Below are 57,671 nucleotides of genomic sequence, written 5' to 3'. Positions count from 1 at the left end.
TTCTCCGTCTGCTAAATTCCGGCGGTTGCCCCAAGAATAATAGCCACAGCCGACTGGTCCATGGGAAATATGCACGACATCCTTAACCGGACCCCAAACAACTCCTTTAGCTCCAGCGTAAGCACACCCCCGCGCGGTCATAATGCCGGGAACTGTTTTCGCATTGGATTTGACTGCGCAACTTGCACACTCACTATCTTTGACCGCAATATGTTGTCTTCGATTCTTTTTAGCCTTTTCCGGATAAATCTCCAAAACGTCTTCCACGACTTGTTTCCGGAAATCTACTGTCTCCCTTGTGCTCATAACGCTGTCCTCCCTCATATCTCAATCACTGATCAACAATTACATATCCATGATCCCGAATTCCATCATTAAATCTTCCAAAGCATCCATGGAAAGCGGAGTCGGGATGGTCATCATGGTGTTATTCTCAATTTTTTGGGCCAAGGCTCGATACTCATCTGCCTGTTTATGGGTAGAGTTATATTCAATAACGGTCATTTTACGCACTTCAGCGCGTTGCACCTCATTATCCCGAGGCATAAAGTGAATCATTTGAGTATTTAAGGATTTAGCCAAAGCTTCGATTAATTCGTTTTCTTTGTCAGTTTGACGACTGTTACAGATTAATCCTCCTAAACGAACAGTCCCCGTTTGCGCGTACTTTAAAATTCCTTTGGAAATATTATTGGCTGCATACATGGCCATCATTTCTCCCGAAGTAACAATATAAATTTCCTTAGCTTTATTTTCGCGAATCGGCATTGCAAACCCACCGCATACAACGTCACCTAAAACATCGTAGAAGACATAATCTGTATCTGCTGTATATGCTCCATTTTCCTCCAAGAAGTTAATCGCCGTAATAACCCCCCGGCCTGCACACCCAACTCCGGGTTCTGGCCCCCCTGACTCTGCACATCGAACCCCTAAATACCCTTCCACTAAAACCTCATCCAGCTCTAAATCTTCGACAGTCCCTCGTTCGCGGGCTAAGTCCATAACCGTCGTTTGCGCTTTACTGTGCAAAATCAAACGTGTGGAATCTGCTTTAGGATCACAACCAACAATCGTAACTTTTCTCCCCATTTCTGCTAGAGCGACGACCGTGTTTTGGGTTGTTGTCGATTTTCCGATGCCGCCTTTTCCATATATTGCAATTTGTCTCATCTCAATACATCTCCTCTATATACCTAATACTAAATAACAGCTTCTTTTCCGACTTCCCCAGTACGAACGCGAACAACTTCTTTTAAGGGCATTACGAAAATTTTACCGTCACCCATATGCCCTGTCTGATTGGCTTTGATAATCACATCGACCACTTCTTCAACTTGATCATCCTGAACAACGATCGTTAACATCCGTTTCGGAATCCAATTAAATTTCGTATCATCCGCTAGTTCTGAACTCATAACGGTGTTCAATTCCGGATCAACTTCAGAGGCCCATCCTCCGATTCCACCTTGTTTACCTCGGCCCTCTACACTTTGAATTGTAAGAGCAGGAAAGCCGGCGTCTTCAAAAGCCTTCTTTGTCGCGGGTACCTGATGCCGTCGAATCACAGTCATTATTTCCTTCATTTTTACAACCCCTTTGTCCCTTTACTCACGGTGTATGCCTCTTCGACTTCGGTCACAAATACCTTGCCATCGCCCATCGTTCCAGTTTTAGCACTTTCGAGAATTACTGAGATTGCTTCATCAAGTTTTTCGTCGTCAATAACTAAGAGAAGAAGGGTCTTTGGAAACTCATCATAAACTACGTCACCGATTCGAATTCCCTTGGTTCTTCCCCGCCCAAATACGTGCATTTTCGTCAGCGAAGGCATTCCCGCTTGCGCTAAGGCCTCAGCGACGACCTCTGTTTTATCAGGTCTTACAATAGCTCTAATCATTTTCATAAAATTCATCCTCCTTTTAAGTTTGGATTAACATACGCTGGCCATGGATGGCGAGAAGGGACGACCCAAAATGTATACTTTCACCGGGGCATTTATAAAACTCCATCGCATCACCTCCCTAACTATGCTTAAAATAATTTGGTCTTTGCTCCCGCATTTATTTCTAACTTTGCTAAAGAAAAAGACAAAGAGAGCCCTCAATTCATTATAATTAAGGGCTCTCTAAAACACTTTTCCGCTCCAAATCATCTTATCGATTTGGTGCCCGGTTATGAAGTTGTACATTTCAAGAATAACTAAATACTCACTAAATACTTTAACACTCTAACTCTAACTCTGTCCCTATTTTCTACTCTCTATCTCTGTCCTTATCTCTAATACTAACCTACTACTCTAAAACTTCATCACTCTTATACTAATTAAAATCACAATCATCCTACAAACAGCAATACTTGGATTAAGAGAATCACTTCATACCGATCACTGTAACACTGCTCTCTTATCATACTTTAATCAAAGATGCATAACTCCCAACCCCACACGAGCATGCTCTAAAAGAGGATGAAGGGAAGAGCGACCAAATATTGCGACAGCAATCCACTCTGAGTCCGTCGTTAACCCAATTTTAAGAGCAAAACTGGCATTGCTATTGGTATGAATAAAAATACTGTTGCTAGCTTCCAAAGTCGCATGAATCAACGCATGAATCTTCCGATCTTCTTTAGGAATGACTCCCGTGTTAAACGCAGTTGCCATAACGGAATTGGTTAGTTTACCAGTGTGTTGAAGATTCGCTACCGTTCCTCCGAGCTCCGTTGCGCCACACCGAAAGTTAAACGACCCAAATAAAGACCTTTTGAGCTTATCCTCTTCCTCTCTTGTCTCAGTCATCGCTAGTAGTAAAGCTGACCGTTCTAAGGAAGGTTTAACTTTTTCCGTTATTGGACCTTTCAAGGTTTACCCTCCCTCCAGTGCAATAAAGAAAACTAGGTTGGCGCCAAGCGCTGGCCATGACGATAAGCGGACGAGCTTATCGCCACACTGCAACTCATTACGCATACTCCTGCAGTGTAGATTGGCCGAGTGTCCCTGTAGCCCACGAAAACACTGTTTTCGCACGGATTACCCTTCTTGCGGACACTGTCTTTGCACGTATTAACCTTCTTGCAGGATGGCGAGAAGGGACCGCTGGCCATTAATGGCCAAGTGTTCCTATAGCCAACACTTAACAAGACGTTTGAGCTTAGAGCACCGCCATGGATGGCAAGGTGCCGTGATTACTAGGTGCCGTGATGTCGAGACGGGACCCTTGGCGAAGGCGGCCGCCTTAGTTGCACTTATAGTGTAAGAAAGTTATTCTTTCTGACACTATAAAACAAACTAAGCTGGCGGCAAGCCCTCAGGTGCTGACGGTAGACTTGAACTTATACCTCTAGACTAGGACATGAAAAAAGCCGCCAGATATCTTAAAGACATCTTGACGGCTTCGTTGCCGAATGTTTATTGCTAAGTGATATTATTATAGTACCTGATAATTTACCGTTTGTCACTATATAAGATGTCCCTTATTGCTCGGAATACTGTATTCTTTCAGTGACTAAATGGCGACTTAACGCGCCCCAATCTTCCGTCGCACCAAACCCATCACCTGCTCAAACTCTTTCATTTTCAAAAGCTTTGCCAGCAAGGCAAAGACAATCCCTCCGATGGCCGTTCCAGTGACTAATACTGTTAATGAAGCTATCGTACGAACACCGATCAACGAGGTTAGCCACTCCATCCATACCCAGATCACCATCGCCATAAGAAGCGATGCGATTAGGGATTTTAGACTAGTCCCAAACATAGCCCAACCATCCATTTTTCCTAACTTCTTGCGTAGTAGGTAAAACAAAAGCAGCATATTAACAAAAGCAGCAATCGTTGTGGCAAACGCTAACCCCCCATGAGCCAGAGGACCTATCAATAAATACATGGCTAAAATGTTTATAGCCATCGCAATAATTCCTAATATAACAGGTGTCCAAGTATCCTGAAGGGCATAAAAAGCTCGCGGCAGAATCTGAATCACTGCTTGTGACGATATCCCAAGCGAAAAATAAAACAAAGGAATCGCCATCGTTAATGTATCTGACGCCGTAAAATGACCGTGCTCAAACAAAACGCGAATCAATGGAAAGCGCAAAACGATCATCCCAACAGAAATTGGTACAGTAATAAATATAACCATACGAATGGCATTGGAAAGGGTCAGCCGAAAATCATCCCACCGTTTCAAAGCCGCTAGTTCCGTCATCGTTGGAAAAGTCGCCACCGCAATAGCCAAAGCGAAGATCCCCACCGGTAACTGGAAAAGACGATAAGACCACCAGACAGCAGTAATACTTCCCGGAAACAGCAAAGACCCAAAGTTATTATTGACCACCACCTGAATCTGGTTTAGAGAATAACTGAGGATAATAGGCACAGCTAAAGCCCCGATCAAGCGAACTCCTGGATGCCGCCAGTCGATGACCGGATAATAGCGTATCCCTACTTTTCTTAAAGCAGGGATTTGAACAGCAAAATTGACAATTGCCCCGACCACAACCCCAACAGCAAAGCCTGAAATACTTTCGGGCTTAGCCGGGTTCGCTAAAATCGTTCCAAAAAAGATAATACACGCATTATAAAGCACTGTTCCAACTGCTGAGGGCCAAAAAATCTTGTAAGAATTCAAAATCCCCATCGTCAAACCGCTTAACGCCATAAACAAAGGCTGTAGCAAAAGAATTCGTGTTAAGTGGGTAGCAAGGACCATGCTTTTAGGCTCAAACCCTGGAACCACCATACGAATAAACAGGGGAGTTAAAAAAACGCCCCACTAGGACGAACACCCCAAGGGTAAGCAAAATCAAATTCACAACAGAGCTAGCAACCCGCCAACCCTCATCTTCATTTCCTTTGGCGATATACTCAGAAAAGACAGGAATAAAGGCGGCACTTAAAACTCCGCCTACTAACAGCCAATATAATAAATCGGGAAGAATAAACGCCGTATTATAGGCATCCGTAACACCGCTCTGTCCATAAAAGCCCGCCATCAATGATTCCCGTAAAAAACCCAAAACCCTCGAAATCATTTGAGCCGCCATTAAAAAACCCGCAGCCTTTAAAAGTGTTCGGTTGGTTGATGACATATCGAGTAAACCTCTTCTCCCCATCGTCCTAATCTACCACCCCGAATTATAGCATTTTTTATGTGACGGTAAAAGGGGGGGGAAATCCTCGAACATAGTCCTAAAGCTTTTTCAAATAATCTGCCAAGACCTCTGCTACAGCCTCAGCGGCCCCATTAGCTTCATCTAACGTATTTAATTGACTCCCAAACTCCAATAACAACCCGCCGTCAGAGAGATGCTGGTTATACCGGGCATCCGCTGCATAAGTAATATTGTGTATAAAAAGCCCAGGATACTTCTTTTCCCCCAAAGCTATAAGTTCTTTGGCTAACGCCTCGTTCTTCTGCCAGTGTGGGTTTTTCTTGCCAATAACCACCATAACCCGACTGATCTCACGACCGTTCACTTTAACCGTTGACTTAGAAAACCCGGGAGGAAGCCCATCCCGATGAACATCTATCAAAACCTTCAGAGCAAGATAATCTTTCGTCATTTGAGTAGCCGTTTTCACAGACTCCCCATAGGCTTTCATAAAATCGACAGCATCATGGATCTGTGTCGAATGGGCGGTTGCGACTCCATTCCGTTCAAGGGCTTTCTTTAAAGTTTCACCCACCGTTACCACATCTCCATTTTCTCCTTGCTGTCGTTCCGGACCTCCATTTCCTGCATAACTTTCACTATTATGCGTATTATAAATCCCTACTTTTACGTCTGCTGCCCTTGGAATCAAGGTCCCTTGAGGTTCATTCCCAGCGGAAATTTGAGGTTCGATGGGCTCAAGAATTGGACCTTCAAACTCTGGATCATTGGGATTATAGGCCCACCCCAACCAAACCGGCCCTTCCGGTGGATGCGAAAAATAACCCAAAAAAAAGGTACGCGGATCTGAGATATTGACACCCGTTAATAAAAACATACTGACCGCCATTCCTTGATGCCTAGCCAAATCTAAACGAGCGCGCTCAGGCTGAGAATAACCAGGTGCCCCTTCCAATAAAATTGCTTCGAAAGGAAATGCTTGTTGATTTAAAAAACGAACCAATTGAAGTGAACTCCCGCTACGTATGGCATAAGCTAAACCCAAAATTACCAAGAGGCTGGCAAACCCTAATATAAACCCACGCATCCACTCTTTAAGCGACCAAATTTTAAACTGTTTTTTTTGACGTTGATAAAAATCTTCCCGTAACAAAGGACTTGTCCCCCTTCCTCTTATAAAAGAATTATGAGGGGCAAGTCCACTGTAGAACAAACAATTGCATTTTCATCTAAAAACTATGGTAAATGCTCATGTCCTAACGTAGTGTCGTGGGAACAAAGCTATCCACAATCCCGATGACCAGCGAAGCTAATAAAGCGCCAATAATTGAAACACTCATGTACCCAGGAATAAGAAACTGACTAAGGTAAATTACTACTGCAGCCGTAATAAACCCAATTGAACCCCGTCCCATGCGTGAAATTTTGTTGTCTCCAAATACTCTTTCAATGACATAGCCGATTATCGCTATCACCGCAGCAGCGATCAAAGCTCCAGTAAACCCATTCACACGAAGTCCAGGAACAATCCAACTGACTAACAACAAAACTAACGCCGAAACAACAAACCGCACGATCATTCCTAACATAGTTTGCCCTCCAATCATTTATTAGCATTCTCGACAAAAGTGTTTCCTAGATACAAGGTTTAGTTTATACAATATCTGCACATTTATTAATATCATTTATTTCCTGTTTTTCCTTGATAATTTTGCGTGCTAATGTTAAAATGTAGTTTGTGTAACAATACATTGAATAACACAACCAAAGGGGGTGACTATTAGTGCCAAACATTAAATCCGCGATTAAGAGAGTTGAGCTGGCAAAAGTTCGCACGATTAAGAATGCTTCTGCGAAATCTTCTTTACGGACAATCATTCGTCGTTTCGAAGAATCAATTAGCACGGATTCCGAGACTGCAGCACTCGCTTTGAAAAAGGCAACTCGTGCTTTGGATAAAGCCTCCTCCAAGGGTTTGATTCATAAAAATCTTGCTGCTCGCAAGAAGTCCCGTCTAACGAGTAGATTCAGCAAGCACTTTACTAAAGTTAGCTAAAACATAAAGCTATAAAAAAGGAAAGCGACAGAACGTCGCTTTCTTTTTTTATTTAAGATTATACTTGCACCAACCTCGACCCAAGCCAAGAGGAAGTTCCTTAGCTTAGTGAGCACGATTAGTGGAATTGCGTCAATGAGCGCAGTCGATCAGGCGTTAAGAACCGCAACTGTTCACATGCAGAAAGCCCAGAAGTTTTGCGGTTTAGCCTGGGCGACAAGCGAATAGCAAATGGAACGTTGTGCGAACGTGCTAAGAAACTTCCTCTCCCCTAATCTCTGCAAAACTTAACAATCATCATTTCTAGCAATTGCCCCGGCTCTCCCCCGCCTGATTTCATCGCCAAATCCGTATTTTGGCACTCCTTTAACGCCTGAACTAATTTTGTTGGAGATAACCTGGCAGATTGCTGCCAAAGCTTTTGTGCTTCAAACGGCGAAATCCCTAACGCAGAAGGAGCCTCAGCCACGTTCCCGCCATGTTCCCGCAGGGCCATACACCCTAACAAAAGCCGAACTTGTCGAACCATTAACGTTAAAACCTTCAAAGGATGCTCTTTTCGCAACACCTCTTCAAGAGCCTCTAAAGCCTTGGCAGAAGATCGAACTGCCACAGCATCCAAGAGATCAAAGACAGAAGCTTCAAGCGTACGTGTTGTAATCTCTTTAATATCTTCCACTGTAATCGTTTTGCGCTCCCCAGTATAAACCACAAGCTTATCCAATTCTTGATTTAAAACACCCGTATGATGTCCTGCCCATTCTAGAAAAAAGGAAGAGACTTTAGTATCCATCGATTTTCCCCGAAGCTTTAATTCTGACTGAAGCCAAGCAAGCCAATCCGGCATTCGTTTGGGAGCGCAAAATTCCAAAATTTCTCCGACTCGCTCTAACCCCTTATAGAACTTTCTCCCTCTATGCACACTCTCGGCAATAAATAAGAGACACGTCGAAAGGTTTGGACTGGCAAAATAATCGAAGAACGGCTCCAAATCGTTCGTTTGTCCATCTTTAAAATAAGACACATCTTCTACAATAACCAGACGGTTAGCAAAAAAGGACATTGTATTGGCCAGTTCTACAATCTCCGCCGGAGTCATTTCGTTGGCATTAACTACCTCAATTCCGCTTCCAGAAGGATCCTTCATGAAATAGAACGACTTAAGAACCTTCAATCCCTCTTGAATCAAGTAACGGTCTTCCCCATACCACAAATAAATAGGTGAAATCTTCCCCTTGGCTACACTTTCCTTAATTCGTTCAATCTCACGCATTCAGATCCCCCCTCCCCTCATTTTATAAGAGACCAGCGAAAAAAGCCAGCACCCCCCTTTCAACAAAAAAAGTCCTCCACTGGTGTGGAGGAGCAAAAGAAAGAGGAGGAGAAAAGAGATGTTCCTTGTTATTGTTACCCAGTATTTCCTTTTTATACATTTATGGATCAATTTATGAAACTTTTTAGAGATTGCTCACACGCTCCAAATTTAATGGCCGGGAATAAACAATATTCCGCGTTCTCCTATTAAAAGTCGAAGGGTTCCATGCTCGTCCGTTCGAAATACCGGGACCTGACGATCCCCCCAATACTGTAATACTTCCTGCGAGGGGTGTCCAAACGAATTTTTCCCCACCGAGATCCATACAGCATAGGGACGAATACTATCCAGCCAAGGCCTATACAGAGAAAATCGACTCCCGTGATGTGGCTCCTTAAAAATATCCGTCTCCAAATTTTCACCCGTCTTGACGAGGTTTACCATCTCTTCTTGCTCCATATCCCCTGTTAACATGACACTTTTTCCTAAGTAATTTAGCTTGAGAACTAAAGAATTATTATTGGCATCCGAATGTGTCCCTTCAAGTATCTGATTGGGGCCCAAGACATCCAGCCAAGCCCCAGAATCAAGATCAATTCGGTCTCCTGCTTGAAGCATTCTTAGTCCCAAATCCTGATTAGCAGACTTTTCTGGAAGCCCCTCTTTCCATTCCTCATTATCTAATCGTTCTCCTACATCAGGAACCCCTACCCAATCAGTCGGAACATTAGCCAGCACCGTCCGTACTCCGCCAATATGATCCTGATGTTCATGAGTAATTAACAAAGCATTCAAATGCCGAATTCTATTAAGCAATAAATATGGAAGGACGATTCGTTCCCCTGCATCAAATCGATCATTGCGAGGACCAGCATCAATCAAGATAGCCTGTTTCCTGGGTGTCCGAATTAAAATAGCATCCCCTTGTCCCACATCGATCATCACGATTTCTAAATCATTTTGAAAATTCCAAGGACTCCAGAGGAAAAGAACCATTAGCAGCAATGCAACAATTTGGACGAATACCCTGTCTCTACTCAAGGGAGGAATGGTCTGTAGCACAAACCTCTGCTGCACCGCTTGAGGAATTTCCAGAGGAAATCGTACAAAAATCTTAGAAACTATCGTTTTAAACCCTCTTTTGAGAAAAAGTGACTTTCCCTTCAGCCAAAAGAGAGTTTTCTGTTTTCCCCACAAAAAGGTTCCAATTCCACCGTACCAGAAAAGTCCAAAGAGAAATCCGGGGTTTAGAACCCAAACATCCGCATAGGGTAAGTCTGCCAACACCTTTAAAAATCTATTCACACCGTCTAAAAGCCATAAACTCACCTGAAAGAACGGAGCAGACAACTCCCCCGTGAACGAGAGCAGCACCCCGATAAGTCCAACTTCCAGAACACTACCTATGGCGAAGAGAATAAAAATATTCGTAAGAAGTCCTATCAAGGATAAACGATGAAATGCAGTCATTAAAACTGGCAAGGTAGCCACTTGGGCAGCAAGAGTTCCTGCAATCGCAAAACGAATAAATTTAGGGACTTTTACAAGAAATTCTAGTTTAAGAATTCGAGGAGTTAATACCACAATGCCCCAGGTTGCCAAAAACGAAAGCTGAAAACCAACATCCTGAATAATTAAGGGGTTATGAATAAAAAGACCTACCCCGGCAAATAGCAACCAACGCAGCGTTGCTACTTTCCCCCGCCCTAAACGCCCCAGCAAAAATGCGATTCCCATAATCGTTGCTCTTACAATCGGAGCGTTCCCTCCACAGAGTGTAGCATAAAGCAAAAGTACCAAGATTGTTCCACTAATCCGAATTCCCTTTGGCACAAAGCCTAACAGTAGCCAAGACAGCCCTAGCACAAACGCAACATTGGAACCTGAAGCGGCAAAAACGTGGAGTACACCCGTCACTTTGTAACGTTCTTGAACCTCATCAGGAATCCGACTTGAATCACCGAAAAGAATTCCCTCTAATACCCCCACTTCCTCTGAATCGAAAGCCTGAAGACGATTTCGAACTTGCTGGCGAATCGTCCAACTTAAACTCGGCTCCCCGATAGCAAGAACCACAACATCCCCTTGAGCGCTTAAAGTTCCACTTAACCCCCGAACTCCATAGTAAAGACGACGGTCAAACCCCCCCGGTGTTCCCAGCGGCTTAGGCCGTTCTATATTTGCCCGGAAATTCACGTGATCCCCAGGCCGAATCCGCTCCCATTCTCCCGGTATATCCCCTGTTTTATTAGGATAAACCGTCAACCGATAGGTCTGTCCAATTAATTCTCCTTCCTCAACCCTTAGTATGCCAACAGCCATATCCTCATTGATAGTCCAGTCTTTAATCATCCCAACGATCTCAACGCGGTCTAAAATGAGAGGTTCAGGAAGTGTACGCTCGGCTAGAGCACCATACCCAAAGCCAAGCAAGAGACTTGCTCCGCACAAAAGTATTTCCGGACGAAATACTCGACCAAAAAATTCACGGGGCCGCCATAATATAAGGCGTACCCCAAAGAGCACAAGAATTCCAAAAACCAAAACCCGACTCTGTCCTGGAAGATAAGAACCGCAAATTCCTCCCAATAAGAGGGCAACTGTTCGACCAATCCAAGGATCTTTCATGGCCCAACCGTCACTTGCGAAGCCATTTTTTCATAAGTCTTGACCCCAATTCCAGAAACGTTTTCCAAATCCTCAGCCCGAGCAAAAGGTCCGTGCTCCGTACGATATTGAATAATCCGTTCCGCCAACGCAGGGCCGACTCCGGCTAACTTATCCAGTTCAGTTGCTCCAGCAGTATTGATATTAATTTTTCCATTTGTCGATGCTGAGCTAGCAGCCGTAGCTTGATTCGCCACAGGGATTGTATTCGTTGCATTCCCGCTTACAGCAGACCCCTGTGATGCGGGCAAGCTTTTATACGGCACAGACACCTTTTGTCCATCCTTTAGTTTTTCAGCAGGATTCATGCTTTCTAAATTAGCCTCTGACAAGGGCCGAACCTGTTTAAGCGCATCATCCAAACGAGCATCTGGTGCCAGATGAACAAGCCCGGGTTTTTCCACAGCTCCTGCAACATAAACCACAATCTCTCGATTTGAAACCGATTTTTGGAGAACCGCACTTGAATTATTCGGCAAAAAAAACTTCCATATCGCCAAAATAACAAGCCCAAAGAGCACAACCCACCAGGCATAGCGAAGCTTACTCTCCATTCCCAGTTCCCCCGTTCCTTAGTAGCGTCATTTATTTTGATTTCGCTTTATTCCTTCTTTTTCCTGCTGCGAGAAGAAGTTAATCCTGTCGAACAAAAGGGAACACAAGAAAGGGACGGTTCTTTGACTTGCATTTCAAGTCAAAAACCGCCCTGATCCATAAGTTAGCTATTATATTTTAGGAACTAATCCTTAAAAGTTAAATGTCCTTGATTACTTGTCGCTCTACTTTCCATCCAAAATATTTTCAGCTTGTTTAATAAGAAGATCAGGAACAACAACCACTCCACCTAACGCCCTAACCATAGGACGACTTCCTGCAGCCCGGAGTTTTTTGAGGTAAGCCTCAGTTGCAGGGGGAAGTGTCCCAAGAGTATGGTCAATCAGAAGAACCGGGTCGCCTGTCTTAGCCGCCAATGCACTTCCCGTAATCGCATCTTGATAGTTAAACCCATTGGCTAAATAAACCTTCTGAGGGCTAGTTGAAAACTGGTTAAGTATTACACCCGCTGTATCAAAACGATCATTTCCCGCAAGACGATTGACGATAGCAGTAGGCGCTAGCTCTTTAATTTGATCTTCAACAGACTGCGAAACAGCAGAAACTCCACCAACAATATATACGGTCGAAGGTTTATTATTTTTAATATAAGCTTTTGTTTTGTCTGCAAGATAATTCTGTCCAGCCAGAAGGGTTGGGTACTGTTTTGACCCTGCGAAGCTAGAAGCACTTAGAACGTCTGGAAAGCTCTCGCCCGAAATTACGAATACAGGTGTCCCTGGCTCTACGTTCGCTTTCTCCACCACTGCCATACCTGTATCATAACGGTCGAACCCGCTCAAACGCTCAATATTTTCATGTCCGACCTTGCGGAGTTCTGTTTCGAAGGATGTACCGATTACCCCTGTTCCTCCAATAATATAGAATTTTGTATCTGGATTTGAATGTGAAGCAATAAAGTCGAAAGCTTCTGATGATTCTTCTACGGTAGTTCCTACCAGTAAAATAGGAGCATTAAACTTTCTAGACAGGATACTGGACGATAATGCATCCGGGAAGCTAACGCCCGATGCTAAGATAATACTAGTACATTGACCGCCGTTACTGTACTCTTCGCCAATCGCTCTAGCTGTTTTGTAACCATCCTGCCCTGCCACACGTGCTGAGCGATTTGGAGTAAAGGTTTTTATTAAATCCATGTAATCAAAAGAGTTGTTTTGGTTTACTTCTGGAATCTGAATCTCTACTGGGGCATTGATATCAGAAGTAACCGTACTAAAGTTGACCATCAGATTCAAATTACCCTTTGCATCTGACGACGTACCTTGTTGTCCATTGAGGGTATTTATCAATTGCTCAATTTGAGCTAAGTCTACTTTCAGATCGATAGTCCCACTCTTTTTCACAACATACCCATTAACAATAGCATATTGTACCTCTATGCCTTGATCGCCTAAAATGGTAACCCCTTTTAATTGATCCATAACACCATTAAATTTATCGAGAGACGCTTGCTTGTTGACATTAAACTCCTCAAACGCTTGATCAAACTCACTGAGGGTTTTTACTTGTTCAGGAACTTGGCTAACTTCGAGTATGGAATCCATGAACTCCTTGACAAACAACATTGCCTCTTTGTCATTGGCAAAGTTATTGACCGTATAGCGGATAAAATCCTTTAATTGCGAATCATTAAGTTTAACTTCATAAAGCTGTGCTAACTTAGTGCCTTCGCTGGTAAGTAAATTCTGACTTCCCTTAGAGACTACCTTTATATCCGGATTAAAGCGTTTTGAAAAACTGGTGAGAAATTCAACTTGTTTTAGTTGCATACTCTTGCCTAAGGCAGCAAGCTTAGACATATCAAGATTACTTTGTCCAGAAGCAGCCATAGTATAGGGATTTAAAACCATATACTCCTTACTTGCAAACTGCGGTGGCAAAGATGCTGTGGCTATTTGAGGAAGTTTAACAATCTCTGTTACTTTTGGAGTGCTTGCAGCTAAATCCGAATCCACCCAAATAGGAATTGCGATATTCATCCCCTGCATCGCCAAGTTGATATCGACTTGAGATTTATTAATAGTTCTCTCCTCATTACCACTTGTTTTGACCTTTAGATCAAGTTTTGCATTATTCATAAACGCAGTGGCCATATCCACTTGTTGCTGGACAGCAGGCTCAAATCCTGAGCCGCTTAATTTAAAGGTCATCGTTGTCTGCTGTTGCAAAGACGTCACATTTTGCATTTTCAGGGCACCATCAAAAATGACCTGCTGATTTTCACTACACCCCGTTAAAACAAGTAAAAAACTTAGTAACGTCACAACCCAGGTTACTCTCTTCTTTGATCTCATATAGTTTCCTCCTCAGCTTCCAGAATAACATTGATTCTCCTCATCACTAATTTCTATAATTAATCTAGAATTCCTCTTTTTTACAAAGAAATTAATTTTATCTTCTATGAATCATCAAAGAGAGCTAACCCTGGAAAAACAGTTAAGGGATAGAATTCAAAAGAACCCTATCCCTCGGTCTAAAGTAACTAATATAAATCCCTATTACTTAACCACAATGTTAACCAGCTTACCCGGAACTGTAATAACCTTAACGATCGATTTTCCGCGAGTCCATTCGCTTGCAACAGGCAAAGCAAGAACGATCTTCTCCAATTCTGCCGTTGGGATTTCAGTCGGCACTTGAACTCTGTCACGGACTTTACCGTTCACCTGAAGAATAACAGTCACTTCATTTTGAACCAGTGCGGTCTCATCGACCTCTGGCCAGGATTGTTTATGAATACTCTCCGAATGCCCAATTTCCCGCCAAAGCTCTTCAGTTATATGCGGTGCAAAAGGAGCTAGAAGTATTAAAATTCTCTCCACAGCCTCACGTCCGACCTCAGCATCTGCCGTGGGTTGTTCTTTGTAAAGGTACAAAGCATTAACCCATTCCATAATAGTACTAATCGCCGTATTGAAATTGAAGCGCGTTCCCAAATCAGTGGTCACCCTTTGGGTAGCTAAGTGGGTGTGACGGCGCATCTTTTTGCCAGCTTCGTCCAGATCTCCCCATTCTTCACCCGCTTGCTTAGAGGAACCCGAAGCCAGACTTTTCTTAATCAGAGGCTCATACTGAGCCACTAAGCGCCATATGCGGTTAAAGAAACGATAACACCCTTCAACCCCTTGATCGCTCCACTCTAAATCTCTCTCAGGAGGCGCGGCAAACAGAATAAATAAACGAGCCGTATCCGCCCCATACTTACCAATGATCGCTTCAGGACTTACGATATTTCCTTTGGACTTTGACATTTTGGATCCATCCATACAAACCATCCCCTGCGTGAGCAAGTTCTGGAAGGGTTCATCCGCCTTTAAGTATCCAAAGTCCTTCAAGGCTTTGGTAAAGAAGCGTGCGTATAAAAGGTGAAGAATTGCATGTTCGACGCCCCCGACATACTGATCGACATTCATCCACTGATCCACCGCCGGTTTGGCAAAAGCTGCCTCCGTATTGCGAGGGTCAGTATAGCGCAAAAAGTACCAAGAAGAACAAGCAAACGTATCCATTGTATCTGTTTCACGCCGAGCAACTCCTCCACACTGTGGACAGGTTGTTTCAATAAACGACTTAGCCGTGGCCAACGGATTTTCCCCAGCTTTAAAAACAGTAATCGGCGGAAGCATGACTGGTAACTGTTCTTCCGGAACGGGTACTGTTCCACAAGCCTCACAATAAACCATCGGAATCGGTGCACCCCAATAACGTTGACGAGAAATGAGCCAGTCACGCAAGCGGAAATTAACCTTCCGTTGACCTAACCCCAAGCGCTCGGTTTCATCGGCAATTCGTTCCCAACCCTCATCACTGCTGAGACCATCGAACGAATCGGAATTAACCATAATTCCATCCCCGGTGTAAGCAGCTTCAAGTGGCTGATTCTTTGCATCAGATGGACTTTCAGTCGGCACAATGACCGTTTTAATTTCTAGCCCATACTTCGTAGCAAACACGAAATCTCGTTCATCATGGGCGGGCACACCCATAACAGCCCCCGTACCGTATTCGAGCAGAACATAGTTGGCAATCCAAATCGGCACTTTCTTCCCGCTTAACGGATTAAGACAATACGCGCCAATAAACAGCCCTTCCTTTTCAGCATCGGTAGACGTTCGTGCTATTTCATTAAGACCATTCATTTTTTCGATAAAAGCCAGTACATCCGCTTCATAGTCTGTCCCACCTACCAGGTCCAAGACAAGGGGATGCTCTGGGGCTAGGACCACATAGCTCACCCCATAAAGGGTATCGACCCGGGTAGTATACACCGGGATTTTCTCCGGTCGTGCCTCCAAAGGAAATTGGACTTCCACTCCCTCAGAACGCCCAATCCAATTGCGTTGCATGGTCTTTACCTTTTCAGGCCAACCCGGTAACTTGTCCAAATCCTGAAGTAAAACATCCGCATAATCCGTGATCTTAAAAAACCATTGCTCCAAATTTTTCTTGGTAACAAGGGTATCACAGCGTTCGCATCCCCCATCCACCACTTGTTCATTCGCAAGCACCGTGGCACAGGACGGACACCAATTTACGGCCGCCTTCTTCTTGTACACCAACCCATGTTTATAAAACTCTAAAAACATCCACTGAGTCCATTTATAATACCCTGGGTGACAAGTCGCAATTTCCCGGTCCCAATCATAGGAAATCCCCATCCCTTGAAGCTGACGCCTCATATTAGCAATGTTTTTCCAAGTCCAATCCGCCGGAGGAGTTTGATGCTTTATCGCTGCATTTTCTGCTGGCAAGCCAAAAGAATCCCACCCAATCGGGTGAAGGACATTGTATCCGTTCATCCGTTTGTAACGAGCAATCACGTCAGAGATTGAATAATTTCGCACATGTCCCATGTGCAAATCTCCTGAAGGATAAGGAAACATAGCCAAGGCATAGTACTTAGGCTTTGAGGAGTTTTCCTCTGTCTGATAGGCTTTGTCCTCCAACCATTGTTTCTGCCATTTTGATTCAATTTCAGAAAACGAATACTTCTCTTGCATAAAACTTCCTCCTTAGAAATAAGTATCCAGATCGAACTAATAAAATCGAACTAATAAAATAAATATAAAAATCTCCCGTCCCAAAGGGACGAGAGGCTAGCTCCCGTGATACCACCCAATTTATAAGTGCTTACACGATTTTAACGGTTCGCACCGATGTTCATTGTGACCTGAACACAGCTCCAGGGCGAGTTCCTGAAGTTCCCTATAGCGACTCGCACCTCCCGCCGCCTCTCTTTACAAGGGTTCTCCAGTATTACTCCCTATCCTAGCAATGACGTGTTTCTGAAACGATGGCTTCCGCATCTTTCCAGAGATGCTCAAGCTTATAAAATTCACGTTGGTCAGGGGTCATCACATGAATCACCAAATCACCGCCACAATCCATCAAAACCCATTTGGCAGCCGGTAAACCTTCAAGATGAATAACCGGAATACCGATTTCAGGTAACTTTTCTTCTAGATGATTTGTGATTGCTTTGACCTGCGTGGTGGTATTCCCCGTAACAATCAAGCAATAATCAGAAACCATTGAAATTTTTCGGAGATCCAAAAGGGAAATATCTCCCCCCTTTTTATCTTCAACAATACTAACCACTTCTCCAAGCTTTTTAAGATCCAGTTCCAATAGATTGCCTCCTTTGTAAATCATCATAGGTTAATTGAGTTAAGGGATGAATAGGGCGTTTGCTTTCCCTTAAATATATCAAAGTGTGTTCAACACAGGCTAACGTACCCTTTTCTAAATCATCATACAAGGATTGGCGCAAAATGTCCACTTTTGGAAAATCACGGCTGGATTCCGTTAGATCTGCACTATAGATTAGCATCTCTAAGCGACACATCCCCGGTCTCCCCAAGGTATGATTCGCAACAGCCGCTATGACTTCAACATCTTTTAATCCATAGTAATGCTCTAACCAATAGGCCGCCACAGGACCATGCAAAACATATGGACTTTGTTCATCTTCAGGATAATGAAGCAACTTCCATCGACGCGCAAATCTTAATTGATTATTTAAAGGAATTTCTTTCGCCAAATCATGGGCCAACCCAGCACATCGAGCCTTAACAGGATCCAACCCATGATGTCGGGCCAATTCCTCCGCCCACTCTGCAACCTTTAATGTATGCTCCAGGCGTTCTGCTGAAAGAACACGAGTTGCCAAATCCGACAACTCTTTAATCTGTAAAATCACGTATCTCCCGCTCTCCTTTTATCTCTTCTCTATATTATTTCTAAATATTATATCAATTAATCAATCCTATGCAAACAGAATAAAAAAGGGATCCTGACCATCCGTCAGAATCCCTACCCAATCTAATGATTCAAATTCTATTTATTGTGGGTCTTCACCAGGAACTTTTCAACCTTACCATTGATATCAATACAGGTCCATTCAATTTCTTTTTCTCGTACCTTGGGAATAAGTCTAGCTGGATAATACCCCAATTGATACGGAATCCTAGTTTCAAGAGCCCCGAACTTGCAGGCCTTTACACAAGCCATGCAATCCCAGCAATCTCTTTTAGCCCGGCAAAACGCTTTCTTTTCCTCATTTAATTCCATTAGATCTCCTGGACATATTTCTTCACATTTTCCGCACCCTTGGCATTTATCTAGATTTACGACTGGTGGCATCTCGTCACCCTCCTTCTTAAGCTTTTAAGCGGTCCCCTGAGATAATTTGTTCATAAGGGCGAGTAAACATTTCTACATCGTCGGTTTCGGAGTTATAACGGGAGTTTACAAAGCAATCAAATTTTTGATCGTTCTTTTCCGGAAAATCGGCACGGGTTTGCCAACCAGCCCATCTGGTTTCTTCACGGTACATCAGGTGGTGCACCAGTACCTGAGCTACGTCTAATCGGTCTATGACTTCATGAGCATCCATCAACTCATGAAGATCGGCCGTGATCAGGTATTTAACTTGATCCTTCAAAATTTTGAGGTTGCGCAGGGCATATTCGAGACCTTCTTTATTCATTCTGAAAAATTGGTGCACTCCCCCGGCATATTCATCCATCAGACGCTGCAGCCTTTCTTCCATTTCTCGAGGTGTAACACCGTCACCTACGGTAATATGGCGGAAACCAGGTGCAAAAATTCTATCCTTCTCTTTAGAAATTTGCTCTTCATTAAGGATGCCCAGCTCTACACTAGCTACATAGTCAACGGCAGCCCTAGCAGACAAGAGCCCCTCAGCGGCACAACCACCCACAAATTTATTGGGTGTGCCACCCGCCACATCCCCACAAGCATATAATCCGGGTAAGGTGGTAGCTCTTTTGACATCGACCCAATAACCACTAGCTGTATGTCCGCCTACAATGTAAGGGTCAGAGCCATAAATTTCGATGGGTTCCTTACTTATATCCTGTGCTCGGCTAGCTTGAAATAAGACATAACTGGGGCGCTCGTTTAGATAATCGCATTTCATGTCATGGATTTGGTCGGAAGTCATATGGGTGGTATCCACATAGCAGGGACCACGACCCTCACGCCACTCATCCATCGGCGCGTTAGCCCGGATATAACGGGGAGCGGCATCTCCACCTAGGTGAGCGTAACGTGTTTTTAGAATTTGCTCGCCCTTGCAGTTAATCATCGGTGTTTTATAACCTACTGAAATAGTATCGATGGGGCCATTAAAATCTTTGGTTCGGGTGGCACACCAGCGCATTTCAAAGGTTGTCATTTCAGCACCCTGACGAATACCAATCGCAAAACCAGTCCCTACATTAAAGGGGGCATACCAGAGCTGGTGGTGACTGTCGTTTCCATCGTTTTGATACGGCTTATACAAACCAGCTGCACCGCCGGTGGCTATAATGGTGGCCTTAGCCCGAATGATATACACCTTACCGTCTCTCACACCAAAACCAATAGCACCAATGACTTTATTCCCCTCCATCAGGTAATTAGTCGCTACTACACGGTTTATAATTTCGCAGCCAGTTTCACGAGTTTTTTCCGCCAAAATGACCTTCATCTCGGAACCACTGATCGTGATATCCCATTTACCCCTGGTTTTATATTCCTCGCCGTCTTCTTCATATTTAATAGGCATACCCCACTCTTCCCATTCTTCGATAGGCTTGTTTAAAACCTCAGCCATCGAAATGGTCAAATCTTCCCGGAGCAGACCACCGGCCTGAGAACGGCTCCAACGGACAAAATCCTCGATAGTACGATCCTTTTTAATATAGGTGTTAATCGCATCCATACCACCTGCTAGGCATCCGCTGCGGTCAATATGTGCTTTCTCCATTAAAGTAACTTTCAAATCAGGGTTGAGACGCTTGGCTTCAATGGCCGCGAAACAACCGGCATTTCCTGCTCCGATAATCAAAATATCGGTATCGATGCGGATCTCTTCAATTTTATCAAAGGATTGGGGCAAACTTGCTCTTGACATAAATTTTTCCTCCCTTTAGGTTAATGAATAGCTACCCAGATGGGATACCCTGTTACTGCATACCAAGGTACCATAATGAAAACCATATAGAGAATCACCATTAAGGTGATTGGAGCACCTACTTTAACAAATTCGCCAAAGGTAAACTCCTCGGTTCCATAAGCGATCAAACAAGCGGTTACAGAAATTGGCAAAACAAACGCGTAACTGTCCACATTTAACACCATCATAGTGAAGGCTACGGTATTTAGCCCAAGCATGGGAGCCATAGCTGCAACAATGGGAGCCAGTAAGGTTACCGCTGCCACATTGCTCACAATGCCAAGACGGCTAATTTGCACAATCACACAGATGAAGATACTAACACCTATCCAACCCCAAGCTGGTGCTAACCCAACCAGATGAGAAGCAATCCACTTGTCCACTCCAGTCTTAGAAAAGGCAGATACCAGGGACAAGGAACCGCAGAGCAACAACCAAGTACCAAAGAGTGTATTCGATTGGACCCTTTTCCAGGAAAGATTAGTAAACCCAGGAATAAAGAGCACCATCACGGCTACCAGAGCAACCAAAGACATATTATAGCCGTGAATTTGTTCGGTTGCCCACAAAAATATGGCAATCCCAAAGGTGACTAATACAATCCATTCAGTGACCGTCATTTTACCCATCGCATCTTTTTGGCGTTTGATTTCTGTAATACCGCCAGGGACTTCAATATTTTTAGACTTCATGATCCAATTAACCCAGTAATACATAATGACCAAAATACCTAGCAAAGGCCAATTCATCCAGGCCCAAGAACCCCAGGTGATCACGTCTTTTTTCATCGCCTGATTAATAGTTTGAGCCACGATCACATTCGACATATGGCTATGCATTAGAATAGTCCCCGAAGCCAGTGAGGCGAAGCCGATTCCTACCATGGTAAATACCTTTCTTGCCCTGGCACCTTCGCCCTCTTTTTCAAATAAACTGTTTAAACCCTGAATAATTGGCAAAAAAAGTGCTCCTCGTGCATTAGTGGCAGGAACGAGTACTGCTGTAACCAAGTGAGCTCCAATAATACCTTTTAAAACACTACCTACCCTAGGCTTAACTCTAGAAACAATACTTAGGGCGATCCGCTTGTCTAGGCCAGTACTCTGCATAACTGCAGCCAAAATAAAACAGCCAAGAATAAGGAAGGTAACATCATTGGTAAAGCCACTAAAGGCTTCGGGGAGCTTTTTAGCTGCGCCAGTCAAGGATAACAAAACCGGGATCATCAGACCTGATACTGCTAAAGGTAATCCATTAGTTAACCAAATAATTGTGGCCCAACCCATCACAGCCAAGGCTGCTCGACCACCCCCAGTAAGGCTCTGTGAAATTGGAACCATTGTTAAGATTGCTGCAAAAACTACCCATGAAATAATGAATCCAAGTAATGCATTCTTACTTTTGCCAGTTTCCGTTGATTTTGCCTTAACTTCCGTGCTCTGTGTTTCTGTCTGTAAGGCAGACTCTAACATGTATACCCCCCCATTTCTTCGTATGTGTCCTCCAAGGCGACCTGGTTTTTTTAGACTTTTTCGCACACCCCTCCGTCATTAGTATTTCTATATGTGAAGATTTTAACAATAACTACACTTAGTTAAAATCACTCTAAAGACACTTTTGTGTCATATTAGCGACAAAAATAAATTAATCCAACCGACAAAACTAAAGTCCATCAGGCGACCTTAGTTTTGTCGGTTGGATTACAATTTACATTATGCGTTATTTTATTATTTTTGAATCCATGTTTTTAATTTATTTGGGTTTACGCCAACTATCTCTCTACCTTCATATTGAATGCTCCCGTCCTCTTTTAGCATGGTGAGAAGAGACGAAATCGTTTGACGTGCCGAACCGATAACACAGGCAAGTTCCTCCTGGGTAACCCGCAATCGCACACGAATAATACCATCTTCGCCTTCACTCCCTGCACGTTCCGCCATATTTAAGAGAAGAATAGCAAGCCTCCCTTGAATAGGGTTCATAATAAAATCATAGATTGTATTCTGGGCTTCCCTTAACCGATCACTCATTAGCCTGACTATCTTCTCGGAAAACTCAGGCACCTCAGCAAGCATCTTTCTAAAGCTATCCTTCCAGATAATCAAAATAGATACATTATCCATTGTCTCGGCGCTATACTCTCTCTCATTAACATCGCTAAGTACTTCTGCTAGACCAATGAAGTCACCCGGATAACGCAGGGCAACAGACACCTGACGGCCGTCTGATGTGGTGCGGTAAATCTTAACCAAACCACTTTTAATAAAATACACCTCATTGGTTTTTTGGCAGGTCGAAAAAATAATCTGTCCTTTGGGGTATTTAATTTCCGAAGCTATCCGGCTTAGATACTCTCGTTCTCCTTCTGTTATCTGGAACATAACTTTCCCCCTCACGATTAAGTAGAAACCAAAATCTCAAACTACCGACTAGACAAGCTTAACCACATTATACCATAATGCCTACCTGGCTAAACTGAATTTGCTGACCAAACAGGCAAGTGCCATGATGGGCGAGAAGCAACTGCTTAAAGAATCGGAAGTATTGATGATTAGCTATTGGACAATGTGAAAGGAGACCCCACCACAGAGTCTCCTAATCGTAAGAGATTACATTTGTTTCGGTTTCGCTTCATTCACTGTTAATGGCCTTCCACCAAAATCCTTGCCATTTAACTCTTCTGCTATGCGTGCTGCATCCGATTCTCCCACTTCGATAAACCCAAACCCTCGGGAACGACCAGTTTCTCGATCGGTAATAATCCGACTGCTTTCAACCTGTCCATACTCGCTAAAGAATTCGCCGAGTTCTTCTGCAGTAGTATTCCACGGAAGATTTCCGACATAAAGTGTTGTTGTCATGATAATGTCACCTCTTGCTTGAATTGATTTGCAGGTCGTTTTTAGTATGGTCAAATCTAAACAGAGTATGCGAAACATTTTTATACTCACTCAGCATAAAGCCCTCGCTGTTGGATTAATTGACGAACTCCCTCCGGCAAAAGGTAGCGGATGGGCTCTCCTCGCTTAACCCTCATCCTAATATCAGTAGAGGAAATCGCTAAAGCAGGTACTTCCAAAGAATGAATCCTACCTAGAATTTCAGGATGTTCCTTTTGGACTTTAAGCAAAAAATCACTCGCATCAAACCCTGGTCGCGCAGCACCAATAAATTGAATCATCGTCAAAATTTCTTCCGCTTCACGCCAAGAAAAGATTTCCCTTAAAGCATCCGTCCCTGTAATAAAATACAGTTCATAGTCTGGCCAATTTTTGCGTAACAAACGTAACGTCTCAACCGTATAAGATGGGCCTTCTCTTTCGATTTCCATCGCAGAACTTGTGAAAGCTGGATTATCTTGAATAGCTGATTCAACCATCTCAAGACGCAATTCTCCGGCAGAAATATCCCTGCGATCTTTATGCGGCGGTATCCCTGTCGGTATGAATAGCACTTTGTTTAAATTAAACTCTGCGCGTGCCATTTCTGCAGCAACCAAATGCCCATAATGAATCGGATCAAACGTTCCCCCCATAATTCCTAATTTATGCATTTTTGCCTCCATACCATTTTAATCGTATATTGTAGTTTATAGTATGAAATATATCATTAACAAACGCTTCTTAGCGCCTTAACCCTTTCAAGTATACCACAAAGCACAGTTCCTTAAAGTACTGTTCCAAATCTACTACCAGTGCCATGTCCATTTCCTTGACCTGGGTTTCCGTTATTCCCTTTGCCATTTCCGTTTCCTCAAAAAGGCTTACTGACATTATCAGCAAGCCCTTTCGTTTAGTGGATTCATGGTCAGATTTATCCTCAGAAATTTACAACATTATTGGATATTGTAACACTGTGCCTAATCCTTCTTCGACTTTTTCATTAGCATCTCTTGATACTTGTCTAAAACCTCATCCAACGCTTGACTAGCAGCTACGACTTCCGGATCCGTATAAGATCTTCCCTCTTTTGCCTTAATCATGTTTAGACGTAGCTCTTCGATTCGCTTTATCAATTCCTCGATTTCAGACATAATCCCTCCGTTAATTATTATTTGGGGATTAGTGCACCCAAAAAGTGAGTCCCCGGTAAAACCGGGGACTTTTGCTATGTTTCATGGTTTAGAGAAACGTCAGAAAATAAACAAAAAGGCAAAGCCTAACAGCCCTCCCCCACTGTTTATTTACTTTACATTCTTCATCATTGAACTCTAGTTCAATCTAGGCCTCCATATTGGATGAAGTTTTTCGTTTTCAAACTATGAGAACTTTGAATGATTATTGCAATCTAAATCCCGATATAATCAGCCTTTCAACAATTACCCCTGATAAGAACTATATTACAGACAAGCACTAGCAACGCCAAGAGGGAGATCACAAATTCATCTTGCCACTCAAGAGGTGGGAGAATTCTTTATGAACGAACGTTAAAGAAATTTGTCCAATCGAACATTAAAACGCCACCGAGTTTTTTAGCCGTTTCAACCCCAGGGTTTTTGTTGCCTGACTCTAATTCTGCATAATATGATCTGCTTATTCCTGCTTTATTTGCCACTTGTTGCTGCGTTAAATCCCCGCGGTATTTTATTAGCCACAGCCTCGTTTTGCCAAATTCAGCCACAATTCCCCCCCTTTATCATGTCGCGTAATGCAACTCAGATTCAACTTAATAATATAGTCGCACTTCGCGACTGTCAATACTTTTGTTGAGATTCGCGACATTTATTTTAATTGTCGCTTATTGCGACTATACTATATAGAAAAGGAGGCATGTCCGTAATGTTAGGGAAAAGACTATTATATTTAAGAAATAAGCGCGAACTCACACAAGAGGAACTTGCAAAAATTTTTTGTATGTCCCGAAGTACGTATGCACAGTATGAAGTAAATAGACGCAAACCGGATTATGATACTCTACAAAGAATTGCGGATTATTATAAAGTTTCTACTGATTTTTTATTAGGACGCACAGAAGATTCTGTAACTGAAGAATGTAATTTTCCAGGCAGGCTAAAGATGATACGTGAACTAAATGGTATCTCACTAACACAATTAGCCGAAAATCTTAACGTATCTCCAACCGATGTATCACAGTTTGAAACAGGCGGAAAATATCCCGACCCATCTGCATTAAAAGTTTTGGCAGACAGCCTGAATTGTTCTGTTGACTATCTACTCGGAAGAATCACCGATCCTGGACCTCATTTACTCGAAAACCAACAAGGTTACAATACTCCAGCCGCCCACCGTTCAGATGATCCGATAGAAGATCTACCAGAAGAAGCGAGAAAATCCCTCGAAGAATTCAAAGAATTTATTCTAAAAAAATACCGTAAAGGCGATTAGGAGGCGACCATCCTATGCCTTTTTTTATTACAACTCGCTGACCGAGAAGTAATCATTGTCGGAATGTTTAATTAGACAATTTTGGTCGTCCACTCTTCAAGATTCCAGACATCTGTCACCCAATCTTCATAAAACTCCGGTTCGTGGGAAACGACAAGCACAGTCCCTTTATACTCCTTGATCGCTCTCTTCAATTCTGCCTTAGCATCCACATCCAAATGATTGGTCGGCTCGTCGAGAACCAGCCAATTAACATCCTTCAGCATCAACTTACAAAGCCGAACTTTAGCATTTTCCCCACCGCTCAACACCATCATCTTGGTTGAAATGTGCTCACTCGTCAAACCACACCTTGCTAAGGCGCCCCGCACTTCAGAATTGGTCATTCCAGGATACTCTCCCCACACTTCGTCCAAGGCCGTCTTCTCATTCCTACGACTCGATTCTTGTTCGAAATACCCAGGGTAAAGATAATCGCCGAGTTCTACTTCACCAGAAACCGCCGGAATATACCCCAGCAAAGTTTTAAGCAAAGTCGATTTACCTAACCCGTTGACTCCACGGATTGCCACCTTTTGCCCTCGCTCGAGCATTAAATCTAAGGGTCTTGTCAAAGGTTCATCATAGCCCAAGACAATATGCTTGGCTTCAAAAATCAGTTTACCAGGAGATCTTGCTTCCCTAAATCTAAACTTCGGTTGGATCTTCTCCCTCGGCTTTTCAATAAGCTCCATTTTCTCCAACTGCTTTTGACGACTCTTAGCTCGACCCGTTGTCGAAATTCGTGCTTTATTGCGAGCAATAAAATCTTCAAGTCTGTCCACTTCTTTTTGTTGTTTATCATAGGCTTTAAGCTCCTGAACCTTTCGAGTTTCAAAGAGCGCCATAAATTGCTCGTAATTCCCGGTATAACGGGTCAATTCGGCATTATCCACGTGATAAATAACATTGATGACTTCATTCAAAAAAGGAACATCGTGAGAAACGAGGATAAAAGCATTTTCGTATTGAATAAGATAACGCTTGAGCCATTCAATATGCTCAACATCCAAAAAGTTAGTCGGCTCGTCTAAAATTAAAATGCTAGGATTTTGGAGCAATAATTTCGTAAGCAAAACCTTCGTCCGTTGACCTCCACTTAAATCCGCGACATCCTTTTCCAGACCTATTTCTCCAAGCCCTAACCCATTAGCGATTTCTTCAATTTTTGTATCAATCATATAGAAACTATTGTGTTCTAAAATCGTCTGAATCTCTCCGACATCTTCCAAAAGTTTGTTCATTTCTGCTTCTGAGACACTTCCCATTCGATCATAAATCTCTAGGGTTTCTGCTTCCAGATCAAACATCCCTTGAAACGCTTCTTTGAGAACATCACGAATTGTTTTTCCTTTAGTTAATACCGTATGCTGGTCTAAATATCCAACCGTGACACGATTGGACCACTCTACTTTCCCTTTGTCAGGCATCAGCTTTCCCGTAATGATATCTAAGAAGGTCGACTTTCCTTCCCCATTTGCTCCCACCAAGCCAACGTGCTCCCCTTTTAACAAACGGAAGCTAACCTCTTCAAAAATCTTACGACCACCAAATCCATGGCTGACACTTTCTACATTCAATACGCTCACGACTTAACTTCTCCCCTTATTTTTCTTGATGTCACTTTGGTTTTAACCAAACCTTAATACTAATAACTAAGACTTCTAAACAACTTAGTTACTACGTAAAGATAAGCATTAAAAAGGTTACTTATCAAACATGCCGCCGACTTTACGACGTTTAATACCTTTTCTTTTTTCCCCAATTTTCTGAGTGGCCTTAGTGGGCCCCCCTTGTTGAGAACTTTTCAGCTTTTTCTCCGCAACCAGTTTTTTCATCTGTTCTAAAATATTATCACTCATCTAAAATCCTCCAACGTAATCGTAATCGTGCCTCGAATTTAGCCCTTATTTTGAGCTATTTTTTCCGCCAGCTCATTTAAATACGTCCAACGCTCCATTAAAACATCCAATTTTTGTTCTAGCGTTTGTTGAACGGTGACTAACTCAGTTAGTTTTCCAAAATCACTGCCCATCTCATTCATCATTTGACTGTTTTTCTGAAGTTCATCTTCCACTTGGGCAATTTGATCGTCAATTTGGGCAAAATCTTGTTGCTCTTTAAACGTCATCTTGAGCGGACGTTCTTTTTTTCTCTCAGAGTCTAGTGTTTCTGATCCAACCCCTTGATTCGGAAGTTTTTTTGCCAAAGCCGCTGAGAAGGCCGCCTGCTGCACAGCCTGTAAAGCCTCTTGCTCTGCAGCATACACCTGCTCTCGATAATCTGAATAATTTCCCACATACGAGCCAATGCGTCCCTCTCCTTCAAACGCAAAAATCTTATCCGTAACCCGGTCCAGAAAATATCGGTCATGGGAAACAGCGATCACAGCCCCTGGGAAATCATCCAAATACGCTTCTAGAATCGTCAGAGTTTGAATGTCCAAATCATTGGTCGGCTCATCCAGTAAGAGGACATTGGGAGCCTCCATTAAGATCCGCAAGAGATAAAGCCTTCGTTTTTCCCCACCGGAAAGTTTGCCAATCTGTGTCCATTGTACTGCAGGGGGAAATAAGAAACGCTCCAACATTTGAGAAGCCGTCAAGAAGCCACCATCTGCCGTGGGAATCACTTCAGCGATCGCTTTGATCTCATCAATCACACGAATATCTGGATTTAACGATGTGTTTTCTTGCGTAAAATAGCCCATATTAACCGTAGAACCTAATTCGATGCTCCCCTTATCCGGCTCTAAGCGACCAGCAATCAAGTTTAATAAAGTCGATTTACCACTTCCATTCGGTCCAATAATCCCGATTCGATCATTTCTCAAAAGAATATAATCAAAATCCTTGATCACAGTCCCGCGGTCCGGAAACCCTTTTTGAACCTCTTTACATTCGAGAATTTTCTTACCTAACCGGGACGCCCCAGCCATCATTTCGATCCGATCCGTATACTCTGTCGGCTTATCTGCCTGTATCTTTTCAAACCGCTCGATCCTCGCCTTTTGCTTCGTTGTACGGGCCTTGGCCCCCCTCCGCATCCAGGCTAGTTCATTGCGAAAGAGATTAAGGCGTTTCCTCTCAGTGGCCTCTACCTGCTCCTCCCGCTCCGCTTTTAATTCTAAGAAACGGCTATAATTACCGGGGTAAGGATAAAGTTTACCCTGATCTAACTCTAAGACCCGACCCACAACGCGATCCAGAAAATACCGATCGTGCGTAATCATTAACAACGCACCCTTACGTTTATTCAAATATTGTTCCAACCAATCCACCGTATCATTATCAATGTGGTTGGTGGGCTCATCAAGAATCAAGATATCCGTAGGATTGATCAGGGCACTCGCCAATGCCACTCGTTTTCTCTGCCCCCCTGAAAGAGTCCCAATCAAGGTGTCAAATTTCGAGATTCCCAGTTTACTGAGAATGGTCTTAGCCTCGTTCTCCAATTGCCATGCATCCAATTCATCCATCTGTTGACCCACTGCAATCAGTGCTTGTTGAAGGCTTGGCTGGTCCGGGTTATTATTCAACATTTCTAAGGCCATTTCATACTCGCGCAACACGTTCATAACCGGGGAATTCCCCCTAAAAACTTGCTGCAAAACCGTGGCCGAATCTTCAAAGACCGGATTCTGAGGGAGATATTCTAAACGAAGGGTATTCCCTGTCGTAACTTTGCCTTGATCTGGCCATTCAACACCTGCCAATATTTTAAGCAAAGTAGACTTACCCGTTCCATTTACTCCAATAATCCCTATCTTTTCTCCTTCGTCGATCCCAAAGGAAATATTAGCAAAAAGCACTTTTTCACCGTAACTTTTCGTCAGATTCTCTGCAGTCAAGACGTTCATGATTATTTCTCTTCTCCTTAGCAAAAGCTGTAGAACACCTTATTATATCACAGTTCTAAGCACGCTGCCCAAATTAAAGTCCCATAGCTGTACAGGTGGCACAGTTATGGGACTTTTATCCCTAACTCAATTTAGTCTTTTGCGTTGAAGGTTTGACCCAGGAAACTAACCAACTTTCTTATGAACCATAATATCCAGAATAATTCGATCTACTTCCGGGGAACCCTGATTTGCGAGGCGCCCAAGGTTATCAATGGTTTGTTCAGCAGTTCGTTCAATGATACCATCAGTGGGCTGAATAATTTTCCCCTCGATTGCCATAATTGCGGACTGAACAGCAGCACTCGTACAGGTCGATAACTTCATGGCACACCCAGTCTTTGCCCCATCACAGAACATTCCAGTCGTATTACCCTGCATATTCTGAATAGCTGCTTTTATTTCCGCCTTCCCCCCGCCAAGCAAATAAGTAATGCCACAACTCGCACCAGTTCCAGAGGCAGTGGCACCACATAAGGCCGAGAGTCGACCAATCTTTAATTTAATATAGATCGCAATCAAATTACTTAAGGTTACTGCTCGAATCAATTTTTCGTTGGATACCCCTAATCTTTCTCCTGCGGCGACAACCGGTAAAGTAGCCGAAATTCCTTGATTACCACTCCCGGAATTACTCATCACCGGCATTGTACACCCAGCCATCCTAGCGTCTGAGGCACCAGCTGTCAAGGCCATGGCATGCGTTATCAAATCATCGGAAAGCACTCCTTTACGGATGCTTTCTTGGATCGTTTTTCCTACTTGTAGACCATACGCGTTTGTTAAGCCCTCTAAACCCACGTTTGTATTGAGTTCAATAGCCTTCTTAATAATCGTTAGATCATTAATCCGCACACGTTGTACGAAGTCCCATATCGAATCAAGGGTAATAAACGAATCCTCTGTCTTCCCACTTTGATTGGTTTCATTTTCGGATAGAGTATTCAATAGAAGTTTGCCATCCACTTCAATCAAGACTACTTTGGTATGTTCATCAGCGACAACAACTCTTGCATAGGATTGAGGGGTTCTGACGACCACTTCGATATAGAGTTTTTTCAAGGTATTAGCTACTCCTACCGTCACCTTCTTCTCCTCAATCATGATCTTCGCTTGATCGACATCTCCCTGTGACAGGCCTGATAGAACTTCTAATCCTTGCGTGAAGTCTCCGGCAAGAACGCCAAGGGCGGCCGCTAAATTAACACCACAGCCACGTGCGCCTGGAATAGCGACAGCCATTGCGTTCTTAAGAACATTAGCACTCGCTAAAACTTCCACAGACGTTATAATTTCTCCCTTAACATGCTTTTTTGCAAGAGCACCTGCAAAGGCGATCGCGATAGGTTCAGTACACCCTAAGGTGATAACAAGCTCTTTTTCAAGGCGCTCTATAAATTTGTCATAGTCCATGTTACCCGGCCTCCTTTGTTTTAGGTTTCTATTTTCAATCCCGTCTTTAAGATTTAGCCCTATTTCATCACTTAAATTATTATTATAAAATTAATTAAGAACTCTAAATAATAGATAAAATTCTCCCCAATTGAATTTATGATATCATTTCATGAGCAAAACGTCACGACATCTTGTATATTAACTATCTCTTGTCAATATTTCACCTCAAATAGGGAAAGCTAATTTCTGTATCATTAATAAAGGAGGCCGTTATGATGTTATGTGCAGAAGTTTCGATTTACCCTCAGAAAACGAACAACGCTAGCCAGGTTATTAATAGCGCTGTTCAGACATTATCACAAGAAAAGGTCGAATACAAAGTTGGTTCTCTCAGTACCCATATTGACGGAAACGACGAACAAGTATGGGCTGGAATCAAGAAGGTTTTCAATGAAGCTCAAAACGCCGGCGAAGTGAGCATGGTAGTAACTATTTCTAATTCCGCTCATTAAACTCCTCAAGAATTGATCATCCTAAGCCAGCAATGAGAATATCCTGAACTACCTAAGTTTGATTATGAAGGGGTTAGCAACAAATGCTAACCCCTTCTCAAGTTACTTCCCCAAGTCTTAGCTCCAATAGAGTTGTACAACATGCGGCTTTACTCAAGTCTCCCAAACCACGTTTCCCCTCTTAATAACCATCTCAACTGGGTTACTTCCAAAGTGATACGGTAAATAATTTAGGTTTGGAATATCAAGTATAAGCACATCCCCTAGTTTCCCTACTTCCAAACTCCCCACTTGATCAGCCCTGCCAATAGCATGAGCTGCATTAATAGTTGCCGCCATCAAGGCTTCTTCTGGGGTAAGGCGGAGATACAGACAAGCCAAGGTTAGAACTAGAGGCATAGATTCCGTGGGGGAGGATCCGGGATTCGAGTCGGTTGCTAAAGCGACAGGGACTCCGGCCGAAATCATCGCTCTCGCTCTGGCGTAGGAATTTTTAGCAAGATTGAACGACGTCGCCGGAAGTAACACGGCAATCACTCCCTGTTTGGCTAAAGCTAAAATCCCGTCATCCGAGGCTTGGAGCAAATGATCGGCGCTAATTACACCCAATTTTGCCGCTAATTCAGCTCCGCCCGCCGAATCTAATTCATCCGCATGCATCTTTAATTTAAAGTTCAGCTCGTTCGCTTTTGTTAAAATCCGTTCACTCGAATCAAGACTGAAAACCCCGGGTTCACAGAAAACATCACAAAACTCTGCCAGTCCCTCAGCCGCAATTCGCGGCAACATATCTTTAACAATATAGCTTGTAAACTCATCTTCGCTATAACCCGGTGGAACCGCATGCGCTCCCATAAAGGTGGGTACTAGATCAAGTACCTGTTCTCGAGCCAATTCATGAATGAGTCGCAAGGCCCTAAGTTCATCCTCCACCATTAATCCATACCCACTCTTTACCTCAACTGTCGTTGTGCCCATGCTTAGCATCGTCTGCAGCCTACGTTTGGTTTGATCCTTTACTTCTTGATCCGTAGCCAGCTTCGTACTCCGAACCGTTGAAAGAATTCCGCCGCCCTGTTTAAGAATCTCGAGATAGGGAACACCCTTAAGTTTCAGCGACAATTCATTTTCACGTGAACCCGCATAAAGGACGTGCGTGTGGGGATCGACAAACCCAGGAGTAACTACCTTACCCTCCGCGCTAATTTGCACAGTATTCGGCCCTACCCAGCCACCGGCCCGCACCTCCTCAGTTGTGCCAACCGCTATAATCTTCCCGTCGCGGATTGCGACAGCACCCTCTTCAATCAAACCAATTTCAGACATACCCTCTCCACGAGCTGGCCGTTCGGAGAAACCCTTCATCGTCGCCATCATACGAGCAGAATGGATCAAGAGATCCGCATACTGCACAAAACCATCTCCATTTCAAACAATTTAGTTATGCAAGTTATGCAAGTTGGGGGCAAGTTGGAGTTGGGGACGGTTCTTAACTTGCACGATTTATACTGGCTTGGCTTTGCCAAACTTCAGGCGGCTGTGGGAACAGTTTTGTTGCTCCACGCACATTTCACACGTTATTGCACAGGACAAATTAGACTTAGCCAGCTTTTGTCCGACTGGGATAACAAGGGTATGAGATTTTATCGGAGACATTAGCATCGCTTCCCCTAAAGTGACACCAATTTTTCCCCCGTCCAGCAGAGTAAATAAGGTTTTCTGAGCTTCGAGGGGAATTTGATAACCACCCGGGCATAAATTATGACCCGTCTGCAGACCGCGTTCAGTCACTTGCTTGACAACCATACCCCGTAACAATTCTAAAGCTTCATCAAGAGCCACTGTCCCACAGCCATCCAAGACCATCCCATCGAGCATCTCACCTATTTCAAAGAATCGGTTTGATTCTTCTTCGAGGCGAAGACCAACGGTTTGGATAGCAATTAACACTTCGTGTGCCCCCTCGAAAAACGAAGTGAGAACGTTAACTGGATACTGGTTTGCCAGAAGAATTTCCCCCGAACCCACGATATTCACCGGAACATAATCATAGACGCAGCGAACTTCAACTAGATCTAAAGCCTTATGTCTCATCTGTTCAATAACGGGCTTAAAATTCAGACTCCGCTTAGAATCAGCATCCGGCATTCCAATCCGCCGATAAATCTCCGAAGTATCTAGGTTTAAATTGTTCCACTCAATATATTCCATCATGTATCCTCCCTGCTACAAGTCCCCTACTAACCGATCAATCAATTCCTCATCTGGAATAAACGGAACCGTGATATGCCCTAATCCCTTATATCGCTCATTGAACTCAATGCTTGTTTCAATCGAATGCTCATTTCGTGCCCATGACCGACGGGCGACCCCACCGATTACGTCCCATAAAAGAGCCGATTTAATAATGTTATCCACGCGTTCGCTCCCGTCAAGCACCAAGCCAAATCCGCCATTAATGGCTTTACCGATTCCGACGCCTCCTCCATTGTGAAGAGAAACGAGACTCATCCCTCGGGCAGCATCCCCTGCGAAGCTTTGGACAGCCATATCTGCCATGACATTGCTGCCATCTTTGATATTTGCGGTTTCCCTAAACGGTGAATCCGTGCCACTCACATCATGATGATCTCGACCTAACATCACCGGGCCAATCTCACCCTCTCGAATCATTTGATTAAATTTAAGTGCGATCTTAATTCGCCCTTCCGCATCCTGATATAAAATACGGGCCTGAGTACCCACGACCAGCTTATTTTTCTCGGCATCCTTAATCCACATATAATTATCTCGATCCTGCCCACGACGATTCGGATCAATACAAGCCATCGCTGCCGCGTCGGTTTTGCTCAGATCGTCCGTTTTGCCGCTGAGACAAACCCACCTGAAAGGCCCATACCCGTAATCGAAAAGTTCCGGGCCCATAATATCCTCCACATAGGACGGGAAGATAAAGCCATCTTTTTCATCGACACCATTCTTAGAGATCTCGTTAACTCCGGCATCATAAACCGCTTTCATGAAAGAATTACCATAGTCAAAAAAATAAGTACCTCGTTCTACTAACGTCTGAATCAATTCAAACTGACGGACTAAACTCCGATCCACAAGCTTCTTAAACTCAGCTCGGTCGCTGCCAAGTAACCTGGTTCTCTCTTCAAAAGAAATCCCCTGTGGACAATACCCGCCTTCATAAGCAACATGACAAGACGTCTGATCACTGAGCAGATCCACCTTGATTTGCTTCTTCACCGCATACTCCAATAAATCCACAATATTACCCTGGTAGGCAATCGACATGGGTTCCTTCTTTTGCAGATACTCATCGGCAATCCGGAAAACCTCCTCAAGATCCCCAGACACCCTACTGACCCACCCCTGCTCAAAACGAGTTTTAATTCTAGACTCATCCACTTCAGCAATGATCCCTACACCATGGGCGATCTCCACAGATTTTCCCTGAGCCCCGCTCATTCCGCCCAGGCCCGACGAAATAAACAGATGCCCCCTAATATCCCCATCATGAGGGATTCCTAACTTCATCCGTCCGGCATTGAGCAAAGTATTAAAGGTGCCGTGTACAATCCCCTGCGGCCCAATATACATCCACCCGCCCGCCGTCATCTGACCGTAATTAGCAACCCCCATTTGTTCAGCAATTTCCCAATCCTTCTGATTATCAAACATCCCAATCATTAAGGCATTCGTAATAATCACCCTAGGTGCTTCCGGGCGTGAGGGAAACAACCCCAGTGGATGACCTGATTCCATCACCAAGGTCTGATGATCGGTCATGACTTCCAGATACTTTTTAATTAAACGATATTGCAACCAATTTTGACAGACACTACCCGTTTCACCATAGGTAACAAGCTCATACGGGTAAAGAGCCACGTCAAAATCCAGATTATTCTCAATCATTACCTGAAAAGCCTTGCCTTCAGTGCAGTTCCCTTGATATTCCTCGATCGGTTTCCCATACAATCGTCCAGCCGGACGATAACGATAGGCATAAATCCTACCTCTCGTCTGCAATTCCTCCAGAAATTCCGGAGCCAGTGTTTCATGGAGCTCCTCCGGAACATAACGTAAAGCATTCTTTAAGGCAATCTTTGTTTGATTCAGAGTCAGATTAAACCCTCTGTCTGGAGCCCGTCTTATCCCTTCCACAAATTCCTGTATTTCTGGAAGTTCAGGGTCTAACTTAACCGTCATGGCTTGTGAAATGTCATAATTATTAATCACCTATATCTCACTCCTTCCTAAATTCCTAATTCTTACTACCCGTTTCCTTCCGCTCCTGCTTGGCAGCTTAATTTAAAAACGGGCACAAAAGCCCGTCTAGAACTCCTGTACCCATAATACTAAATCATCCTTAAGCAATCAATCGTTTACACAAATCCGTTGCTGCTGCAGCATCAGGTGCATACCCATCAGCTCCAATTTCATCCGCAAACCCTTGAGAAATCGGAGCCCCCCCAACAATGATCTTAACCGAATCACGCAGTCCCTCTTCCTTCAACGCCTCAATCGTGTCCTTCATGGACAGCATTGTCGTCGTCAAAAGCGCAGACATCCCGATCACCTGGGGCTTATGCTCTTTCACCGCTTTAACAAACGCTTCGGCATCGATATCGACACCTAAGTCAATAATCTCGAACCCTGCACTCTCCATCATCATCAGGACTAGATTCTTGCCAATATCATGAAGATCCCCTTTCACCGTTCCGACCAACACCTTGCCAGCTGTAGGCATATCCTTATCTGCAATCAAAGGTTTTACCACTTCGATCCCTTTACTCATCGCCTTAGCAGACATCATAACCTCTGGAACATACATATCCCCGGCCTTAAAACGAACCCCAACCACATTCATCCCCGCCATTAATCCTTGATTAATGATCTCCAGCGGATCGTTGCCATTGCCAACCATTCTTTGGGTTAAAGTCTGTGCGCCATTATAATCACCCTTGATTACCAGTTCCGCCAAGCTATTAAAATCACTCAATTGAAACCCTCCTTTACTTTTCGTTTGCCCCGACCTTTTCCCGAGCCCTTTTTAGAATCGTTTCAATCTGCTCCCTAACCTCGTCAGTCACGAGTTTGGGCTGATGGGTTTCTAAAATCTGCTTAATCCGTTCTCGCGCCCGATCGACCATCGTCTTACTCCCGTTTTCAGACCAATTCTCGTAATTGTTAAAATCTGAAAGATCGGGCAGCCAATTCTCTCTAAAGTGATTCGCAGTATGGTCATCTCCCAGGAAATTCCCACCGGGACCCACCCTCATGATCGCCTCTACCCCTAAGGATTCTTGATCGGTATCGATCCCTTTGAGCAGCCGTCGTGCCCTGCCGATTACCTCATTAGAAATAACCAATAATTCCAAAGACCCCGTTAATCCAAATTCCATATAGAAAACATCATGCATAATATTGCACCCTTGGAGGGCACCCATTAACGTAAACATCGTTGACTCTGCAATCGCTTGCTCATCACAAACCTTCGCATTACAGCACCCAGCATATCCCCAGGAGGGCAGTTCGTAATAGTGGGCCAAATCGACCATTCCCCCCTGAAAGAGCACCGCTTCAGGAGTACCATAAACAGCCTGCATGGTCCGCATATCAAGAGGAGAATTACCATAACCGTAAACGAACGGGGCCCCCGGCGCCTTCAATTGGTGGATCACTAAACCACTCAAGGCTTCGGCATTAGCCTGAACCAAAGCTCCCCCGACCGTCGTCGGCACAGAAGCACCTGCTACACCACCACAGGCAAAATTCGTCGGAACTCCATTCTCAGCAGCAATCAGCAATTTGTCCACAGAGTCTTGAGGATGCTGAAGGGGGGAGGTAGGTTCCGTGTAGATCATAAACAGCGGTTTTTGACGCAAACGTTCTTTCCCACCGACCGCACTAGCCGCCATCTCAATAATATCCCGTAGGGTATCCCCATCCTCCGCAATCACCACTTGGGGCTTTACGGTGTTCTGCACCATGATGGCATACTGTTCGCGATTGATCATACGACGATCGACATCGCATAAAAGTCCCATCGACATCACAAAATCAATATTCGGCAACTTATCACAAAGCCTAATGGCATTCGCAACATCCTCTTGGTGCCATTTTCGCCTTTCTTGGCTGACCGGATCTAAATAATTAAGCGTGTCTGAGCCTGTGCCAAAATACACATTGGACCCTTGTAGTTGAAGCGCTGTTTCGCCGTTTCGATTATATAAAGTGACATGCGAAGGAGCTGATTGCAGTGCTTTTTTAACAAGATGATTGGGAAAATAAACTCGGTTCCCATTTTCAACCTGTGCCCCCGCCTGGCGTAAAAGTTCAACGGCTTCTTGATGGTGGATCACCATACCCGTCTCTTCAAGAATCCGACTACTCGCGAGATGAATCTCTTCCGCTTGTTTTTCAGTCAATGTTCGGAAAAACAGCCCATTTCCGTGTGAGCTTCCTACTCCCATAATCTTTACCCCCTCACAATTTCCCGTTCCATAATTTCTGGTTCATAGTTGGATCAATCTAGCTCCTAGCCTTTCTTTCTCGTTTCATGGTCGCTTTCACGTTCTCCGTTTCCGAGATGATATCATTTAACCCTTGACGGATCGACTCCTCCAACAGTTCCGCAGTATGCGTCGCCACAATCTCTTTGGCCAAATCACCAGCGTGATCTTCCGCTGTCTTAGACCCCTGCTCTTCCCAAATCTCCCAGAATGAACGATTGAACTGCTTCGGAGCCCAAATCTCTTCACGGAAATGGTCATACGTATGGGCATGACTCACAAAATTCCCACCGGGACCTATCTCATCAATGACATCGACCGCCATGGTCTCTTCATCAATTCGGGTTCCTTTACCCATGTAACGTGCATTATCCATGAAATCATTGCACATGGTCAGGAAGGTTAACGAACCCGTTTTCCCACCTTCCAGATACCCCACATCATGCACCAGATTAGCTCCCATTAACTGAGCTAATAAGATCCCTGTTCCTGCTTCCATACCTGCCTGAGCATCTGGTACTGGTGCATTAACACAGCCAGCCTCCGTAAAGTTGGGAATCCCGTAAAACTGAGATAATTGAGTCATGATAGCATAGTTCATCATCGTCTCCGGAGATCCATACAAGGTCGCAGTGGTTCTCATATCCATAGGAGTCGCCCCGCCGCCAATAATAATGGGAGCTCCTTTTTGTTTTAATTGGGCCATGACGACTCCCGCTAAAGCCTCAGCGTTCATTAGGACAATCGTTCCGGCTTTCGTAACCGGTGTAGTCGCCCCAGACAAAATACCAGGTGTGTAGACCACAGGGACTCCATATTCAAAACATGCAAACATCTTTCCCAGACCATCATTAGTGTGAACCAACGGGGAAATCGGCTCAGAGTAAAGAATCAAGAACGGATTCTTGCGAAGCTCCTCTTTACCCCCAACCACTAAAGCGGCCATCTCTAATTGAGCGCGCATGTTTATCTCATCATGGGCAGTAACAATCATCGGTTTAACCGTATTCGAAACCATCGCTTCAAATTGATGAAGGTCGCTGACTTTCGCACTTTGATCTGAAGCAATAGCATAACTCATCACAAAATCATAATTTGGCAAATAATCCATGACCCGGCAAGCTAATTCAACATCCTTCTTCGTCGAGCGTCGTCGCTTACCCGTTTCTAAATCTATAGTATAAGGCAGATCTGAGCCTGTCCCAAAATAGGTCCGATTCTTTTCCAAGGGCATAACCCGTTCACCCTTACGGTTAGCCACCACAATCTTGCTCGGTGCTAAACGAATACATTCGTCAACCAACCAACTCGGAATCCGAACACGATTTTCATTGACAATACACCCAGCGTCTTTCAATAATTGTAACGCCTCTGGGTGATCGACTTTAACGCCTGTACGTTCAAGGACCTCTAAAGTCGCGAGATGAATCTGCTCAATTTGCCCCTCACTTACCCACTGGAGCAGTGGGGTTGAATGTTCTATGCTATTCGATCGAATCTTTTTCATGAATTCTATACCTAGCCTTTCCCCATTTTTAGTAACAATCTAACAAGTTTTAAATACAGTTATCTATCTAAGTGAATCTCTAGAGTTACCGACAATATCCAGCGACCTTTTTCCACATACCTATGCAAACTAAAGTGCTCCTCCCAGAGATACGCTCCAGAAGGTGGATATTACTAGTTTAACTCTGCAAGATATATGCCATTATCAACCTTTAAAGTACCCCAAGCAAAAGGTACTGGATTTGATCTACCCACTTCAAAAAAACTACCAGAAAAAGCTGCCTCATGCCGCCTATTCTGTGCACTTCAACCACCGTTCAATCACTGTGCAGCTAATCAAACAAAAACTTAAAGCTATCCCTCTAAATTTCTGTTAAAACCCCAAACGCATAGGAAATTGGCAGCCATACTTCGTCCTTTAACTCATACAGCATTCTTATATTTAATTCCTAACCGCCAAAAATAATGGCTCTGCCCAATATTTAGGCATTCGTTTTTACTTAAACTCGTCTCGTCATGGAAATAGCCTTAGCCACACAACTATCAACACAAATTCCACATCCCCAACATTTATCCTGATCAAATTGAATCATCTTCCGTAACTTACCGTTCATCTCCATTTCGGTATCTCCTACATAAAAAGCTGAGAAATTACACCGTTTTGTACAAACCCCACAATGTAAACATAAAACATCATCACGCAATGCCACCTGGTTACTAACCGGAAATATCCCTTTCATTCCGCGTTCCTGGGCCAGACGTGTTGGATAACAACAGCAAGAACAACAATTACACAACCAGGCTGGACCCTTCTCCCGCCAATCACTATTTATTTGATGCATCAAACCATTTCGATGCGCAACTTTCACAATCTCTCGAGCCTCATCCTTCGAAAGCGGACGTCCAAACGTACGGTCGGTAATCGAACCATCAAAACTTAAACAAGTTTCCGTCGGTTTCGAACACCGCTCCGCTAACTTGCGACAATTGCAAGGAACCATGCGAATTTCACTGACAGAATTCAATAATTCCTCAAGGTCCTCTATCAATAAAAACGTCTCAGGAGCCCTATCCACCACCTCATTGTTCTTAAGTTGTTCAAGATAAGGACCCATCCCCTCAGCGTATACCTGATAACACCAATCATCCAAAGCCTTCAGCAACCTATCGCCAATGTCATCCTCAGCCTTTTGATCTTTATTAACTCTATTCTTATTCTCACCACTATCCGTACACCTCTTAAGATTTACCTTATAGCTCTCGTCAAACTTGCAAAGAAAATCCAACCTCCCATAGAAATCAGCCCCAAAATACACAAACCCCTCGTCTCGCACTTCCCTATTCACAATACTTTTATAATAACAATCTTCCAACAACACCCCCGCCTGCTCCAAATCACATCCCATCGATTTAGCAACATCAGAAACAGAACACCTTTGACCATCCAACCGTACCACCAAATCCATCTGAGATTCAGACACAAAACAAGACAAATAAGGCACCACAAAATCCGGCACACTAAACAAAACAACAAACTTTTCAACCATAGACATAAAAAATCCTGCCTTTCATGAATCCAAGTAGAAATACATATCAGCGCCAAACCTATCAAGATCAAGGCTTTCATATCAAAACCAACAACGAATCAAAAGCCACCTTATCCCCAAAGAGGGCATAAAGTGGCCAATAGAATTTTAACTTTACCTTAAATTTCCTCCCTGTCACCCAGCCCACTGGCACAGCACCGATTCAGAGGTGCACGTTCCCCAAGACATGCATAGAGGAACTTACACCAACGAAATATCCTAACCGTCACCCACCCCGGCGACACAGCACCGATTCAGAGGTGCACGTTCCTCGCCCGTACCCCTCCGTCCTCCCCATCGTCGCCCAGCCCAGCGGCGCAGCACCGATTCAGAGGTGCACGTTCCCCAAGACATGCATAGAGGAGGAAGTGACTTAGCTTAGTGAGCATGATTAGTGGAATTGCGTCAATGAGCGTAGTCGATCAGGCGTGAAGAAACTCAACGGTTCACATGCAGAAAGCCCAGAGGTTTTGAGTTTTAGCCTGAGCGACAAGCGAATAGCAATGGAACGTTGTGCGAATGGGCTAAGTCACTTCCTCCCACCCGCACGGCCCAGCACCCTCTACTCCCTCCAAGCCGCCTTACTTAAGCAACCCCTTACTCTTCAAGAAAGTCGTCGAAACTTCCTCAATAGACTTCTTCTCAACATCTGCTTGCATGTTCAATTCTGTAATAGTCTTGGTATCCAGCAAAGCACTTAATTTCTTCAGATCAGCAGCGATCGTAGGATATGCATCCACTATCTCTTTCCTTACAACAGGGGCAGCATTATAAACAGGGAAAGCCTTTTTATCATCTTGGAGCATGACCAGCTTATCCGTTACGATTCTTGGCTCCGTGGTGAAAGCAAGGGCTAAATCCCCTTTTTGTGCTTTAAGAGTGTCATAGTTCAGGCCCATGGCAACGTTGACATAATCCCCTTTAGGCATTTTGAAATCATAGGCTTTTTCAAAAGCAGGCAACCCATCAGCACGACCTTCCCACTCAGGGAAGCCAATAAACTTCAAGCTTACGCCCTTCTTCACTTGGGCAACATAATCCGAAATTGTTTTCAATTTATACTTCTCAGCAACATCTCCGCGAACGACAATTCCATAAGTATCATCTAAAGGAGCATAATCTAACCAAGCAATGTTATTCTTAGCATCCCATTCTTTAATAAGGGTATAGCTTTCTTTGGCATCAAACACAGGGTCATGTTTCATTAAGTTAATTACGCCCGTACCTGTATATTCCCAATACATATCGATTTGTCCAGAGGTCAAAGCAGGTCTGATCACAGCTAGTTCACCAAGACCCATCTTGTTTTCAACAGGGTATCCTAAGCCCTTAAGATACTGTAAGCTAAGTGTTCCTAAGAGTGCCGCCTCCGTAAAAGTCTTAGACGAAATCTTAATTGTGGGTCCTTTTTTCGCAGTGTCCGCTGCAGTTCCTGCAGTTCCACTAGCTGCAGGCTTTGAGCCGCAGCCCATAACCCCCCCAAGAGCTAAGGTTAGGGACAAGATTGCAACAAGAAATAATGATCGTTTCTTCATGTACATTCTCCTTCCTTAATCCAGATAATTCAATTATACATCGTTTCACAATACTTAGAAGGTAATTTTCTCAGAATATGTTTATTTTTCCATAAGCTTTAGCTATCGTAACGGTGTCTATTCCTCCTTTCGCCTTTAACTTCACTTGCGAACTCGCTTCGCTCGTGATGCAGTGAGAGGCTCAACCCTCCCTACTGCATTAATTATACTGAGTTCATCTCTCACTAATCGAAGTGGAAGACTTCTTCTGACACTTGGTTAAACGTTCCTTTTACTCGACTCGCATGCCCGGCGGAGTGATGCGATATTCAAGGTAACTTAACAGGCGATCCAAGGAGATTGCCATGATCGCCCCTAGCCCTGCCCCAACCAGTAAATATTCGGGCCGGAAGAGAGACAACCCACCAATAATCAGGTTACCCAAACCGCCCGCTCCAATCAGAGCAGCTAGTGTCCCTATACTAACTACATAAACTGTAGCCGTACGAATCCCACTAAGAATGATTGGCATAGCCAATGGGATTTCAACTTCAAATAAAATTCGTCGTTGCGACATCCCCATACCGCCAGCCGCTTCCTTCACATCAGGACTGACCCCCATTAAACCAGCAATCGTATTCCTGACGATCGGCAATAAACTTTGGAAGAGCAGCGCAACCACAGCCGGTTTCATACCCAAGCCTAGGATCGGCAAAGCCAAAGCAATCACAGCAATTCCTGGAATCGCTTGCAAGATATTCAGCAGGTTAAGGGTGATCAGACCAAACCGTTTGTATTTTGGACGACTCAAGAAGACTCCCAAGGGTATAGAAATCAAAATGGCAATCATGATAGTTACCAGAACAATCGTGGCATGGACGAACAGAGCATCTGGCGCTTTATCGAAAATAGCAACTCTGAAATTCTCCCAACTCATTTACTCACCCTCTTTTTTATAAACATGGTTTCGAATGTCCTTAAAAGAGAGCATGCCACAAAGTTTTTCACCCCGTAGAATTCCGAGAAAATCAGAATTATATTCCAGCAATAATGAGAGCGCATCCGGCAAAGGAGTCGTCGACTGGACGAAGGCTTTCTTCGTCTCAAGCACTCGTTTTTTGAACCCTTCAACATCTCCACCCAACTCTAATGCATCGGATAAGGTGATATGTCCTAAAACTTTACCAGCCTGATCTGAAACGAACGCCACCTCAGTTCCCGCGTCCTTTAAGGTTTGAGCGACATTCTGCCACTCGTTTTCCCTAACAACACACTGGACAGGGTGCATAGCATCTTCAACCTGGTACAAATTCAACTTCTTGACCACCCGATCATGGCCAATAAAGTTCTCCACAAATTCATTGACAGGATGGGTAAGAATTTCTTCTGGGGTACCAAATTGAACTAACTTTCCAGCGTCAAAAATTGCAATACGATCTCCCATTTTAATGGCTTCATTAATGTCATGCGTCACAAAGACAATCGTTTTCTTGATCTCCTTTTGCAAACGCAACAACTCATCTTGTAGATGGGTACGGGCGATCGGGTCAACCGCCCCAAAAGGCTCATCCATCAGCATAATCGGAGGATCGACCGCCATAGCTCGAGCAACGCCCACTCTCTGCATTTGCCCACCACTAAGTTGAGAGGGATATTTCCCCCACGTCTTTTCTAAATCAAGCCCCATCATCACGATCAATTCTTCGACCCGTTTCTTAATCTTCTCCTTTGGCCACTTGTAAAGCCGAGGCACAATAGCGATGTTCTCAGCAATCGTCCGATGCGGCAAAAGACCAATCTGCTGAATTACATACCCAATACCCATTCTCAGTTGATCCGAGTCCGTGTTTGTCACATCATGCCCGTTAATTTTGACCACCCCGGTCGTCGGTTCAATCATGCGATTAATCATGCGCAAAATTGTGCTTTTCCCGCAACCCGAGGGTCCAACTAAAACACAAATTTCTCCTTCAGGCATGGAAAGAGTCAATTGGTCAACGGCTGGGACGGCTTGACCCGGATACTTTTTAGTTATTTTCTCGAGTTCAATCATTAGTATCATCCTCTGCAAACATTATCCTATCTCTAACTTCAAATGGATATATTGGTTATGAGGAATTAGCGAGTAACCCTTAATCCTTTAGGGACAATCCTTTTCTCAATTAACCCAAGCAAGGTATCTAAACCAATCGCAATCACAGAGATAATTAAGGCCCCTGTGACCATCATTGGAGTATTCGATCGAACAAGTCCTTCAGAAATAAAGCGCCCCAAATTGCGCTCCCCGATGTAAGTAGCAATCGCTGCGATACCCGTCGTCATGACAACCGTGATCCTAAACCCAGCGAAGATAATCGGAATACCTAATGGCACGAGAATTTCGCGTAAAATCCTTCCCGTACTCATCCCCATTCCTTTAGCCGCTTCAATAACATTGCGATCGACATTCTTAACCCCATCATAGACGCTGCGAATCAAGGGCATCATTGCATACAGGACTAAAGCAAACAATGCCGACTTTCGTCCTAATCCAAACGTTGGAATCGTGACCAGAATTGCAAACATCGATAAACTCGGAATACAAAAAATCGTATTCGCCAGCGCCAAGACCCGAGCCGCCCACTTATCGCTTTTCGTCAACAGCAACCCGGTCGGTACCCAAATCAGCAAGGAAATCCCCACCGCCCATAAAACCAGGGTGAAATGATTTCCTGAATACTCTATAATTGTCTCCGTATTTTTACTAAAAAAATTGATTAAACTCATTAAGGTCACTCGCCATCATTCTTTCTATGTTTAAATTGCTATAAAAGAGTTCAATACATAGTAAACCTAGAGCCAATCCTAAAATACTGCAAGAATCATGCCCAATTTTCAGTCAATTGTCTCATCTACCCTTGACCCTTAAAACCAGCTTGCAAGGTGCCACGTTTTTTTGCATATGAAAACGCCAAAACGCCCTTGTGTTGTACTATAGATGGAGGATTTAACGTGGACGCCAAAAATATTGTCAGCGCTCAAAGATTATGCAGCCCTAACTTTTTCATACGGTATTGGAGATTTTGCCGGGCAATCCCTATCGAATTAGCAGCCTTAGTAATATTTCCGTTATGATTCTTAAGCGCTTCAGCAAGGACTTGCTTTTCCACCTCCCGTAAAGCATCTGCCAAAGTGCTTGCCCCTTTTTTATAGAACTCAGTCGAACTCCCCGCTTGACTTAGAAATTTTGCCCTTAGATAATGCGGTAAATGGTCCACCGTAATGACTTTGCGGCCATCAAGCATGTTCATGGCACTTTCGAGAATATGTTCCAGTTCTCGAACATTCCCCGGCCACAAATAGCGCAGGAAAACGTTTTTCAACTCTTCATCCATCAAGACCCCGCCCGAACCGTATATCTTCTGATATCGATTCAAGAAATAATCAATTAAAGCCTCAACATCTTCCTTCCGATCTTTCAAGGGTGGTATGAAGAGCGTCATCACTGCCAAGCGGTAAAAAAGGTCTTTACGCAAACTGCCGAGATTTACGGCTTCCCAAGGATCGACATTGGTAGAACTAATAACCCTACAGTGTATCGGTATTTCCACCGTCCCGCCGACTCGCCTCACGGTTTTTTCTTGCACAACCCGCAAGAGCTTTGCCTGGAGCGCAATACTCATAGAATTAAGCTCATCTAAAAATAAGGTCCCATTCCCCGCTTGTTGAAATAGTCCCTTGGACTCGACCGCCCCCGTAAAAGCCCCTTTATGGGTCCCGAATAGAATACTTTCCAGCAACGTTTCCGGGATCGCCGCACAGTTAATGGCCACAAAGGGTTCCTTCTTGCGAGCACTATAATTATGAATTGCTTGAACCAGTAATTCCTTACCCGTTCCAGTATCACCGAAGACTAAGATAAACCCGTCGGCGACAGCTGCCTTCTTAGCTGACGCAATAAGACTTTGCATCGTAGAGCTGGCAAAGACCATCGATTCAAACGTGTAACGAGTTCCATTATTTCCACGCTGATCTGGCCCTTCAAGACCGATTTGATCCTGTAATTGCATTGTCTTTGTTAAAAGTTCCTTATACTTAGTAATATTTTTACACACCGAATAGACTGCGATAACCTCATCATTTTCTAGAACGGGAAACGTACTTGCTATAATATTGACCTCTTTCCCTTGGTTGGTGAAATAAGTCTTATGTTTTTCAAAAACGGGTTTTCCGGTCAGGACAACGCTTAGATGCTCACTATTCTCCAGCGTCACCGCATCATAGACATCGGTCAAATACATTCCGACCACATCTTCAATGGCCAACTCTTCTAATTTAGCCATTTCAGAATTATAGAAGATGATTTTACCGTCACGATCAGTAACAATAACCCCTTCTTCGATCGAATCAAAGAGCTGCCTAAATACCGGAACCATTATATCAACAGGCATACTCCTTCTCCCTTCTAATTATACAGAACTTTCACCGAACTTATCGTGCTTAATTCTCCAGAAATAGGACAATATCCTCTATGAAACCCATGAGACTTTATTCAAAGAACTGATTTTCAAAGTACTCCCATGCTCCTATTGATAAGTTCTGGAAACAAATCGCTCAGCATATCAAACGCCAGGCCACGAATAGCCAGACGTTTATACTCTTGGGAAGCCCGACCAGGGATTGCCCGATCAACGACCTCTGTAAGCCGGTCGGCAGTCTGGCGAGCTAAATCTGAATTAATCCCTTTTCCCTGTAATTCCAGCTCTAACTCCTCCAAACGAAACGGAATCCGCCCTAAAGCCCCCACTGCCCAGCTTGATTTTACGATCGTATCATGCTCAGAGTCCACTTCCACCCTCGCCGCGATATTCAGACGAGCAATCGACACCGCAGTTCGACTGCCTAATTTTCCGAAGGCACTGATAATCCGTGTCTTTTCGCTGGATTCCCACACCGGAAAATCAATCTCTGTGATGATTTCATTTCCCTTAAGCCCTAATCCTTTTCCAGCTTGAAACTCAGCAAATGATACCCTCCGTGATCCCTTTGGCCCCTGAATAGTAACCCAAGCCTCTAGAACTAATAACGCAGGCAAGCTGTCTCCTGCCGGTGAAGCATTGGCGATATTTCCACCGAGGGTCGCTCGGTTGCGAATTTGAGTGGACCCTACCTGAGAGGCTGCCTGGCTCAGACACTGGGCTTTCCCTTGCAGGAGGCTGCTCTCAGCTATTTGACTGAAGGTTGTCCCACTACCAATTCTTATCCTACCCTCGACTTCCTCAATAAACTTCAGTTCCGAAATCTGAGAAAGATCGATCAGCCAAGCAGGTTTCAGCTTCCCGCTCTGCAACCGGATCACAAGATCCGTGCCTCCACTAATGAAAGTTACTTCTTTATTAATGCGAGAAATTATTTCAAGCCCTTCCTGAACCGTTAGTGGACTGGCAAACTCACAATCCGACATTATAAAAACTCCTCTCCCCTTGGGGGTAGATTATTAACGAGAGTCAATCTCTTTGATAGTTTTAGATATTCGATAGTTTTCTACGTTCCCCTCTAAAGACTTTAGAAATTCCTCAAGTTTTTACAGATATTAATGATTATTCATGCAAATAAGTGAAAATAGGAAACGTCCCATGTACGCACATAAAGGTCCATACTCGGTAAAACAATTATTCTACCAAATATGGACCCTTTAATATTGTTGAGACCGGATATTAATAGCAATTTGGTTCAGTATCAAGTCACGGTCTTTCTCCTCTATGCAATTGCTTGGTTCAAGTTAGATGCAAGTCGAAAACCGCCCCCAACTTGCATTAACTTATTTTACTTCGGCAGGACAATCACAGGTTTATCTTTAGACTGCCTAAACAACAGGAAGTTCCTCCCGATGACTTGCACGAGTTCTGACCCTGTTTGCTCAGCCAGGTCCGCGGCTATGGCTTTTGGCTCCTCTAGACAATTTTGTAGAACCCGGCCTTTTATGAGCTCCCTTGCCTCCAGCGCCCCATCCGTTTGAGTGACCACGTTCTCAGCAATTCCACCCTTACCCACTTGCAAGATCGGATCCATCTCATTTCCCATAGCTCGTAAATGACGTTTTTGTTTACCTGTTAACACGAACTCTACCCCCTAAATTGTTTATTCACTCATATCTCAAAGCGGCCATCGGTTCGAGCTTAGCCGCCTTTAATGCTGGATAAAAGCCGAAGAATAGTCCTACTCCGATTGAAAAGGACACGGCAGATAGAACCGCCCATCCAGATAAAAGCGGCGGCCAGTGCAAAAAATACGCTACTGTCAGAGCACTCCCGACCCCCAAAGCAATACCTAAGATCCCCCCGATCAGGGATAAGACAATAGCTTCTAATAAAAACTGGGTCAGAATATCTCGTTCCTTCGCTCCAACCGCTTTGCGCAGGCCAATTTCGCGAGTGCGTTCCGTGACTGAGACTAGCATCATGTTCATAATCCCGATCCCCCCCACCAAAAGGGAGATTCCTGCGACCAGACCAATAAAGCTGGTCAGAATGCGCATAATCTTACTCGCTGATTGAACCAATTGCTGCACATTAAAGGCCTCATACTGATCAGTAGTCCCATGTCGCACATTCAAAATGCGCTTAGCATTCGAGATAACGCTTTCCAAATCCGTTTCTCGGTAGGTCGCACCCTCCAGCTGATCCACCCGTTGAGATTGAAAAATATCCGTCCACGTCCCCCATGGCATATAAGCATAGGCATTTTGAGGACCTACATTAAATTGCGCGAACGAGGATTGATCTTTAGCCAAAACCCCAATCACCCGACAGGGAACATTATGGAGAATGACTTGCTGCCCCAAAGCATTCCCCGCCCCAAATAATGTGTCCGATAAGGTTTGATCAATCACGACTACGCGATGATCAGCTGAAAATTCTTCTTCTGAGAAGAAGCGTCCTTTGGCAATATCCCGCCGACGTAAATCCGCAAACTCAGGGGTCGTCCCTACGACCATAGCGGAAGAGCGCTTTTGGTTCACCTCTAACTCAGTATACTCGATACTCGCTGGCAATAACGCCTTGATTTGTGGCAGGGCCCGTATCAAACTCTCCCGATCAGAAAGGGTCAAGCGATCTCCCTCAGATTGTCCACTCCCAGCGGATTTTGCGTACAATACGAACAAGTTAACTCCGCTTTTCTCCATTTCCTGCATGATCGCTGCTTTGCCCCCCAGTCCAATCGTGACAACAGCAATCACCGCAGCAATCCCAATAATAATCCCCAGCATCGTCAATACAGTCCGCAGCTTATTAGTGCGTAGGCTAAAGAGGGCTCCCCTCAATCCTTCTAGGAAGCTCATCCCCCCCCACTTCCCGTTTCAGGTGCAACCGCCATTCCTTCCAATAATTCCTTAGAGGGGTTCAAAACCACTTGGTCCCCAGCGTTTAAACCAGACGTGATTTCCTGATGAGTATCGTTGCCAATCCCCAGCTTCACCTCGGTCTTACGAAGACGCCCCTCTTGAATACGGTAGACATAATTCTTGTTCCCTTCTTGAAAGAGGGCCTCTTGGGGAACCGCCAAAATCCCTTCCTTGGTTTCCAGAATGATTTTTAGACTGACCGTAAATCCTGGCCTCAGCCCAGCCGACACTTGATCTAAACGAATTTTTATCCCAACCGTCGGCGAAGCATTTCCCTGGACGCTTGGTTTCGTAACGGCTACCGGAGCAATCTCGATAATGGTTCCTTGAACGGAAGTGTCTCCCAGCACTTTACTCGTAATCGTGGCCTTCCCACCGACTTTCACCTTACCCGCGTCTACCTCATTCAGCTGCGCCTCAACGTTCATCTGGGAAAGATCAGCCACTACTACAAGCGGCAGCTGTACAGAAGAGAGATTTCCAGCCTCAGCATTAACCTCCAGAACCGTTCCAGCGAGGGCAGCCTTATATATCATTTGCCCCTGTTGAACCTTGGCGACTTTGAGCATTTCTTGAGCCTGCTTTAAAGCCGCCTTACTTTGGGCCAACACCCCTTCCGCTTGTTTTATCACAGTAGGGCTTAAACCACCAGCACTCCCTGTCGCACTGGCACTCTGGGCTTTTTGTAATTCCTCCAAATTAGCCTGCGCAGCATTGACACTCGTTTGGGCGGCCTCAACATTCACTTTAGCTTGAGCTACTTGGGCATCAACCAGAGTCGTATCAAGTGTGACGAGGGTTTGCCCCACTTGAACGGACTCCCCTACTTTCACCGCCACGTTCGAAACCCGCCCCGGGGTTAAAACACGCACCTCTTGGCTAGACACCGGAACAACGTTTCCATTAGCATAGACATCTTTTTGCATGGAGATAGGTGCAACCGCTCCGGCTTTGACCTTCAGAGGGCTCTGAGAGGTTCTCCAAATCCACCATCCACCAAGGGCTAACGCCAGAATTAGAAATCCAATCATTCCCACCCACAGCTGCTTCTTCAACGATCTCCCCCCTAACACCCATGCATCATCCCTAACCAACGTGACCCATCCCAGCCTTCAATAACACAAACCCAGGCCGTTACAAGCCTGCACACCTAACCGAAATCATACCCAATCAAACTTAACGCCCGAGATCTCCACTTTATCCCCTTCTTTGATTCCCGCATCACGTAAAGCATCGTCAATTCCCATGGCTTTCAAGATATTCTGGAAGCGATAGACACTTTCTTCTCGATCAAATAAGGTCATCTTAACATGCCTCTCGATTTCTTTACCGACCACAATAAACAGATCCTCTTCCTTTAAAATCTCAAAGCGCGGATCTGATTCAGCCTTCGTAACTCGATGTTCAGCCGGCAGACTGACAATTTCGGGCACCGGAGTATCCGGCAAGACCTGGGCAATGCGATACATTAACGCTTGCAACCCTTCCCCAGTCGCAGCCGAAACCGCAAAGATTTCATTTCGACCCTTAATCTCTTCTCTTAAACGCTTCAAGTTTTCTTCAGCACCAGGGATATCCATTTTGTTGGCTACAATAATTACAGGTCGCAGGGCAAGCTCCGGACTATAAAGCCGAAGTTCTTCTTCAATAATCCGCAGATCCTCCAACGGATCCCGCTCCTCTGACCCAGAGATATCTAAGACGTGCAGAATTAAGCGAGTCCGCTCAGTGTGGCGCAAGAATTCATGTCCCAATCCCGCACCAGCATGAGCGCCCTCAATCAGCCCTGGAATATCCGCTATCACAAAGCTTTCCCCATCCGCGATCTCGACAACCCCCAAATTCGGAATCAGGGTGGTAAAATGATAATCCGCAATTTTTGGTTTTGCCGCAGATACTTTAGAAATCATCGTGGATTTTCCAACATTGGGAAACCCAACCAGCCCTACGTCTGCTAGAAGCTTTAACTCTAAACGCAGCCAGCGTTCCTCGCCCGGTTCTCCGTTTTCCGCCAAAGTAGGCGCTTTATTGGTATTGCTCATAAAACGAGCATTACCCCGTCCTCCACGTCCGCCCGCTGCTACCACGACACGCTGCCCATGTTCAATAATATCCGCCATAGGCTCCCCTGTACTATCATCGAGAACTACCGTTCCGACCGGAATACGCAGAATGATATCTTCTCCGCCCCTGCCGCTCATATTTTTCGCTAATCCATGGTCACCGCGATCCCCTTTATAATGACGTTTATAGCGAAAGTCCACAAGGGTTCTTAAGCCCTCATCTCCTATAAATACTATATTTCCCCCGCGTCCACCGTCTCCACCGCTCGGCCCGCCTTCAGGAACATATTTCTCACGGCGAAAGGCAACTGCACCTGCTCCGCCATCTCCACCTTTAACATAAATCTTCGCCTGATCATAAAACATACTTAAATCTCCTTAATTAGGTTAACTCTAAACAAAGGTCACCATTTTATCATAAAGAATCGTCTCTTCGTTCGATAAGATAAACTGGAACGCTAAGCCCCCCGGTTCAGTAAACAAATACACTTCCGCTTGTAAGTCCTTCGACATTGGAGAGCGCGGGAATGCTTCCATACAGTCTTTAGTGTACCCGTATAACCGCTTTACATATTCCTCTTGCCAATGATCTTGCCAAAACTCTTTCCGTTTCATCTCATCAGGAAAATCAATCGTCACAGTTATCCCTTCCTGACTCAGACGAATCAAGAAACCCAGCATGATTGCCGCTAAGTGAGGTTCGGCAAGATGCCCTATCTTTTGCTCTTCCTGAGACTCAGCGACTGTCTCCCGCATATACTGAAGAGCCTCCGCCGGATGGTTGAGCTGTAAATTACCCATAATCACCTGCCAGTGATTCAAATAATCATGCCTCTGAAGGCGATACCACTGTAGCATCTCTGACAATAACGTCTGTTCAACCTCTGACACGTTCATCCTCCCTCTACCCTCTCAAATAAACCTTAGTTCATCTCAGATTTTACTACTATTACCTGTTCCACTGTGCACTCTGATTATCTACATTTCCTTAAGTACCTCTATGTATCTCTATGCACCTCAGTTACAGCTCTTCCTTTTTTTTCTTTCTCAGTTCCGAATAGCTGTCCTTTCAATCCTCTTCTCATTCTTCCATGCGTTTGCCACAAGTTTGCTCCGAAAAAACTATGGGAGTCTATCTAGAGTTCTCAAGAAGAGTAATGCATATACGAATAAAACCCCTGGGAAAACCCAGGGGTGAATAAGAAACAGCTTATTGGGCGATAGCTACCGGCGTACCTACGCGCTCAGCGTAAATACTCACTTGCTTATGCAACCGATCTTTATGCTCGAACTTAACATAGCCGTCAATCAGAGCAAATAAGGTATCATCTTTACCCAGACCACAGTTTTTAGCGGGATGAAACTTCGTTCCACGTTGACGCACAATAATCGTACCAGCTTTTACGAATTGACCATCGCCGCGTTTCACGCCCAGACGTTGCGCGTTACTATCACGACCATTTCGCGAGCTACCTACCCCTTTTTTATGGGCGAACAGTTGAAGATTCATTTTTAGCATGGAGTCCACCTCCTTCGATCTATAAATATATAGTCTTGACCATAAGTCGTTCGTATTTGTTCAATCCCTAACGCCATCGTTTGCAAAATCCACTGAGCCTTTTCCAAGTCTTGCTCGGCAATTCCATCCAGCTGACAGGTGAGATGTCCATCTGCCTCCTGCGCTTTAGGAACCACCGACAAGAAATGCTCCAGCCCATTGACAGCCGCTATACTCAGTGCAGAAACACCTGCACAGACTATGTCCTGACCCTCTTCAGCAAACCCAGCATGTCCTGACAACTCAAATTCACGAATTCGCCCTTGCTCATCCGCCCATATTATGAAACGAATGCCATCTTGACGCTTACGCTTGGAGTGCCTCAACAACAACTTTTGTGTAGGGTTGACGATGTCCTTGCTTGCGACGATAGTTTTTCTTGGACTTGAATTTGAAGACAATAATCTTCTCCCCTTTACCGTGCTCCACTACTTTCAGCACTGCTGTAGCACCGGCCACAACAGGGGTCCCAACATTAACTGCACCGTCTTTTTCCACGAGGAGAACCTTATCAATCGTTACGGCATCTCCGACGTTCGCATCCAATTTCTCAACGTAAAGTACGTCGCCCTCTTGAACGCGGAATTGTTTACCACCAGTTTCAATCACTGCGTACATTTTATTACACCTCCCATGCCCTAGACTCGCCATTGCAGGTCGGTTCTTTAAAGCAAAAAACCCGTTAATACCTGATTCGAGCGGTTGCGGTGAGAAGTCACCACATTTAGATATTTTAGCATTTGAAGGCTTCCTTTGTCAACCTTTAGTCAAAGGAGGTAAGCATTTTAATCACTAAGAAACACTTTTATCCGATCAGTTTTTAGATCAAAAGAAGTAACAAGTAATAAATTAAGCCGAAAGCCTCGTTAACAACTTGGATCTTTTTACCAAAATAACGATACCCAATAATAAAAAAGCTCCTAAAGAATCAAATCCCACATCCCACCAAGAAGAACCTCGCCCAGGTACAAACAATTGATGGAGTTCATCAGAAGCCCCATACAATGTGGCCAAAATCCACGCAAACCGTATATTTAATCCCGTTGCCATATACAATAACACAGCCAAAATACCAAACAGGGTTACATGGGCGCATTTCCGGAGAATTTCGTTTACGCTTATGGCTTGTGCAGTGGGTAATTCGGTAGCATGCTTCAAAACGGCTCCTGTTTGAGTCGCAGTGAAACTTGGTAGCGCTGTAAGCAGAAATATTAAGACGCACCAACTTATGACTAACAACCACCAGAACTTCCTAGAAAACATCCGAGCACCTCTTCTCTTATTCAAACACTTCCATAGGATTGCTTTAGTGAATATTTTTGAATCCTTTAAAGGCTAGCCAATTTGTAAAACCTACCGTTCTCATCTGAAGCGACATCCTGGTACGAACCTTGTTCAACAATTCTCCCTTGATCCAAAACCATAATTTGATCCGCATTCTTGATCGTCGACATACGGTGAGCAATAATCAAGATTGTCAACTTGCCTTGAAGCCCTTCGATAGCATTCTGAATACGTTTCTCATTTTCTGAATCCAAGGCACTGGTGGCTTCATCCAAAATAAGCAGTTCAGGCTTCCTCAACAGTGCTCTTGCCAAGACGATGCGCTGCCGTTCGCCACCAGATAGCCGTATACCCCGATCGCCTACCACAGTATCCAGTTTTTCCGGCAAGGCCTTGACAAAATCGTCGATAGCCGCCAGTTTTAAGACTTCCCACATCTCCTTTTCGTTGGCATCCGGACAAGCCCAAGTTAGGTTATCTCTGATACTAGCATTAAATAAAAACGCATCCTGCGGTACATAGCCGATTGACTGTCGCCACGAAGACATGTTGCTACTGTCTAACCGTATATCGTCAATCAATATTTCTCCTTGCTCCGGCAGTATCAAACCAATGATTATATCAGCCAGAGTACTTTTACCAGCACCGGATACCCCAACAATTGCGGTGGTACTTCCCGCCGATAGTAGTCCATTTATATGCCTAACGGCATAGCACTCGTTTTCTACATTATATCTGAAAGAAACATCGGACAGACGTATTCCTCTCCGCAAATTCATCGGTGGTACGATTCGATCCAGCACTGGGATCTCTTCTTTAGCTATGCAGAGAGTGTGAAGGTCCGACACTGCTTGAAACGCCGGCAGCATCATGACTGCATATTGAAGACTGGACTGAAAGGAAGAAAACTTCGGCCAAAGTCTGGAAAATATGACCACAATTATTAGAAAGCTTTGGGCATCCGTTTTAAACACCTGAATGGCTGTGTAAAAAAACAGACTGATGAAGACAGCTGCAGCAATTTTATAAAACATGGTCACCATGCTTCGGACTCTCGTAAGATCAATATACGTTTGTTCTAGTTTCTTGCGACGAGTTTCGAAATTCTTAATCTGCAATTGTTCGATACCATAACTCTTCACTTCTTTTATGCCATTTAAATTTTCAATAATCTCCGAAAATATATCACCCGTAAAATTGGAGATATTCATCCCAATACGGCGCGCTTCCTTGCTCAAGAAATGCATACAGAAAAACAGAATCACCCCGCTACCGATCACCAAAAGGGTCAGATAAGGCGCAAGGATAAAGGCAATACCAATCTGTATGGCAGCAATCACCCCGGTTGCGAACACCTGGAGGAGATAATAGGTGCACGAACTCACCCGCATGAGCTCTGTCGTAATAACATGGGTTATCTTGGACTTTTTGACTGAAAGAAAAAGGGACCATTGGGAATATGTCAGAGCCCTATATAGTTCAGTCGTCAAAAAAGTGTCAAAAGACTCCTGGATGGCGGTATGCAAAATCCCCTCGTAACGCTGTAGCCAGCTCTGACCGACAATAACACTCGTATAAACTACCAGTACCAGCGGTAAAGTCAATTTTATTCCCATAGGTTGAAGAAACTGGGCCATGATCTGCCCTAACCCACCTTGCTCAGAACCCGAGCTAATACCAGCATAGGTAAGTAAGGGCAACAGCATGACAATTCCGACCCCTTCTAATAAACCTAGAACGATAATTAGTATTAGGTCAAGCATCAACTTAGCCTTGGCAAAACGAAATAATTTTTTCATATAAGCCATGAGTATCTTTGGCATAAACTATCTCCCCGCTAATTCCAGTACCTTACGACTAAGCCAATTGAAGGGCCGAAATAGATAATACAGAAAATACAAAGATTCCGGCAAAGTTATTAATTCGAAATCTCTATCCTTGGGTAAGAGTTTTTTATAGAGATAAGCAAACTTCTTTTTCCACCCAATTTGCACGCTGAACTCGTACTTCTTGCTGTGAAAATACAAGGGCATACTGATTGTTAAATTGGCAGGCTCATAATTGACTGAGAAAATAAAAGGAAGTGCCATCCTAACCAAGTTCCGAGCTTTCCGATCTTTCATGATCCTTTGAACAACATTATCTGGGACAGGAGCTTGCAATAGATCGTGCGCAAAAATTACCGCCTGGTTTAGCAGTGCTTCTACTCCCAAATGTTCAGCCAATGCATATAACCTTTCCCAAGAGAATCCTCCCCGTCCTAACAGAACCGCGATATCACACAGCCATTTCAGTCGAAACCAGGCATGACTGGCACCATGTAACATTAAAAACAGTAATAACTCTTCGGCCCCGGGAATATACATTGCTTGTCCCGCAATAGTTAACTGAGTCAGACAACTCTCTATTTCATTTAACGGTATCTCAATGCCATAGTGACCCACCCGCCAGTGCAGTTCTAAATATATCTCTCTGTCGTTATGTCTAAATCCAAGGTGGTGATTTGTTTTCATCCAATTATTCAATCGTTCGGGCGTTACGACAGAACTTGGTTCTATTCGCTCATACCCTTGATTTTCAATAACTACTATAGCCTTATGTACGTCTTCCGGCCAGACTAGGATATCCAAATCCCGGGAGGGCCTAAGTGCCAGGTTACTATACAACATGTATCCTAATGGAATACCTTTCAGCACCACAGCACGAATCCCGCTCTCCTCCATTAACCGTAATACATTGATTAAATCCCCGGTCATATGCAAGGCCTTGGATGTGTTTTCACGCAACTTTTTCTGAAGAATGGTCATTACCGTATCGGGCACAGCAGAATTCGCTATGGC

At 44.2% G+C, this 57,671-nt stretch carries 56 protein-coding genes, 1 pseudogene and 1 other annotated feature (1 of these 58 running past the window's edge); of the genes and pseudogenes, 4 read left to right on the top strand and 53 right to left on the bottom strand.

The window, feature by feature from the left end:
- The 5 genes from nifD to UF75_RS00965 all read right to left on the bottom strand — a co-directional run.
- Nucleotides 1-306 carry the 5' end (the start) of a nitrogenase molybdenum-iron protein alpha chain gene (gene nifD, locus UF75_RS00985; protein ID WP_082074956.1) on the bottom strand. Its footprint begins 1,128 nt before the window's first position, so the window shows 306 of its 1,434 coding nt (coding positions 1-306); it begins with the start codon at nucleotides 304-306; its stop codon lies off the left edge, out of view.
- 39 nt (nucleotides 307-345) lie between these two features.
- On the bottom strand, nucleotides 346-1,173 hold the full coding sequence (gene nifH, locus UF75_RS00980) for a nitrogenase iron protein (RefSeq protein WP_045572734.1): 828 nt from the start codon (nucleotides 1,171-1,173) through the stop codon (nucleotides 346-348).
- A 29-nt stretch (nucleotides 1,174-1,202) separates the two neighbouring features.
- Nucleotides 1,203-1,586 (bottom strand): P-II family nitrogen regulator, encoded by a 384-nt coding sequence (locus UF75_RS00975; RefSeq protein ID WP_045572733.1) that lies wholly within the window; start codon nucleotides 1,584-1,586, stop codon nucleotides 1,203-1,205.
- A gap of 2 nt (nucleotides 1,587-1,588) precedes the next feature.
- On the bottom strand, nucleotides 1,589-1,906 hold the full coding sequence (locus tag UF75_RS00970; RefSeq protein WP_045572732.1) for a P-II family nitrogen regulator: 318 nt from the start codon (nucleotides 1,904-1,906) through the stop codon (nucleotides 1,589-1,591).
- 513 nt (nucleotides 1,907-2,419) lie between these two features.
- The gene (locus UF75_RS00965; RefSeq protein WP_045572731.1) at nucleotides 2,420-2,860 is read right to left on the bottom strand and encodes a HutP family protein; all 441 of its coding nucleotides are present in this window, start codon (nucleotides 2,858-2,860) and stop codon (nucleotides 2,420-2,422) included.
- Between the two features lie 56 nt (nucleotides 2,861-2,916).
- Between UF75_RS00965 and UF75_RS27940 the strand changes: the two genes are divergently transcribed.
- On the top strand, nucleotides 2,917-3,105 hold the full coding sequence (locus tag UF75_RS27940; protein ID WP_156146158.1) for a hypothetical protein: 189 nt from the start codon (nucleotides 2,917-2,919) through the stop codon (nucleotides 3,103-3,105).
- Between the two features lie 410 nt (nucleotides 3,106-3,515).
- Here the strand turns inward: UF75_RS27940 and murJ are convergent.
- The 3 genes and pseudogenes from murJ to UF75_RS00950 form a co-directional block, all read right to left on the bottom strand.
- A pseudogene (gene murJ / locus UF75_RS00960) lies at nucleotides 3,516-5,085 on the bottom strand (murein biosynthesis integral membrane protein MurJ).
- 100 nt (nucleotides 5,086-5,185) lie between these two features.
- Nucleotides 5,186-6,262 (bottom strand): stage II sporulation protein P, encoded by a 1,077-nt coding sequence (locus UF75_RS00955; protein WP_045572730.1) that lies wholly within the window; start codon nucleotides 6,260-6,262, stop codon nucleotides 5,186-5,188.
- Nucleotides 6,263-6,365: 103 nt separating this feature from the next.
- Nucleotides 6,366-6,698, bottom strand: a complete 333-nt coding sequence (locus UF75_RS00950; protein ID WP_045572729.1) for a phage holin family protein — start codon at nucleotides 6,696-6,698, stop codon at nucleotides 6,366-6,368.
- Nucleotides 6,699-6,892: 194 nt separating this feature from the next.
- Here UF75_RS00950 and rpsT point away from each other — a divergent pair, with 194 nt between their 5' ends.
- Nucleotides 6,893-7,165: a 30S ribosomal protein S20 gene (rpsT, locus tag UF75_RS00945; RefSeq protein WP_045572728.1), complete on the top strand. Its 273-nt coding sequence runs from the start codon at nucleotides 6,893-6,895 to the stop codon at nucleotides 7,163-7,165.
- Nucleotides 7,166-7,436: 271 nt separating this feature from the next.
- Here rpsT and holA read toward each other — a convergent pair whose 3' ends face one another.
- From holA to UF75_RS00870, 16 genes are all read right to left on the bottom strand, one after another.
- Nucleotides 7,437-8,438, bottom strand: a complete 1,002-nt coding sequence (holA, locus tag UF75_RS00940; protein WP_045572727.1) for a DNA polymerase III subunit delta — start codon at nucleotides 8,436-8,438, stop codon at nucleotides 7,437-7,439.
- A gap of 210 nt (nucleotides 8,439-8,648) precedes the next feature.
- Nucleotides 8,649-11,108 (bottom strand): DNA internalization-related competence protein ComEC/Rec2, encoded by a 2,460-nt coding sequence (locus UF75_RS00935; protein ID WP_045572726.1) that lies wholly within the window; start codon nucleotides 11,106-11,108, stop codon nucleotides 8,649-8,651.
- Entirely contained in the window at nucleotides 11,105-11,701 is a 597-nt protein-coding gene (locus tag UF75_RS00930; RefSeq protein WP_045572725.1) for a helix-hairpin-helix domain-containing protein, read from the bottom strand. Before UF75_RS00930 ends, UF75_RS00935 begins: the two co-directional genes overlap by 4 nt.
- 225 nt (nucleotides 11,702-11,926) lie before the next feature.
- Nucleotides 11,927-14,059, bottom strand: a complete 2,133-nt coding sequence (locus UF75_RS00925) for a cell wall-binding repeat-containing protein (protein WP_045572724.1) — start codon at nucleotides 14,057-14,059, stop codon at nucleotides 11,927-11,929.
- A 204-nt stretch (nucleotides 14,060-14,263) separates the two neighbouring features.
- A complete protein-coding gene (gene leuS, locus UF75_RS00920) occupies nucleotides 14,264-16,765 on the bottom strand; it encodes a leucine--tRNA ligase (protein ID WP_045572723.1) in 2,502 nt (833 codons plus the stop codon).
- Nucleotides 16,766-16,846: 81 nt separating this feature from the next.
- Nucleotides 16,847-17,044 (bottom strand) — a binding site (T-box leader).
- The gene (rsfS, locus tag UF75_RS00915; protein ID WP_197079289.1) at nucleotides 17,034-17,393 is read right to left on the bottom strand and encodes a ribosome silencing factor; all 360 of its coding nucleotides are present in this window, start codon (nucleotides 17,391-17,393) and stop codon (nucleotides 17,034-17,036) included. (Overlaps the previous feature by 11 nt.)
- Nucleotides 17,377-17,964 (bottom strand): bis(5'-nucleosyl)-tetraphosphatase (symmetrical) YqeK, encoded by a 588-nt coding sequence (gene yqeK / locus UF75_RS00910; RefSeq protein WP_045572722.1) that lies wholly within the window; start codon nucleotides 17,962-17,964, stop codon nucleotides 17,377-17,379. The genes rsfS and yqeK overlap by 17 nt, the downstream gene beginning before the upstream one ends.
- 137 nt (nucleotides 17,965-18,101) lie before the next feature.
- Nucleotides 18,102-18,407, bottom strand: coding sequence for a 4Fe-4S binding protein (locus tag UF75_RS00905; protein WP_045572721.1), 306 nt, complete (start codon nucleotides 18,405-18,407; stop codon nucleotides 18,102-18,104).
- Nucleotides 18,408-18,423: 16 nt separating this feature from the next.
- The gene (locus UF75_RS00900) at nucleotides 18,424-20,184 is read right to left on the bottom strand and encodes an adenylyl-sulfate reductase subunit alpha (RefSeq protein WP_045572720.1); all 1,761 of its coding nucleotides are present in this window, start codon (nucleotides 20,182-20,184) and stop codon (nucleotides 18,424-18,426) included.
- Between the two features lie 20 nt (nucleotides 20,185-20,204).
- Complete coding sequence (locus UF75_RS00895; protein WP_045572719.1) at nucleotides 20,205-21,698, bottom strand: DASS family sodium-coupled anion symporter; 1,494 nt, start codon at nucleotides 21,696-21,698, stop codon at nucleotides 20,205-20,207.
- 255 nt (nucleotides 21,699-21,953) lie between these two features.
- Entirely contained in the window at nucleotides 21,954-22,607 is a 654-nt protein-coding gene (locus tag UF75_RS00890) for a Crp/Fnr family transcriptional regulator (protein WP_045572718.1), read from the bottom strand.
- A gap of 228 nt (nucleotides 22,608-22,835) precedes the next feature.
- Nucleotides 22,836-23,087, bottom strand: a complete 252-nt coding sequence (locus UF75_RS00885) for an RNA-binding protein (RefSeq protein ID WP_045572717.1) — start codon at nucleotides 23,085-23,087, stop codon at nucleotides 22,836-22,838.
- Nucleotides 23,088-23,173: 86 nt separating this feature from the next.
- A complete protein-coding gene (gene nadD / locus UF75_RS00880; protein ID WP_242860064.1) occupies nucleotides 23,174-23,779 on the bottom strand; it encodes a nicotinate-nucleotide adenylyltransferase in 606 nt (201 codons plus the stop codon).
- Nucleotides 23,780-23,849: 70 nt separating this feature from the next.
- Nucleotides 23,850-23,999 (bottom strand): hypothetical protein, encoded by a 150-nt coding sequence (locus tag UF75_RS28875; protein ID WP_197079286.1) that lies wholly within the window; start codon nucleotides 23,997-23,999, stop codon nucleotides 23,850-23,852.
- Nucleotides 24,000-24,085: 86 nt separating this feature from the next.
- Complete coding sequence (locus UF75_RS00875; RefSeq protein WP_045572715.1) at nucleotides 24,086-24,259, bottom strand: aspartyl-phosphate phosphatase Spo0E family protein; 174 nt, start codon at nucleotides 24,257-24,259, stop codon at nucleotides 24,086-24,088.
- Nucleotides 24,260-24,639: 380 nt separating this feature from the next.
- On the bottom strand, nucleotides 24,640-24,846 hold the full coding sequence (locus UF75_RS00870) for a helix-turn-helix transcriptional regulator (RefSeq protein WP_045572714.1): 207 nt from the start codon (nucleotides 24,844-24,846) through the stop codon (nucleotides 24,640-24,642).
- 158 nt (nucleotides 24,847-25,004) lie between these two features.
- Between UF75_RS00870 and UF75_RS00865 the strand changes: the two genes are divergently transcribed.
- Complete coding sequence (locus UF75_RS00865; RefSeq protein WP_045572713.1) at nucleotides 25,005-25,571, top strand: helix-turn-helix domain-containing protein; 567 nt, start codon at nucleotides 25,005-25,007, stop codon at nucleotides 25,569-25,571.
- A gap of 71 nt (nucleotides 25,572-25,642) precedes the next feature.
- Here UF75_RS00865 and UF75_RS00860 read toward each other — a convergent pair whose 3' ends face one another.
- From UF75_RS00860 to UF75_RS00850, 4 genes are all read right to left on the bottom strand, one after another.
- Complete coding sequence (locus tag UF75_RS00860; RefSeq protein WP_045572712.1) at nucleotides 25,643-27,199, bottom strand: ABC-F family ATP-binding cassette domain-containing protein; 1,557 nt, start codon at nucleotides 27,197-27,199, stop codon at nucleotides 25,643-25,645.
- Nucleotides 27,200-27,316: 117 nt separating this feature from the next.
- A complete protein-coding gene (locus tag UF75_RS28870) occupies nucleotides 27,317-27,472 on the bottom strand; it encodes a hypothetical protein (protein WP_197079285.1) in 156 nt (51 codons plus the stop codon).
- A gap of 38 nt (nucleotides 27,473-27,510) precedes the next feature.
- The gene (locus UF75_RS00855) at nucleotides 27,511-29,469 is read right to left on the bottom strand and encodes an ABC-F family ATP-binding cassette domain-containing protein (protein ID WP_045572711.1); all 1,959 of its coding nucleotides are present in this window, start codon (nucleotides 29,467-29,469) and stop codon (nucleotides 27,511-27,513) included.
- Between the two features lie 165 nt (nucleotides 29,470-29,634).
- A complete protein-coding gene (locus UF75_RS00850) occupies nucleotides 29,635-30,921 on the bottom strand; it encodes an L-serine ammonia-lyase, iron-sulfur-dependent, subunit alpha (protein WP_045572710.1) in 1,287 nt (428 codons plus the stop codon).
- Nucleotides 30,922-31,175: 254 nt separating this feature from the next.
- Between UF75_RS00850 and UF75_RS00845 the strand changes: the two genes are divergently transcribed.
- A complete protein-coding gene (locus tag UF75_RS00845) occupies nucleotides 31,176-31,415 on the top strand; it encodes a YkoF family thiamine/hydroxymethylpyrimidine-binding protein (RefSeq protein WP_242860063.1) in 240 nt (79 codons plus the stop codon).
- Between the two features lie 153 nt (nucleotides 31,416-31,568).
- On the opposite strand, the gene hutI is transcribed toward UF75_RS00845, so the two are convergent.
- The 25 genes from hutI to UF75_RS00725 form a co-directional block, all read right to left on the bottom strand.
- Nucleotides 31,569-32,828 (bottom strand): imidazolonepropionase, encoded by a 1,260-nt coding sequence (hutI, locus tag UF75_RS00840; RefSeq protein WP_082074955.1) that lies wholly within the window; start codon nucleotides 32,826-32,828, stop codon nucleotides 31,569-31,571.
- A 90-nt stretch (nucleotides 32,829-32,918) separates the two neighbouring features.
- Nucleotides 32,919-33,629 (bottom strand): vitamin B12 dependent methionine synthase, encoded by a 711-nt coding sequence (locus UF75_RS00835; RefSeq protein WP_242860062.1) that lies wholly within the window; start codon nucleotides 33,627-33,629, stop codon nucleotides 32,919-32,921.
- A 12-nt stretch (nucleotides 33,630-33,641) separates the two neighbouring features.
- Nucleotides 33,642-35,660 carry a urocanate hydratase gene (locus UF75_RS00830; protein ID WP_045572707.1) on the bottom strand — a complete coding sequence of 673 codons (2,019 nt, stop codon included), beginning with the start codon at nucleotides 35,658-35,660 and terminating at the stop codon, nucleotides 33,642-33,644.
- Nucleotides 35,661-35,790: 130 nt separating this feature from the next.
- A complete protein-coding gene (locus UF75_RS00825; protein WP_045572706.1) occupies nucleotides 35,791-36,423 on the bottom strand; it encodes a corrinoid protein in 633 nt (210 codons plus the stop codon).
- A gap of 13 nt (nucleotides 36,424-36,436) precedes the next feature.
- Complete coding sequence (locus UF75_RS00820; RefSeq protein ID WP_045572705.1) at nucleotides 36,437-37,897, bottom strand: trimethylamine methyltransferase family protein; 1,461 nt, start codon at nucleotides 37,895-37,897, stop codon at nucleotides 36,437-36,439.
- 58 nt (nucleotides 37,898-37,955) lie between these two features.
- The gene (locus UF75_RS00815) at nucleotides 37,956-39,443 is read right to left on the bottom strand and encodes a trimethylamine methyltransferase family protein (RefSeq protein WP_045572704.1); all 1,488 of its coding nucleotides are present in this window, start codon (nucleotides 39,441-39,443) and stop codon (nucleotides 37,956-37,958) included.
- Nucleotides 39,444-39,942: 499 nt separating this feature from the next.
- On the bottom strand, nucleotides 39,943-40,995 hold the full coding sequence (locus tag UF75_RS00810) for a 4Fe-4S dicluster domain-containing protein (protein ID WP_045572703.1): 1,053 nt from the start codon (nucleotides 40,993-40,995) through the stop codon (nucleotides 39,943-39,945).
- Nucleotides 40,996-41,247: 252 nt separating this feature from the next.
- Complete coding sequence (locus UF75_RS30635; RefSeq protein ID WP_282433746.1) at nucleotides 41,248-41,382, bottom strand: hypothetical protein; 135 nt, start codon at nucleotides 41,380-41,382, stop codon at nucleotides 41,248-41,250.
- Between the two features lie 227 nt (nucleotides 41,383-41,609).
- A complete protein-coding gene (locus tag UF75_RS00805) occupies nucleotides 41,610-42,563 on the bottom strand; it encodes a glycine betaine ABC transporter substrate-binding protein (RefSeq protein WP_045572702.1) in 954 nt (317 codons plus the stop codon).
- A gap of 271 nt (nucleotides 42,564-42,834) precedes the next feature.
- A complete protein-coding gene (locus tag UF75_RS00800; RefSeq protein WP_045572701.1) occupies nucleotides 42,835-43,479 on the bottom strand; it encodes an ABC transporter permease in 645 nt (214 codons plus the stop codon).
- Nucleotides 43,480-44,595 carry an ABC transporter ATP-binding protein gene (locus tag UF75_RS00795; protein ID WP_045572700.1) on the bottom strand — a complete coding sequence of 372 codons (1,116 nt, stop codon included), beginning with the start codon at nucleotides 44,593-44,595 and terminating at the stop codon, nucleotides 43,480-43,482. It lies immediately after the preceding gene.
- Between the two features lie 65 nt (nucleotides 44,596-44,660).
- Nucleotides 44,661-45,308 (bottom strand): ABC transporter permease, encoded by a 648-nt coding sequence (locus tag UF75_RS00790; protein ID WP_045572699.1) that lies wholly within the window; start codon nucleotides 45,306-45,308, stop codon nucleotides 44,661-44,663.
- Between the two features lie 251 nt (nucleotides 45,309-45,559).
- Nucleotides 45,560-46,972, bottom strand: coding sequence for a sigma-54-dependent Fis family transcriptional regulator (locus tag UF75_RS00785; RefSeq protein WP_045572698.1), 1,413 nt, complete (start codon nucleotides 46,970-46,972; stop codon nucleotides 45,560-45,562).
- Between the two features lie 116 nt (nucleotides 46,973-47,088).
- Complete coding sequence (locus tag UF75_RS00780) at nucleotides 47,089-47,985, bottom strand: FAD binding domain-containing protein (protein ID WP_045572697.1); 897 nt, start codon at nucleotides 47,983-47,985, stop codon at nucleotides 47,089-47,091.
- Between the two features lie 362 nt (nucleotides 47,986-48,347).
- The gene (yhbY, locus tag UF75_RS00775) at nucleotides 48,348-48,641 is read right to left on the bottom strand and encodes a ribosome assembly RNA-binding protein YhbY (RefSeq protein WP_045572696.1); all 294 of its coding nucleotides are present in this window, start codon (nucleotides 48,639-48,641) and stop codon (nucleotides 48,348-48,350) included.
- A 25-nt stretch (nucleotides 48,642-48,666) separates the two neighbouring features.
- Nucleotides 48,667-49,863, bottom strand: a complete 1,197-nt coding sequence (locus tag UF75_RS00770) for an ABC transporter permease (protein WP_045572695.1) — start codon at nucleotides 49,861-49,863, stop codon at nucleotides 48,667-48,669.
- Nucleotides 49,860-50,981: an efflux RND transporter periplasmic adaptor subunit gene (locus UF75_RS00765; RefSeq protein WP_045572694.1), complete on the bottom strand. Its 1,122-nt coding sequence runs from the start codon at nucleotides 50,979-50,981 to the stop codon at nucleotides 49,860-49,862. Before UF75_RS00765 ends, UF75_RS00770 begins: the two co-directional genes overlap by 4 nt.
- Before the next feature lie 105 nt (nucleotides 50,982-51,086).
- A complete protein-coding gene (gene obgE, locus UF75_RS00760; protein ID WP_045572693.1) occupies nucleotides 51,087-52,355 on the bottom strand; it encodes a GTPase ObgE in 1,269 nt (422 codons plus the stop codon).
- A gap of 27 nt (nucleotides 52,356-52,382) precedes the next feature.
- Entirely contained in the window at nucleotides 52,383-52,886 is a 504-nt protein-coding gene (locus tag UF75_RS00755; RefSeq protein WP_045572692.1) for a Spo0B domain-containing protein, read from the bottom strand.
- Between the two features lie 313 nt (nucleotides 52,887-53,199).
- Nucleotides 53,200-53,508 (bottom strand): 50S ribosomal protein L27, encoded by a 309-nt coding sequence (gene rpmA, locus UF75_RS00750; protein ID WP_045572691.1) that lies wholly within the window; start codon nucleotides 53,506-53,508, stop codon nucleotides 53,200-53,202.
- Nucleotides 53,502-53,840 (bottom strand): ribosomal-processing cysteine protease Prp, encoded by a 339-nt coding sequence (locus UF75_RS00745; protein ID WP_045572799.1) that lies wholly within the window; start codon nucleotides 53,838-53,840, stop codon nucleotides 53,502-53,504. The genes rpmA and UF75_RS00745 overlap by 7 nt, the downstream gene beginning before the upstream one ends.
- Before the next feature lie 13 nt (nucleotides 53,841-53,853).
- Nucleotides 53,854-54,165 (bottom strand): 50S ribosomal protein L21, encoded by a 312-nt coding sequence (gene rplU, locus UF75_RS00740; RefSeq protein WP_034144769.1) that lies wholly within the window; start codon nucleotides 54,163-54,165, stop codon nucleotides 53,854-53,856.
- Between the two features lie 231 nt (nucleotides 54,166-54,396).
- Entirely contained in the window at nucleotides 54,397-54,810 is a 414-nt protein-coding gene (locus UF75_RS00735; RefSeq protein WP_045572690.1) for a VanZ family protein, read from the bottom strand.
- A 65-nt stretch (nucleotides 54,811-54,875) separates the two neighbouring features.
- A complete protein-coding gene (locus UF75_RS00730; RefSeq protein WP_045572689.1) occupies nucleotides 54,876-56,654 on the bottom strand; it encodes an ABC transporter ATP-binding protein in 1,779 nt (592 codons plus the stop codon).
- Nucleotides 56,655-56,657: 3 nt separating this feature from the next.
- Nucleotides 56,658-57,671, bottom strand: a 1,014-nt coding sequence (locus tag UF75_RS00725) for a nucleotidyltransferase family protein (RefSeq protein WP_045572688.1), incomplete at its 5' end; no start/stop codon positions are given.

This window comes from Desulfosporosinus sp. I2 (assembly GCF_000960765.1).
In the GTDB taxonomy this organism is placed as follows: Bacteria; Bacillota; Desulfitobacteriia; order Desulfitobacteriales; family Desulfitobacteriaceae; genus Desulfosporosinus.
The sequence above is the reverse complement of the archived record's forward strand: the minus strand, read 5'-3'. Positions and strand labels throughout refer to the sequence as shown.

Bases quoted from the DNA above. Each gene is read 5' to 3' on its own strand.
- UF75_RS00875 (WP_045572715.1), bottom strand. From the start codon at position 24,259: ATGTCTGAAATCGAGGAATTGATAAAGCGAATCGAAGAGCTACGTCTA.
- UF75_RS00865 (WP_045572713.1), top strand. From the start codon at position 25,005: ATGTTAGGGAAAAGACTATTATATTTAAGAAATAAGCGCGAACTCACA.
- UF75_RS00730 (WP_045572689.1), bottom strand. From the start codon at position 56,654: ATGCCAAAGATACTCATGGCTTATATGAAAAAATTATTTCGTTTTGCC.
- UF75_RS00735 (WP_045572690.1), bottom strand. From the start codon at position 54,810: ATGTTTTCTAGGAAGTTCTGGTGGTTGTTAGTCATAAGTTGGTGCGTC.
- UF75_RS00930 (WP_045572725.1), bottom strand. From the start codon at position 11,701: ATGGAGAGTAAGCTTCGCTATGCCTGGTGGGTTGTGCTCTTTGGGCTT.
- UF75_RS00950 (WP_045572729.1), bottom strand. From the start codon at position 6,698: ATGTTAGGAATGATCGTGCGGTTTGTTGTTTCGGCGTTAGTTTTGTTG.
- UF75_RS00970 (WP_045572732.1), bottom strand. From the start codon at position 1,906: ATGAAAATGATTAGAGCTATTGTAAGACCTGATAAAACAGAGGTCGTC.
- leuS (WP_045572723.1), bottom strand. From the start codon at position 16,765: ATGCAAGAGAAGTATTCGTTTTCTGAAATTGAATCAAAATGGCAGAAA.
- UF75_RS27940 (WP_156146158.1), top strand. From the start codon at position 2,917: ATGACGATAAGCGGACGAGCTTATCGCCACACTGCAACTCATTACGCA.
- UF75_RS00770 (WP_045572695.1), bottom strand. From the start codon at position 49,863: ATGAGCTTCCTAGAAGGATTGAGGGGAGCCCTCTTTAGCCTACGCACT.
- UF75_RS00905 (WP_045572721.1), bottom strand. From the start codon at position 18,407: ATGCCACCAGTCGTAAATCTAGATAAATGCCAAGGGTGCGGAAAATGT.
- UF75_RS00845 (WP_242860063.1), top strand. From the start codon at position 31,176: ATGATGTTATGTGCAGAAGTTTCGATTTACCCTCAGAAAACGAACAAC.
- UF75_RS00935 (WP_045572726.1), bottom strand. From the start codon at position 11,108: ATGAAAGATCCTTGGATTGGTCGAACAGTTGCCCTCTTATTGGGAGGA.
- holA (WP_045572727.1), bottom strand. From the start codon at position 8,438: ATGCGTGAGATTGAACGAATTAAGGAAAGTGTAGCCAAGGGGAAGATT.
- UF75_RS00790 (WP_045572699.1), bottom strand. From the start codon at position 45,308: ATGAGTTTAATCAATTTTTTTAGTAAAAATACGGAGACAATTATAGAG.
- UF75_RS00885 (WP_045572717.1), bottom strand. From the start codon at position 23,087: ATGACAACAACACTTTATGTCGGAAATCTTCCGTGGAATACTACTGCA.
- UF75_RS00815 (WP_045572704.1), bottom strand. From the start codon at position 39,443: ATGAAAAAGATTCGATCGAATAGCATAGAACATTCAACCCCACTGCTC.
- UF75_RS30635 (WP_282433746.1), bottom strand. From the start codon at position 41,382: ATGTCTTGGGGAACGTGCACCTCTGAATCGGTGCTGCGCCGCTGGGCT.
- UF75_RS00895 (WP_045572719.1), bottom strand. From the start codon at position 21,698: ATGTTAGAGTCTGCCTTACAGACAGAAACACAGAGCACGGAAGTTAAG.
- UF75_RS00855 (WP_045572711.1), bottom strand. From the start codon at position 29,469: ATGAACGTCTTGACTGCAGAGAATCTGACGAAAAGTTACGGTGAAAAA.
- UF75_RS00835 (WP_242860062.1), bottom strand. From the start codon at position 33,629: ATGATGGAATATATTGAGTGGAACAATTTAAACCTAGATACTTCGGAG.
- UF75_RS00820 (WP_045572705.1), bottom strand. From the start codon at position 37,897: ATGGGAGTAGGAAGCTCACACGGAAATGGGCTGTTTTTCCGAACATTG.
- UF75_RS00785 (WP_045572698.1), bottom strand. From the start codon at position 46,972: ATGCCTGTTGATATAATGGTTCCGGTATTTAGGCAGCTCTTTGATTCG.
- UF75_RS00805 (WP_045572702.1), bottom strand. From the start codon at position 42,563: ATGAAGAAACGATCATTATTTCTTGTTGCAATCTTGTCCCTAACCTTA.
- UF75_RS00890 (WP_045572718.1), bottom strand. From the start codon at position 22,607: ATGTTCCAGATAACAGAAGGAGAACGAGAGTATCTAAGCCGGATAGCT.
- UF75_RS00800 (WP_045572701.1), bottom strand. From the start codon at position 43,479: ATGAGTTGGGAGAATTTCAGAGTTGCTATTTTCGATAAAGCGCCAGAT.
- UF75_RS00850 (WP_045572710.1), bottom strand. From the start codon at position 30,921: ATGGACTATGACAAATTTATAGAGCGCCTTGAAAAAGAGCTTGTTATC.
- UF75_RS00810 (WP_045572703.1), bottom strand. From the start codon at position 40,995: ATGTCTATGGTTGAAAAGTTTGTTGTTTTGTTTAGTGTGCCGGATTTT.
- UF75_RS00900 (WP_045572720.1), bottom strand. From the start codon at position 20,184: ATGTCAAGAGCAAGTTTGCCCCAATCCTTTGATAAAATTGAAGAGATC.
- nifH (WP_045572734.1), bottom strand. From the start codon at position 1,173: ATGAGACAAATTGCAATATATGGAAAAGGCGGCATCGGAAAATCGACA.
- rplU (WP_034144769.1), bottom strand. From the start codon at position 54,165: ATGTACGCAGTGATTGAAACTGGTGGTAAACAATTCCGCGTTCAAGAG.
- UF75_RS00925 (WP_045572724.1), bottom strand. From the start codon at position 14,059: ATGAGATCAAAGAAGAGAGTAACCTGGGTTGTGACGTTACTAAGTTTT.
- obgE (WP_045572693.1), bottom strand. From the start codon at position 52,355: ATGTTTTATGATCAGGCGAAGATTTATGTTAAAGGTGGAGATGGCGGA.
- rpmA (WP_045572691.1), bottom strand. From the start codon at position 53,508: ATGCTAAAAATGAATCTTCAACTGTTCGCCCATAAAAAAGGGGTAGGT.
- UF75_RS00780 (WP_045572697.1), bottom strand. From the start codon at position 47,985: ATGTCGGATTGTGAGTTTGCCAGTCCACTAACGGTTCAGGAAGGGCTT.
- UF75_RS28875 (WP_197079286.1), bottom strand. From the start codon at position 23,999: ATGTCAGTAAGCCTTTTTGAGGAAACGGAAATGGCAAAGGGAATAACG.
- nadD (WP_242860064.1), bottom strand. From the start codon at position 23,779: ATGCATAAATTAGGAATTATGGGGGGAACGTTTGATCCGATTCATTAT.
- UF75_RS00975 (WP_045572733.1), bottom strand. From the start codon at position 1,586: ATGAAGGAAATAATGACTGTGATTCGACGGCATCAGGTACCCGCGACA.
- UF75_RS00795 (WP_045572700.1), bottom strand. From the start codon at position 44,595: ATGATTGAACTCGAGAAAATAACTAAAAAGTATCCGGGTCAAGCCGTC.
- UF75_RS28870 (WP_197079285.1), bottom strand. From the start codon at position 27,472: ATGAGTGATAATATTTTAGAACAGATGAAAAAACTGGTTGCGGAGAAA.
- UF75_RS00755 (WP_045572692.1), bottom strand. From the start codon at position 52,886: ATGAACGTGTCAGAGGTTGAACAGACGTTATTGTCAGAGATGCTACAG.